Origin of the sequence: Streptomyces sp. NBC_00878, from assembly GCF_026341515.1 — a bacterium.
Lineage (GTDB): Bacteria > Actinomycetota > Actinomycetes > Streptomycetales > Streptomycetaceae > Streptomyces.
Genome location: NZ_JAPEOK010000002.1, coordinates 1 through 56,703, shown reverse-complemented (window position 1 = coordinate 56,703; position 56,703 = coordinate 1). Strand labels below are relative to the sequence as shown.

Sequence of the window (56,703 nt, the reverse complement as noted above, 5' to 3'; positions counted from 1 at the left end):
CGGGAGGCGTACGGCTGGGACGAGGCCATTCCCCCGGTCAGCCTCGACCAGTTGACGGCGGGGCAGACCAGTAAGGCCACGGGTGGGCGGGCCCTGTTCGGGGTCCCGGCCGGTCTGTCGATGACCGGCATCTACTACAACAAGGAGCTCGCGGAGAAGGCCGGGATCGATGGACCGCCCAACACCGTGGCGGAGTTCGAGGAGCAGCTCGCCGCGGCGAAGAAGGCGGGCCTGACTCCGCTCGGCGTCGGCGCGCTCGACTCCGGCGGTCTGCATCTGTGGGCCGCCCTCCTCAACCAGACCATGCCCACGGACGACTACTGGGACTGGGTCAACGGCACCGAGGGCGCCACCATCGAGACACCGGCCGCGGTCACCGCCAGCGAGCTCGTTGTCGAGTGGGGCCGCAAGGGCTACTACAACGAGTCCGCCAACGGCACCGCACAGGTCGACTCCACCGCCCAGTTCGCCAAGGGCGACAGTGTCTTCCTGATCAACGGCAACTGGGCGGCCGGGCAGCTGGCGACGGTCATGGGGGACAACGTCGGCTTCTTCCCGATGCCGGGCGAGCGGGCCTCGGACCCCACGGTGGCCTCGGGCTTCAGCGTCTCCTACGCCGTCTCGTCCCGGACCGAACACCCCGAGGCGGCAGGCCTGTTCCTCGACTTCCTCACCTCGCCCGAGGCCGGGCAGATCATCAGCGACAACGGCTTCATGGCGCCCAACCCCGAGGCCGTGAAGAAGCCTGAAGGTGTCCTCGCCGACATCGCGGAGGGCCATCTGCGGGCGGTCGCCGACGACGGAATCACGACGTTCCCCGACTTCGCCGCCCCCGCCATGCTCGACCGGCTGCGCTCCGGCGTCCAGAAGCTCATCGCGGACCGCGTCGAGCCCGCGGACTACCTCGACTCACTTCAGGACGAGTGGGAGGAACACCATGCCGAGTAGGCCGCAGGTCCAGCAGGCCACGAAGGCCCGGGTCGAGCCCCAGGACGCCGCCCGGGTCCAGTCTCCGGGCACCCGTAGGCGCAGTGCGTATCGCGGCTATGTGTACGTGCTGCCCGCGTTCGCCGTCTACTTCTGCTTCGCGGTGCTGCCCGCCCTGCACACGGCGTATCTCTCGCTCTTCGAGTGGGACGGCGTGACGCTGGGCGACTGGGTCGGCCTCGGCAACTACCAGGAGATCCTCCAGGACCCCATCCTGCGCCGGTCCGTGTTCAACGCCCTGGTCCTGGTGGTGTTCTTCTCCTTCGTGCCCATCGTGCTGGGGCTGGCGATGACCGGCCTGCTGGCCCGTTACCGGCGGCCCGGCATGGGGGCGTACCGCTTCCTGTTCATGCTGCCGCAGGTCGTCCCGCTCGTCGCCGTCGGCGTGACCTGGCGCTGGCTGTACGGGGACGACGGGCTGGTGAACCAGGCGTTCCGCGCGGTCGGTCTTGACGGGGTGACCCGGGCGTGGCTGGGTGACTTCGGCGCCGCGCTGATCGCCGTGGGCCTCGTCGGCACCTGGGTGCTGAGCGGCCTGTGCATGATGCTCTTCCTGAGTGGCGTGCAGAAGGTGGACCCCAGTCTGTACGAGGCGGCCCGGCTCGACGGGGCGGGCCCGGTGCGGGAGTTCGTGTCCGTCACCCTGCCGCATCTGCGGGGTGAACTCGCCGTCGCCATGACCGTGACGACAGTGGCGGCGCTGGCCAGCTTCGACATCGTGTACGTGACGACGAACGGCGGCCCCGGCGAGCAGACGACGGTCCCCGGGCTGCTCGTGTACCGGCTGGCGTTCTCCGAGGGCAAGGTGGGTCTCGCCGCGGCCCTGGCCGTCGTCCTCGGCTGTCTGATACTCGCGATCGTCTACCTCATCAACCGTCTGTCGAGGTCGGAGTCATGAACACCGCCACGCGATCGGAACGCTGGTCCGGGTACGCGCTCCTAACCGTCATGGCGATCGCCGTCGTGATCCCGTTCCTCAGTGTCTTCCTCGCCTCGCTGCAGCCCGCGGGCACGCCGGTGGTGGGCCTGACCTGGCCGGAGCGGTGGAGCTGGGACAACTACGAGCAGGCGTGGTCGGTGGCCGGGTTCTCCGACCTGATCCGGCACAGCCTCACCATCGCCGTCGGGGTCGTCCCGGCGTCCCTGGTCCTCGCGGCGCTGGCGGGATACGCGCTCGGCACCATGCGGCTCCCGGGTGGCAACGCGGTCGCGGCCTTCTTCATCGCCGGGCTGACCATCCCGGTCGAACTGATCGTGGTCCCCCTCTACTTCGACCTGCGGGGCCTCGGTCTGACCAACTCGTACCTGGGCGTGATCCTCGTGGAGATCGCGCTGTTCATGCCGTTCAGCGTGTTCTGGATGCGGACCCACTTCCAGTCCACTCCTCAGTCGCTGGTGGAGGCGGCGCGTATCGACGGAGCCTCGTCGGCCACCATCCTGCTGAGGATTCTGCTCCCGCTGGCCCGGCCGTCCCTGATGACGCTCGGTCTGCTCGTCTTCATGTGGTCGTGGAACCAGTTCCTGCTGGTGCTGGTCCTCATCCAGGACACCACCAAGCACACGGCCCCGGCTGGCCTCGGCTTCTTCGTCGGTCAGAACAGCACGGACATCCCCACCCTGGCGGCAGGGACGATCATCGTGATGCTGCCGATCCTGATCCTCTTCGTGATCTTCCAGCGCAGCTTCATCGCGGGGCTGCTCCAGGGGGCGATGAAGGGATGATGAGCGGTGCTCAGGGGGTGGCTCGCGCGGTCAACTCGCGCGGTCAAGGGGTGGCTCGCGCGGTCAGGCCGCCTGGGACGAGTCGCCGTTCGCGTGGGGGCGCGGAGAGGCCGCCGCCCACTCCAGGACGAGGCGCTGGTACTGCCGCCGCTGCTCGCCGCTCAGCGTCCCACCACTCCGCAACCACAGGGCGCGGATCTCCTCGTTGACCTCGTCGGCCGATCGCTGGGTGGCGAACGGTGCACGACGGTGAGTGGTGGACATGCCGTGAATCATACGGGCCCCCGCGTGAAGGCCATGTGAGGAGTCACTGTCAGGAGGACTACTTACCGGTAGCCGTTCCACAGTCATGTCACGGGTCATGCCAGGAGTCATGTCAGGACGTCCCCGCGCCGAGGACCAGCACCTGGATCGCGAGCACCGCGCCGCCCCGCGCCCAGTCGTGGAAGTCGGACACCTTGGTCTCCAGATTGACCGGCTCGGCCTGCGGGTGGCGGTTGGCGAGGATGGCCGCCTCGATGTCCGGGCCCGCCACGTCGACCAGGCCCACGCCCTCACCGGCGAGGACGATCTTCTGGGGCATGGCGAAGTTGGAGATCTGCGCGATCAGGGTGCCCAGGGCGCGGGCCGCCTCACCGATGACGCGGGCGGCCATGGGCTCGCCGTCGGCAGCCAGGGCGAGGATCTCCTCGTACGAGAAGTCGCGGCCGGTGGCGGCCTGGATCTGGTAACGGATGCTGGGAATGCCCAGCAGGGAGACTGCGCTGCCGCGCTCCCCGTCGGGGGTGAGCGGGCCGTGGGGGTTCACGATCCAGGCACGGCCGACACCCAGTCCGTCCTCGGGGGTCCCGACCCTCTTGCCGCCGCTCACCAGTCCGTAGCCGACGCCCGCGCCGATCGTGAGCACCGCGAACCGCTCCAGGCCGCGGCCGGCGCCGAACCACCGTTCGGCCTCGACGAGTGCGGACACGTCGTTGTCGACGACGACGGGCAGCCCGGTGCGTTCCTCGACAAGTCGGGCCAGGGGGACGTCGCGCCAGCCGAGGAAGGCCGACTCGTCGACGACGGACCGGTCCGAGGAACGGCCGCCGAGGCCGATCCCGATGCCGGCCAGGCCGGGGAACTCCAGGACGAACTTCTCGGTCAGTTCCCGGAGCACGTCCACGACGTCGACGGGATCATGGCTGGTGAGCGGCAGGTCGCAGCGGGCCACGATGTCGCTCTTGAGGGTGGTGACGACGCCGTACACCATGTCCTGGGTGATCTTGAACCCGGCGAAGGTGCGGGACTCGGCGACGATGTCGAGGGGCTGGGACGGGCGGCCCTGGCGCACTTCCGGCAGTGCGGCGCCCTCGGCGACCTCGACCAGCAGACCCGACTCGATGAGCGGCTTCGTCAGCCGGGTGAGGCTGCCCGCGGAGAGGTCGAGCCGACGGGCGATGTCGGTGCGCGACAAGGGGCCATGGGTGAGTACCTCGATCGCGACGGCACGCTCACCGGGGCTGAGCGGGAGCCAGCTGGCGGCATGTGCGGTCATGGCCGAACCCCCCAAGATTTATTTTGGCACTGAAGTAATGACGGCACCATACGCCGCCTGAACGCCAGAAGAAAAGATGCGTGCACGCCCCTTGACGGCTGGATTCTTTCGCCTCAAAAGTATGTGGGGCCCGAGGACGAGTCCGCAGACGAGGGAGTCTCCCGATGACCGTCGCCTCAAGCCCTCCATCGCGTCTGTCATTGCGCGACATCGAGGGGACACCGCCGAAGCCGAAGATCCGCGAGAAACGAGAACGCGACGGTGGCGGCCGCGGTGACGGCGCCCTCGCCGCCCTCTTCATCGCTCCGGCCATGCTGGGCTTCCTGGTCTTCCTGCTCTGGCCGACGCTGCGGGGCATCTATCTGAGCTTCACCCGCTACAACCTGCTCACGCCGGCCGAGTGGGTGGGCCTGGACAACTACGTCCGCATGGTCAAGGACCCCATCTTCTGGGACTCGTTGACGGTCACCGTCGAGTACGTGTTCATCAACATCGGCATCCAGACGGTCTCGGCACTCGCCGTCGCCGTACTGCTCCAGCGGCTGACCCAGTCGGCCGTGCTCCGCGGGCTCGTCCTCACGCCGTATCTGATGTCGAACGTCGTCGCGGGCATCGTCTGGCTCTGGATGCTCGACACCCAGCTCGGTATAGGCAACGAGATCATCGCCGGGCTAGGTTTCGACCGGATCCCGTTCCTCGCGGACGAGACCTGGGCGATTCCCACGATCGCCCTGATCAACGTCTGGCGGCATGTCGGCTACACCGCGCTGCTGCTCTTCGCCGGGCTGCAGGCCATCCCCAGCGACATGTACGAGGCCGCCAAGGTGGACGGCGCGAGCGAGTGGCGGATGTTCTGGCGGATCACCATGCCGCTGCTGCGTCCGGTCCTCGCGGTGGTGCTGATCATGACGGTGATCGGTTCGTTCCAGGTGTTCGACACCGTCGCGGTGACCACCGCGGGCGGTCCGGCGAACGCGACCAACGTCCTCCAGTACTACATCTACGGCGCCGCCTTCGGCCGCTTCCAGTTCGGCTACGCGTCGGCGATGTCCGTGGCCCTGCTCGTGGTGCTGAGCGCGATCACCTTTGTCCAGTACCGGCTCACCCGGGCCGGCCAGACCGACCTCGGCTGAAGAAGGGAGCGACCGACATGACTGCCGTGACGGCAACAACGACGAAGGTACGGCGCACAGAGCGCCGAAGGCTCTCCCCCGGGAAGGTCGTGGCCTGGGCGGTGATGGCCGCGATGGTGCTCATCACCCTGCTGCCGTTCTACTGGATCCTGCGCACCGCGCTGTCCTCGAACACGGCGCTCGCGGCCCACCCCGGCGATCTCCTGCCCGTGGACCTGACGACCGGTGGCTTCGAACGGGCCCTGGGCCTGCAGTCCACCGAGGAGGCGATCGCTCAGGGCGGCGCGGGCGGCGGACTGAAGTTCTGGCGCTATCTGCTCAACTCGGTGGTCGTGTCCACCCTGATCACCGTCTTCCAGATCTTCTTCTCCGCCATGGCCGCGTACGCCTTCGCCCGCCTGCGGTGGCGCGGCCGGGACAACGTGTTCGGGCTGTTCCTGGCCGGGCTGATGGTGCCCACCATCTTCACGCTGCTGCCGAACTTCCTCCTCATCAAGCAACTCGGCCTGATCGACAGCCTGTTGGGCATCTCCCTGCCGACGATGTTCATGACCCCGTTCGCGGTGTTCTTCCTGCGGCAGTTCTTCATGAACGTGCCCCGGGAGGTCGAGGAGGCGGCCCTGCTCGACGGGGCCGGGAAGATCCGGATCTTCTTCCGCGTCATGCTGCCGATGGCGTCCACGCCCATCGTCACGCTGGGCGTGCTGACGTACATCACCTCCTGGAACGACTACTTCTGGCCGCTGATGGTCTCCTACACCGACAGCTCGCGCGTGCTCACCGTGGCGCTGGCCATCTTCCGGTCGCAGACCCCGCAGAGCGGCTACGACTGGTCCGGCCTGATGGCGGCCACGCTCATCGCCGCCCTGCCGATGCTCGTGCTCTTCGGCTTCTTCGCGCGCCGCATCGTCAGTTCCATCAGCTTCACCGGCATCAAGTAAGGGGACGGACATGCGAATTCGTACACGTACGGTCGTGGCACTGACCGGGGTGCTCGCGCTGTCCCTGGCGACGGGCTGCGCGCAGGGCGGGGCTGCCGGAGCGGGCTCGAACACGGTGACGTACTGGCTCTGGGACGCCAACCAGCTGCCCGCCTACCAGGCGTGCGCCAAGGGCTTCGAGAAGCAGAACCCGGGCCTGAAGGTGAAGATCACCCAGATGGGCTGGGCCGACTACTGGACCAAGCTCACCGCGAGCTTCATCGCGGGCACCGAGCCGGACGTGTTCACCGACCACATCCAGAGGTTCGGGCAGTTCGCCGACCTGAACGTGCTGGAACCACTGGACGACCTGGGCATCGACAACTCCGCCTACCAGCCGGGTCTTGCCGCCAACTGGACCGGCCAGGACGGCCACCGCTACGGCGCCCCGAAGGACTGGGACACCGTCGCCCTCATGTACAACAAGAAGATGGTCAAGGACGCCGGGCTCTCCGCGGCGCAGCTCAACGGCCTCGCCTGGAACCCGAAGGACGGCGGCACCTTCGAGAAGACCATCGCGCACCTGACCGTCGACACGAAGGGCAAGCGCGGCGACGAACCGGGCTTCGACAAGAACAGCGTCAAGGTCTACGGGCTCGCCACCGGCGGCGCGGGCGACAGCGACGGGCAGACCACCTGGAGCCCGTTCACCGGCTCGGCGGGCTGGAACTACACGGACAAGGCGCGCTGGGGATCCAAGTACCAGTACGACAGCAAGACCTTCCAGTCGGTGGTCGACTGGTACTTCGGCCTGGCGAAGAAGGGCTACCTCGCACCCTTCACCGACTACACCGACGGCGCCAACCCGGTCAACGCCCAGATCGCCTCCGGCAAGGCGGCAACCGCCTTCGACGGAGCCTGGATGATCTCCAGCTACTACGGCACCAAGGGCCTCGACGTCGGCACCGCCCCCACGCCGACCGGCCCGACCGGCAAGCGGGCCACCATGATGAACGGCCTCGCCGACTCCATCACCAAGAACGCCCCCAACAAGGCGGGCGCCAAGAAGTGGGTCCAGTACCTGTCCTCCAACGAGTGCCAGAAGACCGTCGGCGGCTACGGCATCGTCTTCCCCGCGACCCCGGAGGGAACTCAGGCCGCCGTGGCCGCGTACAAGAAGAAGGACATCGACGTGTCCGCCTTCACCGACGCGGTCACCGACAAGAAGGACTTCACCACGTTCTCCTTCCCGATCACCGACTACGCGGCGGACGTGTACGCCCTGGTGCGCCCCGCGATGCAGGACGTCTACGCCAACGACGCCCCGGTGAGCGACCTGACCAAGACCAACGACCAGGTCAACTTCATCCTCGGACAGTGAATCCTCGGACAGTGAAAGGCACACACTCCATGACGTTCTCCCTCGGCATCGTCGGCGCCGGCCAGTTCTCCGGCCAGTTCGCGAAGCTGTTTCTTGCCCACCCGGGCGTCAGCGAGGTCTACGTCACCGACCTGCTGCCCGAGCGAGCGGAGCAACTGGCCGCCGCCGAGAGCCTGACGGGAACCTTTCCCACGTACGAGGCGATGCTGGAGTCGCAGGCCGTCGACGCCGTCGCGATCTTCACCCAGCGCTGGACCCACGGCCCGCTGGTCCTCCAGGGCCTGAACGCGGGCAAGCACGTCTACTCCGCCGTCCCAATGGCCATCACCGCGGAGGAGATCGCGGCGATCATCGACGCGGTCAAGGCGACCGGACTGACGTACATGATGGGCGAGACCAGCCAGTACAACCCGGCGACGGTCCACGCCCGCAACCAGATCGCGGAGGGCGCCTTCGGGCGGATCTTCTACGCCGAGGGCGACTATCTCCACGACATGGACCTCGGGTTCTACGAGGCCTACCAGTACAGCGGCGGCGAGAACTGGAAGGCGACCGCCAGCTATCCCCCGCTGCTCTACCCCACGCACTCGGTGGGCGGCGTCCTCGGCGCCTGGCAGACGCACGCCGTGAGTGTGTCCGCGATCGGGGTCAAGGACGATCGCGGGGACGGGGTCTTCGACGAGGACGTCAGCCAGTTCGGCAACGACCTCTCGAACGCCACCGCCCTGTTCGAGGTCGCGGGCGGCGGCTCGTTCCGTACGAACGAGTTCCGGCGGGTGGGCTATCCCTCGCAGATCCGGGAGTCGCGTTTCCGGTTCTTCGGGACGGACGCCAGCATGGAGCAGTTGGCCACCGTGGCGTTCTGGCAGGACAAGAAGGGGGTGAAGGACATCAGCGAGCTGCTCGAACCCAAGCCCACCATGTCTCCTGACGATCCGTCACTCCAGCACATCGCGCCAGATCTGCGGGCCGCCTTCACCTCCGGCTCCGCTCCGGTGCACGACCGGTCGCGGCTGCCGCGGGAGTACGACAACCTGCACAACGGCCACGAGGGCAGCCACCACTTCCTGGCCGACGACTTCGTGACCGCCGTCAACACCGGCACGCTGCCGTCCGTGAACGCGTGGGTGGCCGCCCGCTACACCCTGCCGGGCATCGTCGCGCACGAGTCGGCGCGGCAGGGCGGGGCGCGGCTGGAGATCCCGGACTTCGGGGACGCGCCCGAGGCATGACGTTTCCGCACGGTCCGGCCGTTCTCAGGAGCGGCCGGGCCGGTTCCGCTCAGGTACCTGGTTCCGGTCAGGTGCCCGGGTCCGGTCAGGTGCCCGGCTTGCGGCCGTACACGTAGACGTCGTCGCCCTTCTTCAGCAGCGACCAGTACTTCTTGGCGTTCGTCCTCGTCATGTTGACGCAGCCGTGCGAGCCAGGCGGGTTCCACATGCTCACGCCGACCGAGTGGAAGGCCTGGCCGCCGTCGAAGAACTGGCTGTAGGGCATGGGCACGTCGTAGATGGTGGAGACGTGGTCGATGTTCCGCCAGTAGATCTTCTTCAGGCCGGTGCGGGTCTCGTACCTGTTGCGGCCCGTACGCACCGGCACCGGCCCGTACACGAGGGTCCTGCCGTCCTGGATCCAGCTGAGCTGGAGCGTGAGGTTCACACAGGCGATACGGCCCTTGTTGACCGGGCACTTGCCGTCCCTGTTGGGATTCCTGCCGACGGCCTTCTGCTTGTTCATCAGGTCCATCACGCCCCAGGTGACGGAGCCGGCGTAGCCGATGTTCGGGGTGATGCCGTGCTTGGTCTGGAAGGCCTTGATCGCCCTGCAGTCGGCGGCGGACTGCCTGCCGTCCACCGCCCGGCCGAGGAACCTCTCCACCTGCTTCTGATACGGGCCGGTCTGCGTGGTGCAGCTCGCCGCCCGAGCCGGAGCCGCGCCCAGCGCGACCGCCAGCGGCGCCACCAGTCCCGTGACCCCCAGTACGACGGCTGCCCGTCTGCCTATGTCCCCCATGGTCAGGCCTTTCTCGTTCATGCATGTTCGTTCGGATTCTGTGCCAGTTAGACCGGCGCCGGGGGACATCGGTTGTAGGGCTGGTCGGGCTGATACGAAACGATGACATTGCATGTTGTGGCGTATTCGATCAGGATTGCACCCAACTCCCCTTCTCAATCCGCCAAGTTCGGCCATTGACGGGTGTGGCGGCGGCATGATGGGCGCCATGGACCAAGCCGACACGGTCATCTGGGCGACCGCCCTGGGTATCGGGGGAACCTTGGCCGCCGGGCTGACCGGACCGCTGCTCCACGCCAGATCCGCACGTCGGCGTGCACAGGACCAGGAGACTTTCCAGGTTCGGCACCGTCTGCGCGACGAGCGGCGCGCCGCCTTCGCGTCCGTGCTCGACGAGTGCGAGGCGTTCCGGCAGGGCATCGGCGCCGTCATCGAGGGCCTCGTGGGTGTCGGCTGGCGGAGCGAGAACGAGCATCGGGAGCTGTGGGAGTCGACGGTGGCCGCGCTGGGCGCGCTGCGCCGGGCCGCGACGGACGTCGCCATCACCGGCCCCGCCCCGATGGGCGAGCTGGCCGACACCGTGTATGCGGCGGCCGTCCGGCAGGCGGAGGTCTGGCGCATGCGGCTGGACCTGGACGACCGCCTCGTGCGGAACGGCCAGGCGGACAGTGAACTCATCGACGCCCGCAGACAGTTCATCGCCGCGGCGGAAAAGGTCCTGGCCCCGCCCGACCAGGGCGCCCGACAGAGAGGCGTGCCGCGGCGTTCTCGGTGACGCGCATCCGACGAGGGGATCTCCGCGGTGCGCGTGGCCGCCTCGCCCCTGGGATGGCCGAAGGTTCGACGGACCCTTCCTCCTGACGCCCGGCTGTGCTTGTCTGGGGGCCGTTTTCGGTGGCCGGGGGGAGTTGCCGCATGCGCAAGCTGTGGATCGCGGGGGTGCTCTCGGGGTTACTGCTGCTCGGAGCGTGCGGGGACCCCTCGTCGGAACCCGAGTCCGCACCGCCGCCGCCCGCTCCGGCCCCAGCCCGTACGTCACCGTCGTCCACCACGCATCAACGCCCGGCCGCCACGCCCGATGCCGATGGCGGGGCCAATGAAGGGGCCGATGGCGGGGCCGGCACCAGGACCGAGGCTCCCGCGAAAGGTCCCAGCTCCAGCCCCACCGTCCTCTACCTCGGTGATTCCCTCGCCATGGAGAACCAGAAGGTCCTCGGCGGCCTGATGCGCGACGAGTTGAAGGCGCGCTACACCAGCACCCCCTACTCGGGCACGACCCCCTGCGACTATCTGGAAGGCACGGGCAAGGACTCTCTCGTGCCGCCCAAGGACAAGGCCGCCGCACTGGTGCGGACGCTGCGGCCGGACTTCGTGGTGCTGCAGTTCTGGGGCAACGCGTGGGACTACACGCCGTGTATGGACGGCATCGCCTACGACAAGGCGCGGGACAAGTACTTCGCGCGGTACACCGCCGACGCGCGGCGGCTGACCGACCAGATCGCGGGCGCGGCGGACGGCGCCCGGCCCGAGATCGTCTGGGTGCTCCAGGGTCCGGACCCCATGACGCCCGACCGCGTCCGCCGCGTCAACGCGATCTACGAACGGCAGGCCGCCGCCTCCGGTGACCTGCTCGCGGACGCCGGCAAGGCGGTGAGCCCGGCCTCGGCCCGCTACACCTGGACGCAGTACCTGCCGTGCACCGCGTACGAACGTGAGCACACGCCGTACTGCACCCAGCCGGGCAGCGGTCGCACGGCCCTGCACCGCGACGACGACTACCTGCACTTCTGCATGGCCCCGACCACCACGACGCCGAAGCCCTGCCCGGTCCGCTCCCCCGGCATCCTGCGCATCTCCCGGGCGATCACGGGTGCCGTGGCCGCACAGTTGGACTGACCTCCGCGGCCCGGTCCCAGGTGCCGGCGGTGACACCCCGTTCGCGCAGTACGGTCTTGCGGACCTTGCCGGTCTCGGTGAGCGGCAGTGCCGGGACGGTGTCGACGTACCGGGGCACGGCGAAGGCGGGCAACTCGCGCTCGCAGTGGCGTACGAGGTCGCCTGGGTCCAGGACGGACCCGGGTCGCGGGAGCACCGCCACCATGACCTCGTCCTCCGCCAGTTCCGAGGGCACCGGGAAGGCCGCGGCGTCGGCGACCGCGGGATGCGAACGGACCGCCGACTCCACCTCGTACGAGGAGATGTTCTCGCCGCGGCGCCGGATGACGTCCTTGACCCGGTCGACGAAGCGGTACGAGCCGTCGGGCTCGCGGATCACGCGGTCGCCCGTGCGTCGCCAGGTGTCGGGAGGCCGTTCGGGGTCTCCCAAGTAGCCGGTGGAGAAGGCGAATCGCCGGTGGCTGCGGACGACGAGCTCACCGGCCGTTCCGTCCGGGACGGGCGCGAGGTGTTCGTCGACCACGCGGGCGGAGAAGCCGTCGCGCAGGGTGCCGATGTGCCCGGGGCGTTGGTCCTCCGGGGTCGATCCGATGACGAGGTTCGTCTCCGTGGAGCCGAAACCGTCGACGAGGGTAACGCCGAAGCGCTCGCGGAACGGCTGCCACGCGGAGGCGGGCGTGGCGGGTGAGAGGCCTCGCCATGCTCGATGCGCGCGGTCGTGCCCGCCGGGTGGTTGCGCCAGCAGCATGGGCGCCATCGCGCCGAGCAGGTACACGGCGGTGGCACCGCTCTCGGCCACCAGGTCCCAGTACCGCGTGGCGGAGAACCGTTCCCCGATGACGCAGGTCGCGCCCACGGTCATGGCGTGCGCGAGCGTGTTGAGGGCGTTGGTGTGGAACAGCGGGAGGCAGGTGTGGAGCACGTCGTCGGCGGTGAGGCGCAGCGAGTCCGCGACGTTGCGGCCCCACCAGACGGTCTGGGCGTGGGGACAGCGCACGCCGCGCGGGGGCCCGGTGGTTCCCGAGGTGAACAGGACGAAGACGGTGTCGTCCGGGCGTGCGGGTGGCGACCGGACGGCGGCGGCCTCACCCGGTACGGGGACGTCGTCCTCGCCCACGACCCACAGTGTGCCGCGGAAGCCGGCCTCCAGGACGCGGTCCGCCGGCTCGGCCTCCGCGAGCAGGAAGGACGGCTCCGCCTCGCGCAGGACGTGCCTGAGGCCCTGGCCGCGCAGACCGGTGTTCAGCGGTATCAGGACCGCGCCGAGCCAGGCGCAGCCGAGGATCAGGTCGACGAACTCGATCCGGTTGCCTGCCATGACGGCGACGCGGTCGCCCGGTCGGCAGCCGCGCGCCGCGAGTGCTCCCGCCATCTCGGCCGCCGCCCTCCGCGACTGCCGGTACGTCCGTGACACGTCCCCCACGCGCAGGAAGACCCGGTCGCCGAACTCCTCGGCGGCCGCGGCGAGGAGTCCGGGCACGGTCATGGCGTTTACCGGACTACTCGGCCGACCGTTCACCGCGGCGCCCGGTTGTCCGTTCACCTCAGAACTCCGTCGGCGCGGAGGTGTTGGATCCGTTCCGGGGTCAGTCCCGCCACGTCGCGCAGTACCGCGTCGGTGTCGGCGCCGAGTACGGGCGCGGGCTCGCGGATGCCGCCGGGTGTGCGCGTGAGGGTGATCGGCACGCCCTCGTGGAGGAAGGCTCCCGCGACCGGGTGCTCCTTGTGCACGTAGAAGCCGCGGGCCCGCAACTGCGGGTCGTGTTCCACGAGTTCACGCCCGTCCTGTACGGCTCCGGCGGGGATGCCGCGCGCCTGGAGCAGTTCGGCGGCGGCGTCGGCGGACATCCCGCGGACCCAGGTGCCGAGCGCGCCGTCGACCAGGGCGGGCTCACGCCTGCGGGCCTCGGCGGTACGGGTCCGCTCGTCGGTGGCGAGTTCGGGGCGGCCGATGACCTCGCAGAGGGCCGCCCATTCGGTGTCGTCGCGCACACTGACGGCCAGCCAGCGGTCGGCGCCCAGCGACCGGTACACACCCTGCGGGCTCCACGTCGGGTGGGTGTTCCCGGCCGGACTCGCCGCCGTCCCGCGCAGGAGGCTTGTGCCCATGTGGGCCGTGATCGCCTCCAGTTGGGACAGGTCGATGTGCTGACCGCGCCCGGTCTCGGCGCGGTGTTCCAGCGCGGCGATCGTGGCGAGCGCCGCCTGAAGGCCGGCCACGATGTCTCCGTGGCCGTAGATGACCCCGACCACGTCGTCCGGCCCCCAGCCGGTCAGCCCGGTCAGCCCCGAACTCGCCGACACGGTGTCCGCGTACGACACCCAGCCGTTGCGCGGGCCGGTGTGCCCCATGCCCGACATGCTGACGTACACGATGCCCGGGTTGATCGCGCGCAGCGCCTCGTGTCCCAGGCCCAGCTTGGTCATGACCGTGGAGCTGAAGTTCTCCACGAGGACGTCGCAGTGGGCGATGAGGTCGCGCAGTACGGCGATGCCCTCCTCGGTGCGGGTGTCCAGGGCGATGCTGCGCTTGTTCCGGTTGACCTCGTTGAAGTAGCCGTTGGTGTTGGGGTCCGTGTGGGGGCCTCGGGAAAGGTGCATGAAGGGTGCGAACCGGGTGGGGTCCGGTCGGCCCGCGGACTCGACCTTGATCACTTCTGCGCCGTGGTCGGCCAGGATCTTGGTGCAGTACGGGCCGGCGAGCACCCAGGTCAGGTCCAGGACGCGGACGCCGTCCAGGGCGGGCCGTACGGGCTCGTCGGCCGCCGGTGCCGTACGCGCCTCGTGGGACGCGTGGGACGGATCGTCGAGCAGGCCCTGGTCGTCGCCCGGGCCCGGCACGACGAGTTCCGTCCTGCGGCGGCCTTCGGGGAACGCGAAGGGGAAGCCGAGGTCGGTCCGCTCCTCCTCGGGTGTCGTGACGCGGGTGAAGAAGTCGCGGGCGGCGAGCTGCGGGTTGTCCGGCAGTTCGTGGGGCAGGTCGACGGCCGCCCAGGGCAGTTTCCTGGCCTGGGCCTGGCGGGCGAACTCGGCCTTCGGCCGGGTGCCCGCGAAGTCCTGGACGACCTTGAAGACGTGGTCCTGGTGCTTCTTGCGTTCGACCGGGTCCTGCCAGCGTGGTTCGGCGAGGTCGGCGTCCGCGTTCTCCTCGCGCAGCCAGTCGAGCAGGGCGTCCCACATGCGGGGGCTGCCGCCGAGCCCTCCGCCGAGGTGGCCGTCGGCCGCACGGAACAGCCCGTGCGGGACCAGCGGATGCACGCTGCCGGGGCGCAGGGGGACCCGGTCCTCGTGCAGGTAGGCGAGGGTTCCGGCCTCCAGGGCCGCCGCCACGCACGCCTGTGCGGAGACGTCGATGAGCTGTCCCGGTCCGCGGCGCCGGGCGCACAGGCCGAGCAGGGCGGCGATCGCCGCGTTGACGCCCGCGAGTTGCTCGGCCTGGTTCTCCGGGAGGCGCAGCGGCGGACCGTCGGGGTCGCCGACCTGTGCGAGCATCCCGCCGAGGGCGGCCACCACGAGGTCGGTGCCCTGCCAGTCGCTGCGGGGCCCCACCAGCCCGAACGGGGTGACGCGTACGTGCACGAGGTGATCGAGTCCTTCGGCGGCCGCCTCCGCGCCGTGCTCGGTGCCGTGCTCGGTGCCGTCGAGAAGGATGTCGGCGCCCCGCAGCAGTCGGCGCAGCTGTGCGGTGCCGTCGGGCGTGGCGGGGTCGATGGTCACCGAGCGCTTCCCGGCGTGCCAGTGGACGAACGCGTCGCCGCCCTGTTCGCGGCGGGTCTCATCGCCTTCCGGGGGCTCGACCAACACGACCTCGTGACCGAGCCCGACGAGCAGCCTGCCCGCGAACCGGGCGAACGGGCTGGACAGTTCGACGACACGCGGAGCCGGCTCGGTCACGTTTCCTCCACGGAGAGTCGGTTGAGCGTCGGAGAGTCGGTTGAGCGTCAGTTGTGGTTCTGGTCGAGGAAACCGGTGACCACGCTGTGGTAGTCGTACGGCCGTTCCTCCTGCGGATGGTGGGAGGCTTCGCTCATGATGTGCAGGTTGCCCCTGGGGACCATGCGGGCCAGCATCAGCGGGTAGTCCGGGGTCAGGAACGCGTCGTACATGCCCCACAGGAAGAGCGTCGGCGCGGCGATGAGGCCGAGTTCGACGGTGAGGTCCTGCCAGTCGCCGCGCGGGTTGTCGGAGGCGCCGGCCAGCGCGGTCTCCTCGGGGTCCAGGCTCTGCTCGAAGCGGAGCGTCACCGTGCCGTCGGGGACGGCGTCGGGGTCGTACCACTCCAGGCGCGCGATCAGTTCGCGCATCTTCTCCCAGGAGGGGCCCGAGCCGCCGTAGTAGCGGTCGCGGGCGTTGCGTCCGCGGCGGCCGCCTTCGGGGAGCGGGGCGAGCGGGCCGTGGAAGACGGGCATGCTGCCGGTGATCACCAACGACCGTACGCGCTCGGGGTACTTGGCGGCCAGGTTGAGCGCGATCGTGCCGCCCCACGAGTTGCAGACGAAGTCGGCGCGCTGCACGCCGAGGGTGTCGAGGAGCGCCACGACCTTGGCCGCGTGGTAGTCCCACATGGGGCCCTCGATGACGGGCTTCGCGGACTTCCCGTACTGCAGGATGTCGACGAGGAGGCACCGGCGGTCCGCTGCGAACAGGGGTGCCACCTGCCCGAAGTCGGACCAGCCGGTGCACCCGGGGCCGCCGCCGTGCAGGAAGACGGTGGGGCTACCGCCGCTCTCCCCCAGCTCGACGTAGTGGTACTTGACGCCGTCCGCTTCCGCGTAACTGCCCTCCGGGGGCGTCTGGATGTCCATGAGATCCATGTGTTCCATGCTCCGATGGTGTGGTGAGGGCTGGTTCCGCCCAAGTGGATCGGTCTGCTGAGCGGGCCGGCGCTTCACCCGATGTCGAGGACGACCTTGCCGATGGCCTCCCCCGTCCGCAGCCGCTGCGCGGCCTCCGCCAGCTCGTCGAGGCCGTGGCGCTCGATCGCCAAGGTCAGCGTGCCCGCCTGTAGTTCCGCCAGCAGCCGCTCGGCGTCCGCGGCGACCTCCTTGCCGCGCGTCATCAGGTTGACGGGCAGCAGTGCTACGTCGGCCAGGAGGAAGTCCGCGAGGTCCACGCCGAACTCGCGGCCCGCGGTGTAGCCGACGAGCGCGGCGCGTCCGCGTGGCCGGACCAGCGGGAGGGCGTCCCGCAGGACCGGGCCGCCCACGGTGTCGACGAGTACGTCGACCGGGCCGCCCACCGACTCCGCGGACAGCTCGGCGGCCAGGACCGCCTTGGCGGGCGCGGGAACGTGGTCGAGCTTCGCCGGTCGCCCGACCACTCCGACCACCTCGGCCCCGGCCCGCGCCGCGACCTGCACGGTCAGCGCGCCGACCGCTCCCGCCGCGCCGGTCACCATGACCCGCTCCCCCGGCCGTACCGCCGCGACCGTGTGCACGGCGGCCCAGGCCGTGCCTGCCGGTGAGAAGTAGCTGCACGCCAGGGCGGGGTCGATGTCCTGCGGGAGCGTCTCCACGGCGGCGTCCGGTACAAGTGCGTGCTCCGCCCAGCACCCGTCCCGCCGCATGCCGAGCCCCTTGCCGCCGAGCCGGACCAGACTGCCCTCGGGGTGCTTGTCCGAGGCGAGCACGATCCCGCACCCAGTGGTGCCGGGTACGGCCGGGAGGTCCGGCAGCACGCCGAACCTGCCGTCGACGATGTTGACGTCGAGGTGGCCGAGCTGGGCCGCCCGCATCCGTACGAGGGTGTGGCCGGGCCGTGGCTCCGGCACCGTCCGTTCCAGCAGTCGCGGCAGCGTGCCGAACCGCTCCAGGACCAGGGCACGTGACGTCTCGGCGCCGACGACTTCGTTCACAGTTTCACTCCGTACCTGCGCAGGACCCGGGAGGCGACGACCCGCAGGATCCGGTCGAAGACGAACCCGAGGATTCCCAAGGTGATGATTCCGACGAAGACCCAGTCGATCCGCCCGTAGTTGCGGGAGGTCCAGATCAGCGATCCGAGCCCGACCTGGGCGGCGACGATCTCGGCGGAGACGATGGTCAGGAAGCTGTTGCCCATCGCGAGCCGGGCCCCGGTGACGATGTGCGGCACGGTCGACGGCAGCACGATCCCCCGCAGGATCTGCCAACGGCTCGCGCCCAGGCTCGCCGCGGCGCGCAGCTTCGACTCGCTGACCGCCATCACACCGGCACTCGTGTTGAGGGTGACGATGAAGACGGCCGTGTAGAAGATCAGGACGACCTTCGACGACTCGCCGATGCCCAGCCACACCACGGCCAGGGTCACGAAGGCGATCGGCGGGATGAAGCGGAAGAACTCGATGTACGGCTCCAGGAACTGCCGCACGATCCTGATCTGTCCGACGAGCAGGCCGACCGGTACGCCCACGAGTACGCCGAGTCCCCAGCCGATCAGGATCCGGCGGCCCGAGGCGATCACCGAGTTGGTGAGTGTGCCGTCGCGCGCCAGCTCTTCGGCGGCGCTGAGCGTTTCCCGGGGGGAGGCGACCAGGGTGGAGCCGTACGTCATCGCCAGCAGTTGCCAGACGCCGATGCCGACGAGGACGGACAGCGTGTACACGCCGAGCGCCCGCAGGTTCCTCGTCGTCGTCCCGGCCGGGCGGCGCTGGGCTTGCGGGGTGGTGGCGGCACCTGCCGCGGCGACAGTCATCGGATGTTCCCCTCCAGGTCGGCGTCGTGGTCGAGGCCTTTGTCCATGACCGGGTCGAGGCGTTGCTCGGCGCCCTGGTCCATGCCCTGGTCCATCCCCGGATCGAGGCCCTGGTCGCGGAGGGACTTGCGGACCTCTTCGCCGATGTCCGCCCGCAGCGCGCGGCGCAGTTCGGCGGCGGCCGGGTCGGCCTCGTCCCGGGGCCGGGGCAGGTCCACCGGGTAGACGGACTTGACCGAGGCCGCCGGGCCCGCTGTCATGACGGCGATCCGGTCGGCCAGCAGGATCGCCTCGTCGATGTCGTGGGTGACGAAGACGACGGTGCAGCCCGAGGCGCGCCAGATGCGGTCCGTCTCCTCCTGCATCACCTGCCGGGTCTGCGCGTCGAGTGCCCCGAACGGCTCGTCCATCAGCACGACGCTCGGTTCGTTGGCCAGCACCCGGGCGATCTGTACCCGCTGGCGCATGCCGCCGCTCAGCTGGTCGGGAAACCGGTCCGCGCAGTGCCGCAGCCCCACCAGGCCGAGGTATTCGTCGACCAGCTTCGTCTGCGCCGCGCGCGTCGCACCGCGCATCCGCGGTCCGAACGCCACGTTCTGCCGCACGGTCATCCAGTCGAACAGCGCCTCGCTGCTCTGGAACACCATGCCAAGGCCGGGATGGGGTCCGTTGATCGGGGTGCCGCCGACCCGGAGGCCGCCCTCGGCCACGGCCTCGAAGCCCGCCATCGCGGACAACAGGGTCGACTTGCCGCATCCGCTCGGACCGAGCAGACAGAGGAACTCCCCGGCGGCGATCTCCAGGGAGATGTTCCGTACGGCCTGGAAGGAGCCGAAGCGGATGCCCACGCCGTCGACGGACACCGCCGCCCCGCGCCCCGGCGCGGAGCCGGTCTCCCGGCGGTCGGTCTCGATGGCCTTGGTCATCACGACCCCTTCGTGTGCTGGGTGGGCCACCCGTGCCGAACGGTCTCGGCGGTGGTGAGTGCGGCGGAGCCGGCGAAGGGGTGGCCTGCGTCGGAGCGTTTCTCCATGAGCACCTCGGTGGTTGGCTCGGTGGTTTTGGCTCGGTGGTTGGGGAGAGACCGGCGGTTCCGGCAGCTCGTCGGGGTGCGGCCCGTCGTCGGAGTGCGGCCCGGGATGGGCGCACCGTAGAACGCGCCGTACCCCGCCCGCATCGACGGGGGTCCGCTGAGCGGGACGCGCGCGGGAAACCGTCCGGGGGACGGGCGCCTCCACACCCGCCACCTGGCGTTTTCTCGGTATCCGCGCCGAGTGGTCTGCTCAGCGGGACAGGTCCCTTGGGCGGATTGGCGGGTCCGCGCATGCTCACAACCACCGTTCACCCGGCAGCAGGAGGACACGCACGATGACGGTCGAGGACTCGCCCGACGCACCGACCCCTATCCGGAGCCGCCGCAGACCGGCAGAGCCCGGCCGGCAGGACTGGAAGTCGTGGCCACACTACGACGCGGCCGGCGCGGGTTTCCGCGGCTACTGGTACCCGGTCACCTGGTCCAGCCAGATCACCGGCAAGCCGCTCCCGTTCACGATCTGCGGGGAGAAGATCACCCTGATCCGGGACGGCGGTACGGCGTACGCGCTGCACAACCGCTGTCCGCACCGCGGGGTGCCGCTGTCCGAGGGCGACCAGCAGTTCCCCGGCACGGTGAGCTGCCCGTACCACGGCTGGACCTTCGATCTGCCCACCGGGAAGCTGGCCGCGGTCATCACCGACGGGCCCGGCTGCCGGCTGACCGGCAAGGTGTCCGTCCGTACGTACGCCGTCGAGGAGCGGCTCGGCATGGTGTGGGTGTACATCCCCCTCGCCGACGAGGAGCCGCACCCGATCGACTCACAGCTGCCGGAGGAGCTCGTCTCCAACGCCTTCGTGATGGGCGGCCGGATCGACCCGCGCAGCGGCAACTGGCGCTTCGCCTGCGAGAACGGCTTCGACGAGGGCCACGCCAAATACCTGCACCGCACGGCCCTGTGGCGGCTGTTCAAACCCATGCCGACCTGGAACATCACCCGGATCGTGCCCAAGGGCCGCTGGATCTTCCGCGTGCAGGACGAGGTCTACTGGGAGGCCGAGTTCCCGGGCGTCGGCCGCTGGTCCAACAAACGGTGGTGGAAGTTCCAGCCGCCGAAGGAAACCTTCAACATCGGCAACACCGGCAAGGCCGACAAGATCAACCCGACGATCGAGGCCCAGGAGTTCCCCGGCTTCGCGTCCCTGTCGATGCCGGGTGTGCTGCGCATCGCGTACCCGAACTTCATCCACTACGAGTTCTACGTCCCCGTCGACGAGGACAACCACCGCTATGTCGGCGTGATGGTCAACTTCACCGAGGGCTGGGACACCCTGCGCTTCTACGGCAAGTACCTGGGCGCGATCCGCTGGCTGTTCCATGGGCAGTTCTCCGGCCAGGACGCGTGGATGGTCGACATCACGGACGCGCCCCCGGAGAAGCTCTACCGGCCCGACATCTCGCTGACCGCCTGGCGGAACCTCAGCGAGGAGGAGTACGGCAAGAAGCTGGCCGCGACGGGCACCGACGGTAAGGAGGCCTGACCATGGGCCGCACACTGCTCACTCTGCTGATCGGGGCCGGGATCGCCGTAGCGCTCCCCGTTGCCAGGAAGCGCTTCGCGCGCACCACGATGACCCAAGTCCACAGGATCAACCATTGAATCCTCCCTCTCCCGGAAGGAAGGGGATTCCTGGCTCACGCTGCCCGACCAGGCGGCACCTGGTCAGGTCTTCCGCGATCAACACCAGCCGGGTTGAAACCAGCCCGGTTGACATAACGTCAAGGAGAGTGTGCGTGCTTGGTTCTCGCAGCGCACAGAGTTCAGCTTACCCGATCGGACTTGACGGACTGGACGCCCGACGGCGCGCCTGGGTCGACGATGCCTGGCAGCACGTCACCCAGGACCGGCTGCGCGACCTGATCACCGGGCTCGTCGACATCCCGTCCCCGACCGGTGACGAGGCCCCGCTCGCCACGCACATCGCCGACACGCTGCGTGCCGCCGGCTGCCGGGCCGCGGTCCAGCCCCTCGACGACCGGCAGGCCAACGCCTGGGCGCGGCTCGACGGCGACGGCACCGGCCCGGACCTGATGCTGTACGCGCCCATCGACACCCTGACCGTGGGCGAGGAGAGCGAGGATCTGCCCTGGATCGGGCCGGAGTTGCGGGACGACATGCGCCCGCGGGCCACGGTGTACGACGACCTGGTCGTCGGGCTGGGGGCCTCGAACCCGAAGGGGCACGCCGCCTGCGTGATGATGGCCGCCGAGGCGATCGCGCTGGCCGGGATCCCGCTCACGGGCGACCTGGTGGCGGCGTTCGGCGCGGGCGGCATGCCCACCAACTCCCGGCCGGGCAGCGTCAGGCGCAACACCGGCCAGGGCGCGGGCTGTTCGTTCCTCCTGGAGCAGGGCCTGTGGACCGACTACGCGGTCATCGCCAAGCCCGGCTGGACGGTCTCGTGGGACGAGGTGGGCCTCGTCTGGTTCGAGGTCACGGTCCGCGGCACGCACACCTATGTCGGCTCGCGCCACCGGCTGCCGTACGACAACGCCATCGCCCGCGCCGGGGAGGTCGCCCGGCACTTGGAGGAGTGGTTCGTCGAGTACGCCGAGCGGCACACGATCGGCACGGTCGCCCCGCAGGGCATCGTCTCGTCGATGCGCGGCGGCTGGCCCCGGATGGCGGCGGTCACCCCGGCCGCCTGCACCCTCATGGTGGACCTGCGCATCGGCCCCGACACCGCGCCGATACGCGCCAAGCGGGAGTTCGCCGCCGCGCTCGACGCGATCCGCGACAAGCTGCCCGGGCTCGACGTCACGGCCGAGATGGTCCTGGCCATCCCCGGGACCCGCACGGCGCCGGACAACTGGATCACCCGCAGCGCCACGGCCGCCTGGGAGGCGTTCGAGGGCCGCGAACACGAAGCGATCCGCGGCAACAGCGGCGCCACCGACGCCAACATTCTGCGCGGGCGCGGCGTCCCCACGGTCCGTGTCGGCATGCCGAAGGTGAGCGAGGCGGAGACACCGTTCGACATCGACTTCGCCCGCGGCATGAACACCGTCTCCGTACGGGCCATGGAGCGGCTCACGCGCCATCTGGTCCGTACGGCCGTCGACACCGTCACCCGCTCCCGCGCCGAACTGGAACCGGGGTCCGAAGGAGAACCGGCATGACCGAGATCGTCCTGGGTGTGGGCGCGTCGCACAGCACGCTGATGAACACCCACTGGGAGGAGACCTTCCACAAGGACCGTGCCGAGCGGTTCCGGGACGCGCTCGCCGAGGCGCGCGAGGCACTCGCCGCGGCCCGCCCCGACACGGTGATCCTGGTCGGCTCCAACCACTTCCGCGGCTTCTGGCTCGACCTGATCCCCAGCTTCACCATCGGCGTCGGCGAGTGCGTGGCCAGCGGCGAGTCCGGTACTCCGAAGGGCCCGCAGCCGGTCGACATCCCGCTCGCCCGGCACCTCGCCAACTCCCTTGTCGAGGAAGGCGGTTTCGACCCGGCCTTCTCCGCCCGCCTGCAGATCGACCACGGCCAGTCGCACGCCGTCCAGTACCTCCTCGACGGCCTGGACGTGGACCTCGTACCGATCGTCGTGAACGTCTTCGCCCCTCCCCTGCCCACTCTCGACCGCTGCGAGCGGCTGGGCCGGGCGATCCGGGACGCCGTACTGGCCTTCCCGGGTGACCGCCGGGTCGCGGTGGTCGGCTCCGGCGGGCTCTCGCACCGGCTGCCCTGGCCGGACTGGCGTGAACCGCACGGCGACGACGAGGAGTTCATGGTCGGCGCCTGGCTGAACGGCCGGGAGAACTGGCAGGACTACGACATCAGGCGCCGCGAGATCATCCGCGCCGCCGAGGCCTCCCTCAACCCCGCGTTCGACGACGAGTTTCTGTCCCTCGTCGAACGGGGCGAGATACGGCGGATCACCGCGTACAGCACCGAGGAGCTGGAGAAGGTCGCGGGCAACGGGGCGCAGGAGCTGCGTACTTGGCTGCTGATGTCGGCCGTGCTCGACCACGTGCCCGGCCGCCGGCTGGCGTACGAGCCGATGCCCGAGTGGCTCACCGGGATGGCTGTCGCCGTCCTCGACCCCGCACACCCCCAGGAAGGGCAGTCATGAGCATCTGGACCGAACTGTCGGGCATCGACTACCGCCACGCGTACGTCGAGACCGGCGACGTCACCACCCGCGCCCTGCAGGCCGGCCCCGAGGACGGCGAGCACGTCGTCTTCCTGCACGGCACGACCGGCCATCTGGAGGCGTTCGTCCGCAACATCCCGGCGCACGCCTCGGCCGGCTACCGCTGCCACGCCATCGACACGCTCGGCCACGGTTACACCGGCAAGCCGGACCGCCCGGGTGAAATACCGGCGTACGTCGATCACTTGATGGCCTACCTGGACGCGGTGGGCGCCGAACGCGCGCACCTGGTCGGCGAGTCGCTGGGCGGCTGGGTGGGGTCCTGGGCGGCGAGCGAGTACCCGGAGCGGGTCGCCTCCCTGCAACTGCTGTGCATGGGCGGTACGAAGATCAACCCGGCGGTGATGGAACGGCTGAAGACCTCCACCCGGGCCGCCGCCGTCAACGAGGAGATCTCCTACACCCGGGACCGGCTGCGACTGCTGTGGGCCGAGTGGGACGAGGAGTTGGGCGACGAGCTGACGCAGGTCCGCTACGAGATCTACCACCACCCGGAGTTCCGGAAGAACCTCCACAACCTGCTGGCGTTGCAGGAGTTGGAAGCCCGCGAGCGCAATCTGCTCCGCCCCGACCGCATGGCGCGGATCAAGGCCCCGACCCTGGTGGTCTGGGGCAACAAGAACCCGCTCGGCGACGTCCCGGAGGCCGAGGCGATCGCCGCCGCCATCCCCGGGTCCCGCCTTGAGGTCTTCAACGAGTGCGGGCACTGGCCGCAGCACGAGAAGGCCGATCTCTACAACCCGCTGAGCCTGGCGTTTCTCTCCGATCTCTCCGAGTCGTCGTGAGGTGTCTGCCATGACCGTCGTCCCGATCGATCACGCCGGAGCACCGTCCGAGCCCGCTTCCGACTCCACCTCCCCCTGTCCCGACCCGATGAACTCCGTCCTCGGCAAGGTCCGGCCCATCCTGGAGGCGTTCACCGTCGACGACAGCTCCCTCTCCCTCGCCGACCTGGTGCGCCGTACGGGCGTGGCGAAGGCCACCGTGCACCGGCTCTGTCAGGAACTGGTCGTCTGGGGGCTGTTGGAGAGAGCGGGCTGCAACTACCGGCTCGGGCTGCGGCTGTTCGAGATCGGGCAGCGGGTGCACCGGCAGCGGATCCTGCGCGAGGTGGCCCAGCCGTACATGGAGGATCTGCTGCTGGCCACGCAGGAGACCATCCACTTCGCGATCCACGACGGGCTGGACGTCGTCTACTTGGAGAAGATCCTGCCCCACCGGGGGCTGAGCGAGGAGTCCCGGGTGGCGGGCCGGCTTCCGCTGTACTGCACCGCCACCGGCAAGGCGATCCTCGCGTTCTCCGCCGCCACCCTGTTCGGTGAGGTGGTCAGGAACGGGCTGAAACCCTTCACGCGCCACACCATCACCTCACCCGGTCTGCTGCGCGGTCAGCTGGAGCGGATCCGGGAGCAGGGCATCGCCACCGAGGCGGAGGAGATCCGGCTCGGCTACATGAGCATGGCCGTGCCGGTCTTCGGCAATCAGGACGCGCCGGCGGGCGCGCTGTCCATCACCGCTCCCACCTACCGGGTGGACGCAGCGGCCCACGCGAGCGCGCTGCGCGCGGCGGGGCTGGGCATCGGCCGGTCGTTGCGGGCGGCCCTGTGAGCGTGCTGGACGACGTGCTGTCCCGGGCCCGTGGCCTCATCGGCCGGTGGGAGGACGAGGACTGCGGCACGGTGACCGTGAAGGACTTCTGCCGGTACGCGGCGGCGGTCGACGACCTCGGCTACCTGCGGCGGGCGCGGGACCAGGAGGCCGCCGGGCAACCGGTCGAGGCTCCGGCGCTCTTCCTCGCGGCGACCATGAGCTGGGAGGACGGACCCCCCGAGGACGAACTGCTGCCTGACGGCCTGGCCGTCAGAGAGTCACCCTGCACCCAGGGCCTCCCGGTGCGCCAGGTGCACGGCGGGCAGTCGGTGCGCCTGACCCGGGCCCCGCTCGCGGGCACCCGGGTCACCGCGTCGCGTGCGGTCACCTCGGCCGAACGGAAGCACGGCCGGTCCGGCGACTTCGTACTCCTCGGTCTCACCACCCGCTACACCGCGCCGGACGGGACCGAACTGACCGCCGTGGACGAGACGGTCGTCGTCCTGGCCGCCCTCCCGAAGGGAGCCACCGCGTGAACACCCCTGCCGCCGTCGGCGATGTCTGCCCACCGCGCCGGTACACGCACAGCAGGCTCCAGCTGTTCCGGTTCAGCGCCGTGTCGTGGAACTCCCATCGCATCCACTACGACGCCGAGTTCGCCGTGTCCGAGGGCTTCTCCGACGTGGTCGTGCAGTCGACGCTGCACGGTCAAACGCTCACCCGGTACGCGCTGGAGTGGGCCGGGCCCGACGCCTGCCTGGAATCGGTGAGCTGGCGCAATGTCGCGACCGCCGTGGCCGGCGAGCCGCTCACCTGGAGCGGCACCGTGCGTACGGTGGCGCCCTGTGACTCAGGGGTGCGGGTGACGCTCGACGTCTTCGTGCTCCGGGACGACGGCGCTCCCTGTGTCACAGGGCAGGTCGACCTCACGTGCCGTGCTGCTCGTACCAGCCCTTCAGCAGAGCCGTGTCGAGGTCCGGCGACTTCTTGATCAGCTTCTGCGCCAGCAGGAAGTCGATGATCTTGCGGGACTCGACGACATCGGCGTCCTCGATGCCGCGAGCGGCGAAGGTGATCTCCGGGAGCACCTTCTTGGTGGCCTCCACGGGGAGTTTCACCTGCTGGTTGGAGGCCTTGGCCGCGGCGTCCGGGTCGTCGGTGACGATCTTGTCCGCGGCGGCCACCACCTTGAAGACCTTTCCGGCGGCCTCTTCGTTGTCCTTGAGCCACTTCTGGTCGGCGATCAGCCACTGCACGTACTTCACCCCGAAGTCGCCGATGCGCCCCGCGATGTGTCCGCCCGCCGCGTCGCCGCGCGCCGCCCACGGCTCGAACAGGACGTACGCGTCGATCGAGCCCTGCTCCAGCAGTCCGGGGATCTCCGGCGGCGAGCTCTGCAGGATCTTCACGGACTTCGGGTCGATGCCGTTGTGGCGCAGGTACGAGTGGGTCGCGTAGAGGCCGAGCCCCGCGATCGACGCCATGGTCTTTATCTGTTTCGGGGAGTCGATGCCGTCCCGCAGGACGACCTTGAGATAGCGGTCGGAGGACTGGAAGACGCCCAGCGCCCGCAGGTCGGGGCTGCCGACCATGAGCGAGAGGGCGGTGGAGTCGGCGTTGGCCGCGATCTGCGCGGTGCCGGCCGTCACGGCCTCGGTAGCCGCCGGGCCGCCTTCGGTCTTCACGAGCTCGACGTTCACGCCCGCCTTCTCGAACATCCCGCGTTCCTCGGCCAGGTAGAACGGGGCGTACGAGGCGTCGACCCCCAGGGCGACACGGACCGTGGGCTTTCCCGCCGCCTGCCCGCCCGCGGAGTCCACCGCGCCCGCCGTGCACGCGGAGGAGAGGACGAGGGCCATGAGGACGGCCGGCAGGCGCCCTTTTCTGACGTTGAGTGCATCCATGTGATTCGTCCTCCCGGACCGGTGGAAGCGTCGTGTTCGCGCCACGCTCCCACCGCCTGGCCGCCCGGCTAAGCGCCGCGTCCCGTCAGGCGGACCGGTTCCGTTGGGCGGCGGTTCGCCCGTCCTTACGCTCCTGGTTCATGAGCGTTCCCACTGATGAGCCGGTCGCCCCGGACGAGTCGTCGGTGATCGAGACCGACATCCTGATCATCGGCGCCGGCCCGTCGGGCCTGTACGGCGCCTACTGCGCGGGCTTCCGCGGACTGAGCGTAACCGTCATGGACGTCCTCCCCCAGTGCGGCGGCCAGATCAGCGCGATGTACCCCGAGAAGCCCATCTTCGACATCGCGGGCTTCCCGGCGGTACGCGGCCACGACCTGGTCGACAACCTGGTCGCGCAGGCGCAGCCGTACGGTCCCCGCTACCTCCTTGGCCACCGGGCACTCCGCCTCACCCGCGCGGCCGACGGCCGGCCGGTCGTCCACGGCGACCAGGGAACGGCCGTGCGGGCCGGGGCGGTGGTGATCACCGGCGGGCTGGGGACCTTCACCCCCAGACCGCTGCCCGCGGGCGAGGGCTACCTCGGTCGCGGCCAGGTCTACTTCGTGCCGGACCCGGCCGAGCACACCGACCACGACGTCGTGGTCGTCGGCGGCGGCGACAGCGCCTTCGACTGGGCGGCGACGCTGGCCCCGATCGCCCGGTCGGTCCGGCTCGTCCACCGCACGGCCCGCTTCCGGGCCCATCAGGCAACTGTGGACAAGGTACGGGCGCTGGGCATCGAGATCATCACCGACTCCGAGGTGAGCGCCCTGCACGGGGCGTCACGGGTGGAGCGGATCGAGGTCCGGCACCGCACCACCAAGGACACCCGGCTGCTGTCGGCGCACACCGTCGTCGCCGCCCTCGGCTTCCTCGCCGACCTCGGCCCGCTGGGGGACTGGGGGCTGGCACTCCAGGCGAAGCGGATCACCGTGGACACCCGGATGGCCACCAGCGTGCCCCGCGTGTTCGCCGCCGGTGACATCACCGACTACCCGGGCAAGGTGCGCCTGATCGCGGTGGGTTTCGGCGAGGTCGCCACCGCGGTCAACAACGCGGCCACCGTCATCGATCCGGAGGCGGCCCTGTTCCCCGGGCACTCCACGGAGAAGGAGAACTGACATGGCGTACGTCATCGGGTCGGCCTGTGTCGACATCATGGACCGGTCCTGTATCGAGGAATGTCCGGTCGACTGCATCTACGAGGGCGAGCGCAAGCTCTACATCAACCCGGTGGAGTGCATCGACTGCGGCGCCTGCGAGACGGCCTGCCCGGAACAGGCCATCGCCGTCGACCGCCTCGCCGAGCCGGAGTTCCGCGCCGACAACCGCCGTTTCTTCGAGGAGCCGCTGCCCGGCCGGACGACCGCGCTGGGCACACCGGGTGGGGCGACCGGCCTCGGCCCCGTGGGGGTCGACACCCTGCTCGTCACCTCCACCACGGGCGGTGCGCGATGACCGCCGCGGAGGTGGTCAAGGCGGCCGACGAACTGCGGGAGGCCGCGCGGACGAACACGCCGTGCGCTCCGGTCCGCACGTACGTCTCCGGCCTGGAGGCCGCCTATGCCGTGCAGCGGGTGAACGTCGGGCGCGCCGTGGCGGCCGGGCGGCGGATCGTGGGCCGCAAGATCGGCCTGACCTCACCCGCCGTGCAGACCCAACTCGGCGTGGACCAGCCGGACTTCGGGACCCTCTTCGCCGACATGGCGGTCCCCGAGGGGAGCCCGGTGGCGGCCGGAAGGCTGCTCCAGCCCAAGGTCGAGGCGGAGGTCGCCCTCGTCCTCGGCTCCGGACTGCCCCACCGCGACTGCACGGTGGTCGATGTGCTGCGCGCGACGGACTTCGCGCTGCCCGCACTGGAGATCGTGGACAGCCGGGTCGCCGACTGGGACATCGGCATCGTCGACACCGTCGCCGACAACGCCTCCAGCGGCCTGTTCGTGCTCGGCGGCACGCCCGTACCGCTGACGGGCCTGGACCTGCGCGGCGTACGCATGACGATGACCCGGGGTGGCGAGGCGGTGTCCGAGGGGACCGGCGCCGACTGCCTGGGCAGCCCGCTCAACGCCGCCGCCTGGCTCGCCTCGACGCTGGCCGGCATGGGTGATCCGCTGAGGGCGGGCGACGTCGTACTGACCGGAGCACTCGGGCCGATGGCGGTGGCGGCCCCCGGCGACCGGTTCGAGGCACACATCAGCCAACTGGGCCGTGTGACAGCCGAGTTCGCGACGGAGGGGGACGCGTCATGACCGCCCGCACCAAGGTGGCCGTCATCGGCTCCGGCAACATCGGCACGGATCTCATGATCAAGGTGCTGCGGTTGTCCGAGAGCCTGGAGATGGCCGCGCTCGCCGGAATCGACCCGGCCTCCGACGGCCTCGCGCGCGCTCGCCGCCTGAAGGTGGCCACCACCCATGAGGGCGTGGACGGTCTGGTGGCGCTGGACGAGTTCGCGGACGTACGGATCGTCTTCGACGCCACGTCGGCGGGCGCCCACCGTCGCCACGACGAGGTGCTGCGCGGCCTCGGGCGCACGGTGGTCGACCTGACCCCGGCCGCGCTCGGCCCGTACGTGGTGCCGCCGGTGAACCTGGACGCCCACCTGGACAGCCCGAACGTCAACATGGTGACCTGCGGCGGCCAGGCCACGATCCCCGTCGTCGCCGCGGTGTCCGCGGTGACGCCCGTGCACTACGGGGAGATCGTCGCCTCGATCGCCTCCCGCTCGGCGGGGCCCGGCACCCGGGCCAACATCGACGAGTTCACCGAGACCACGGCGTCCGCGATCGAGCGGGTCGGCGGCGCGCGGCGGGGCAAGGCCGTCATCGTCCTCAACCCCGCCGAACCGCCGCTGATCATGCGCGACACCGTGCACTGCCTGGTCTCGGAGTGCGACGAGGAAGCGGTCGCCGCCTCGGTCGAGGCCATGGTCGGCCGCGTCCAGGCGTATGTACCGGGCTATCGCCTCAAGCAGAAGGTGCAGTTCGAGCACATCGGCGCCGACGATCCGCTGCGCGCGCTGGTGCCGGCCGGCTCGACTCCCGTGAAGGTGTCCGTGTTCCTGGAGGTCGAGGGCGCCGCCCACTACCTGCCGGCCTACGCGGGCAACCTCGACATCATGACGTCGGCCGCGCTGCGCACCGCCGAGCGCCTGGCCGCACACCACGCAGGAACGACCGCGGAGGCGTCCCGATGACCACCCAAGAAGCCTCCACCCGAGAAGCCTCCGGCCAGTCAGCCCCGCTGTACATCCAGGACGTCACCCTGCGCGACGGCATGCACGCCATCCGGCACCGCTACACCGTCGAGCAGGCCCGCACCATCGCCTCCGCCCTCGACGAAGCGGGGGTCCGCGCCATCGAGGTCTCGCACGGTGACGGCCTGTCGGGTTCCAGCATCACCTACGGAGTCGGCGCCCACACCGACTGGGAGTGGATCGAAGCGGTCTGCGACGCCGTACGCCACTCGATCCCGACCACCCTCCTGCTGCCTGGCATCGGAACCGTCCACGACCTCAAACAGGCCCACTCGCTGGGCATCCGTTCGGTGCGGGTGGCCACGCACTGCACCGAGGCCGACATCTCCGCCCAGCACATCGCCGCCGCCCGGGAGCTGGGCATGGACGTGGCCGGGTTCCTGATGATGTCCCACATGGCCGAACCGGCCGAACTGGCCGCCCAGGCACGGCTGATGGAGTCCTACGGCGCCCACTGCGTGTACGTCACGGACTCCGGCGGCCGGCTCACCATGGACGGCGTCCGCGACCGCTTCCACGCCTACCGGGACGTCCTGTCCCCCGAAACGGAACTGGGCATACACGCCCACCACAACCTGGGCCTGGGCGTGGCCAACAGCGTGGTCGCCGTGGAGTGCGGCGTCACCCGCGTCGACGCCTCGCTGGCCGGGCAGGGCGCCGGGGCCGGGAACTGCCCCCTGGAAGCGTTCGTCGCGGTGGCCGACCTGATGGGCTGGGAGCACGGCTGCGACCTCTTCCCGCTCATGGACGCGGCCGACGATCTCGTCCGCCCGCTCCAGGACAGGCCGGTGCGCGTGGACCGCGAAACCCTGAGCCTCGGCTACGCGGGCGTGTACTCCAGCTTCCTCCGCCACGCCGAAACGGCTGCGGCCCGCTACGAGCTCGACACGCGCGCCATCCTCGTCGAGGTCGGCCGTCGCCGAATGGTCGGCGGCCAGGAGGACATGATCACGGACGTGGCCCTGGACCTGGCGGCAAGGGTGCAAAAATGACGGCGCCCTACCAGGGGCGCGGGGAACTGCGCGCCCAGCCACAGCGGACCCGCAGCAATCGAACAACCCATCCGGCGAAGCACCCGGTGCAGCCGGTGCAGCCGCTGCGCGTAGGCATACGCATCCCCCCGTGCGACCGGGCCGACCGCGTGGTCGACACGGTCCGCCGCGCGGAAACCCTCGGCTTCGACGACGCCTGGTTCCCCGACTCCCAACTGCTGTGGCGCGATGTGTTCACCACACTGACCGCCGCCGCTCTGGGCACCGAGCGCATCGGCCTCGGGACGGCGGTCACCAACCTGGCGACGAGGCACCCCGCCGTCGTCGCGTCAGCCGCCCGCAGCGTGGCCGAACTCGCGCCCGGCAGATTCACGCTCGGTCTCGGCGTCGGCAACAGCTCGGTCGGTCCGGTCGGCCTTCGCCAGACGACCTCGGCAGCGATGCGCGAGGGCATCGGCATGCTGCGCGCCCTGCTCGACGGCGAGGAGTGGGAGTTCGAGGGCAGGGTCCGCTCGCGGCTGCGCGACCCCGGGCCCGGGGTGCCGCTGCACCTCGCCGCGAGCGGGCCGAAGAACCTGCGGCTCGCCGGTGAGATCGCCGACGGCGTCATCCTCCTCAGCGGCATCTCGCCGACCACCCTCGCGAGCGCCACCGCCCGGGTCCGGGAGGGCGCCGAGGCGGCGGGCCGCGCGGCCCACGCGATCCCGCTGACCGTGTCCGCGTTCTGCGCGGTCACCGACGACGTCGCGGCCGAGGCACGACTCCTCAAGCCGATCTGCGCGTCGATCGCCCAGAACGGCGGAGCGCCCTTCCTCGCCCTGGCGGGGATCGAGGTCGACGTCCCGGCGGAGGTGAAGGGGGTCTACCCGGACCTGGTGCACGCCGAGGACTGGGCCGCGGCCGTCGAGATCTGCTCGGCCTGGATCAGCGACGAGGCCGTGCTCCGCTTCGCCGAGGAGTTCTGCCTCTTCGGCTCCCCGGCCCGGATCGCGGAACGCCTCCACGCCCTGCACGCCTCCGGAGTCACCGGCGTCCTGCTCCAGCACGTCGGCTCCTACGACCCGCCCACCGAACTGATCGAGAGCGTCGGCGCCTCCGTACTGCCGGCTCTCCTCCCCTCCCCCCGCGGAAAGGCGAACCCCCTATGACTGACACGCCCACGCCGGGCACACCCGCGATAGTCAGTCCCCTGACGGACGCCCTGCGAAGGGGCTACGCACCCAGCCCCTTCGGGCAGTTGCACTACGTGGAGTGCGGTACCGGCGAGCCCGTCCTGCTGCTCCACCAGACCCCGCGCTCCTGGACCGAGTACCTCGACGTGCTGCCCCTGGTCGGCACGGCGCACCGGGCCGTCGCCATGGACACCCTGGGCTTCGGCGCCTCCGCGAAACCGGCCGGACCGCACTCCATCGAGCGTTTCGCCGACGCCGCCGGCGCACTGATCGAAGCTCTTGGGCTGGAACGCTTCCATCTGGTCGGACACCACACGGGCGGAGTCGTCGCGGTCGAACTCGCCGCCCGCTACCAGGACCGCGTATCCAGCCTGCTGCTCTCGGCCACGGCCTTCATCGACGACGAGAAACGCCGTACGGCGGCCGGGCGCAAGCCCGTCGACCACGTCGTGCCCCGGCCGGACGGATCACACCTGGTGGAGCTCTGGAACCGGCGCCGCGGCTTCTACGCAGAGGGCCAGGAGGCGGCTCTGAACCGGTTCATGGTCGACGCGCTGACCGTCCTCGACCGGGTCGAGGAGGGCCACGAGGCGGTCCGGCGGTACGGCATGGACCAGCGGCTGCCGCTCATCACGGCCCGTACGCTCGCTGTCTGTGCCCCGGGGGACCACTACTCGCTGCCCGGGCTGGAGAAGTTCGCCGCGGCGCTCGGCTGCGAGACGCGGGTCCTGTCCGGCGGCCATGTCCCCGTCCCGGAGCAGCTGCCCGAGGAGTTCGCCAAGGTCGTGCTGGAATGGACGGCTCGCGGCTGAGGCGAGGCGGCGCGGACGGCGTACGAGAACCTTCTGTGCCGTCGCCATCGCCGTCGTCGTCGCGCGAGCCGACGACACGTGGCCGACTCCACCGGATCTCACCGGTGGAGTCGGCCTGTCGTGTGCGGGGGTCACTTCAGACCGATGTGGGCGCCGGGTCCGAGCGGCAGGTCGAAGCCGTAGAAGACGCCCAGGATCGCCAGCCACACCAGCATGAACGGCACCACGAAGATGGCGAGCCGGGAGATGAGCGTGCCGAGCTTGGCGTCGGGCTCGTACTGGCGGAGCATCGCCAGGATCAGGAACACATAGGGGTTCATCGGGGTGATCACGCCGGTCGCCGAGTCACCGATCCGGAAGGCGGCCTGGGTGAGCGCCGGGCTCATCCCCATGAGCATGAACGCGGGGACGAAGACCGGTCCGACCAGGGACCACAGGGCCGAGCCGGAGAGGATGAACAGGTTGAGGCAGGAGACCAGCAGGACGAACACCAGGATCGCCCAGAAGCCGGTCACGCCCATCGAGTCGAACAGCGCGGCGCCCTTCACCGCCAGCAGCACACCGACGTTCGACCAGGTGAACAGGGCGATGACCTGGGCGGCGACGAACATCATCACGAGGTAGCCGGACATGGTCTTCACCGACTCGGTGACGGCGTTGGTCACGTCCTCGGCCTTGGTCAGCTGCTTCACGCTGAAGCCGTACGTCAGTCCGGCCAGCAGGAAGGCGCCGAACAGGACGGGGACGATGCCGGAGAGCAGCGGCGAGGGCACGAAGGCCCCGCCCTCGCCGCGCAGCGGCGCGCCCTCCGGCAGCCACAGGGAGAGCACGCCGGCCAGGTAGACGATGACGACCAGCGCGGTGCGCAGCAGTGCCCGCCGCTGGACCGGGGTGAGGGTCAGGTCGCGGTCCTCGGGCTCCTCGCCGGCGGGCTCGTAGGTTCCGAGCCGGGGTTCCAGGACGCGGCTGATGAGGAATCCGCCCACCGCGGCCAGTACGAGGCTGCTCGCGGCCGTGAAGAAGTAGTTGATGAGCAGATGGATGTCGAGGCCTTCGGCGGCCGGGAGCACCGAGGCCGCCTGCTGGGTGATGCCGACGTACAGGGCGTCGAGGGAGCCGATGGTGAACCCGGCCGCGTAGCCGGCGGTGACACAGGCGAAGCCGCCGATGAGGCCCGCGACGGGGTGACGTCCCGCGCTCTTGAAGACCAGGGCGGCGAGCGGGGGCAGCACGATGGCGGCGACGTCGCTCATCATGTGCGCCTGGCTGGCGATGAGCGCCACCGCGTACGGCAGCACCGGGCGGGGCACCCTGGCCAGGGTCGCCCGCATCAGGGTCTCCAGCAGGCCCGTCTTCTCGCAGAGCCCCACCACCATGATCAGCACCAGTACGGCGCCGATCGGGGGGAAGGTGGCGAAGTTGACGACGAGGTTCTCCACCAGCCAGCCGACGCCCTCGCCGGTGAGCAGGCCGGTGATGTGCTTGGTCTCGTCGCCGCCGGGGACCTTGACGGAGACTCCGCCCAGGTCGAGCGCGGTGGAGACGACCGCCAGCAGGAGGAACAGGGCGGCGAACAGGACGACCGGGTTGGGCAGGGCGTTCCCGGCCCGCTCGATGAGCGCGAGCACCCGGTCGAGAGGCGTGGCTCTGCCGGTGTCCGGGGACTTGGTGGGTGGGGCGGGGAGTTCGGTCTGTGAGGACATCAGGGCCGCCTTCCGGTGGGGAGGGTGTCGGTGGCCGGGGCGGGGACCGGGGCCGGGGCGGGGAGGTTCAGGAGGTCCTTGCGGACGACGCCGTCCTGGACGACGCACACGATGTTGGCCGGGTCGCCGAGGACGCCGATGTCCTGGAGCGGATCGCCGTCGCAGACGACCAGGTCCGCGGTGTGACCGGCGGTGAGGGTGCCCAGCCGGTCGGCGAGGCCGAGGAGTTCGGCGGAGGTGCGGGTGCCGGCGACGATGGCGGCCATGGGGTCCATGCCGAGGTCCACCAGATAGCTGAGTTCCATCAGGTTCACGCCGTGCGGACCGACCGCCGCGTCGGTGCCGAGCGCGATCCGGGCACCGTACTCGATGGCCCGGGCGATGTTCTCCTTGGTGGTACCGGACCAGCGGACCTTCTTCTGGTAGTGGTAGTCCGGCATCGTGTCCTTGTTGATGCCCGCGTACACGGTGGACAGCGTCGGTACGACGAAGACGCCGCGTTCGCCCGCCATGTCCAGCGCCCGGTCGTCCAGACCGTAGCCGTGCTCGATGCTGGTCACTCCGCCGCGGATCGCGGTGAGGATGCCCGCGTTGCCCTGGGCGTGGGCCGCGACCGGCTTGCCGCCGTGCCGTCGGGCCTCGTCCACGACCGCCCGGATCTCCTCCTCCAGCAGGCCTTCGTCGTCCGGATCGTCGTAGGGGCTGCCCATGCCGCCCGTGGCACAGACCTTCACCAGGTCGGCGCCGTCGCGCAGGACCCGGCGCACCGCGAGCCTGGCCGCGTCGGTGCTGTCCGCGATCTCGGACATCCCGGCACTCAGATCCGTACCGTCGGGCAGGCGCACATCGGCGTGGCCGCCGGTGTGGCTGATGATGCGGACGGCCGTGTGCAGGCGCGGGCCCACCGTTCGTCCGGTCTCGACGGCCGTGCGGTAGCCCGCCGACAGACCGCCCAGGTCGCGGGCGGTGGTGATACCGGCGTCGAGGGTCTGGCGCAGCCGCGCGGCCGTGTCCAGGGTGACCAGGACGGGGTCGAGTTCCGCGCGGCGGGACGGCGGCGAGCCCTGTGCGTAGGCGAGGTGGACGTGGCAGTCGAAGAAGCCGGGGAGTACGGTGCGGCCACCGGCGTCGACTACGCGGACAGAGGAGCCGACGACGGCCGAAGGCGCGGTCGCGGCCGCTCCGGCGTAGGTGATGGTGCCCTGGGCATCGATGACGACGACGGCGTCGTCCACGGGCGACGAGCCGGTGCCGTCGATGAGCCGGGCGTTGTGGATCCGCAGGGCGGTCCGCGCGGTCTCCGGGGTCGTGGCAGAGGTCATAGGGCGGGGTCACTCCTCCGTAGTGGATGCAGGCGAAGGGAGTGTGGAATGCACAGGAAAACCTGGTGTGACGATGCAGATTTCTCGCCGGATTCCCTCGGCGTACGCAGAGAAGCGCCACCCCGGGGAGTGCAGGATTCTGCCGCGACGGAAGCAACGGCAGAAGCAGGGGCCGGGGCCTCGGCGGGGGCCTCCATGGAGCTCGACGAACTGGACCGGGGTGTCGTCCACGTCCTGCAGATCCACCCGAGGGCCCCGTGGACACTCGTCGGCGAGGTGCTGGGGGTCAACCCGGTCACGGCCGCGCGCCGCTGGCACCGGCTGGAGGAGGCGGGCCTGGCCTGGGTGACCGCCTATCCGCGGCTGTCCAACACGCGGATCGTGGTGACCGGCGTGGTGGAGGTGGACACCGAGCCGGGCCTCGCCGAGGACGTGGCGATGGCGTTCGCCCGGGACCCGGCGGTGGCGAACATCAAGCTCACGGCGGGCGGCCGGGATCTGGTGGCAGCCGTACAGGCCCGCAGCCTGGACGAACTGGCGCGCGCCTCCGCCCTCCTGTTCCAGCGGACACCGGGAGTACGGGCCACACGTACGCACGTGTCGACGGGCGTGCCGACCGAGGGCAGCCGCTGGCGGCTGCGCAGTCTGGACGAGGCCCAGAGCGCGCGCGTCGAGGCGGCGGCCACGCCGTCCGCTCTGCCCGCGCACGCGGCCGAGGGCCGATGGGACGACCTGGACACGCGTCTGCTGGAGCTGCTGGGCACGGACGGACGCATGTCGCTGCGCGACCTCTCGGCGGCGACGGACACGAGCCTCACTACAGTGCGCCGCAGACTGCAGTCACTGCTCGCCGCCCGGCTGAGCCTGCGCTGCGACCTCGCCCGCCCCCTGTCGGGCTGGCCCCTGTCCGCTGTCTACTTCGCCTCGGTCCCGGGCCAGTACGTGGAGGAGACCAGCCAGGTGCTGTCCGGAGTGCGCGAGGTCCGCTCCTGCGCCATCACGGCGGGACCGCACAACCTGGTGATCGACGTCTGGCTGCGCGACCTGCGGGACGTGCACGCCTTCGAGGCCCACCTCTCGCGGCGGTTGCCCCGCCTCACCATCAGCGACCGCTCGGTGGTGCTGCGCACGGTCAAACACATGGGGCGGCTCCTGGACCGGGACGGCCGCTCCGTGGGCGTCGTCCCGCTGCGACACCCCCAGGCCCCGCACCCCGCGGTCGAAAACGTGACAACGAGTACATCGCCACGAAACTGAGGAGCGCCTATATTTCATCTCCTCGTTCTGGTGGCCGCCCCTTCCGGGGAATGTGCCACCGAGGTGAGGAGGACGGATCGTGACAACTGCGCGCGCCCACCGTGAACGCGAGGAAGTGCCCCACCGTGAACGCGAGGAAGTGACCAGGACGGACGAGGAGCCTCCCAAGACGGTCCTCGGCAAGGTCGGGCTCATTCTGGGTGCCTTCCGGGACAACGACTTCTCGCTCAGCCTCACCGAGCTCACGACCCGCACCGGAGTCGCGAAGGCCACCGTCCACCGCCTCTGCCAGGAGCTGGTCGCCGGCGAACTCCTGGAGCGGGAGGGCTCCCACTACCGGCTCGGGCTGCAGCTGTACGAGATCGGCCTGCGCGCACCCCGTCAGCGGACCCTGCGCGAGGCGGCACGGCCCGTCATCGAGAACCTCGCGCAGGCCCTCGACAACGCCGTCACGCTGTCCGTACCGAACGCGTCGGAACTGCTGTGCATCGAGAACGTCGGTGGCCACCGCAACCGGGCCCGCTCCAGCCTGGGCGGGCGGCACATCCAGCTGCACAGCACCGCCGCCGGAAAACTGACCCTCGCCATGCTCCCGGACCAGTACCCGCTGCCCGCGGTCGTGCCGCTGATGCGCCGCCGCACACCCCGTACCCTGACCGCCGCACAGCTCCCCGACGAGTTGGTCCGCATCAGGGAACAGGGCTACGCGACGGAGATCGAGGAACACCGCCCGGGCTATCTCGCCGTCGCGGTGCCCGTGCGGGGCGCCGACCATCCGTACGCGGGTGCGCTGTCGGTGGTCGCACCCACGGCGGGCAGCAACATCGCCCGGATGCTGGTGGCGCTGACCACGGCGTCACACACGATCACGTCCCGGCTCACGGTCTTCGAGGCCTACCGCGCCCCGCTGTGACGACGACGATGACGATGACGACGTCGGTGCCGCGGCCGGGAACAGGAACCGGCAACTTGCGACGCGCTACTGGCCGCCCGTCCGCAGCTCGGACTCGACCAGTCGGTACAGATGCCGACGCGCGTCCTCCGTGCTCAGCGCGGGCGACTGCCGCAACCGCTGGAGGGCCAGCCCGTCGGAGAGCGCGGCGAAGCGGACGGTGAAACCGGCCGGGTCGGCGCAGACGAACTCCCCGTCGGCGACGCCCCGTTCGACCAGGGCACGGATCTGGCTGTGCCAGTCCTCGTACCGCTTGGCCTGGCCGACGGCGAAGGCCTGCTCGGGGTCCTGGCCACGGTCGCCCGCGCTCCAGTAGTCGAACCACATGCGCCAGTGCCGGTCGGTGTCCTCGGTGAACAGCGCGTCGATGAGCAGCCGCAGTGCCTCGCCACTGCCGGCCGCCTGCTCGGCGGCCTCGTTCAGCGCCGCGTAGTAGCGCTCGATGTGCAGCACCATCGCTTCGGAGAGGATCTCCTGCACACTGCCGAAGTGGTACGTGACGGTACCCACGGACACCCCGGCCGCGGCGGCGACGTCCCGAACCCCCACCGAGGCGTACCCGCGCTCCGCGATGAGCGGGACGGCGGCCTCCACGATGAGCCGGCGGCGGACCTCGGTGGGCTGGCGGGTGCGGTCGGCGGCGGCGACGGCACGGCGGGGCGTCTTCGCGGCCTTCACGCGGACGTCCTCGGGGTGGTGCGGTGCCATGCGCGCTTGACCACTGTTTCTCCGTCCGCCCGTGTTTCCATGCGACTGTCCATGATGAACTCCGTGGCCGTGGCCCGCAGCTCCGTACGCGTCATGATCTCAGCGTCCCAGTCGTCGCCGCGGCGCAGCCGGATCGCCCACTCGGAGACGGCCCGCGCCGACAGCGGATCGTCGGCTCGAATCCGGTACGTCTCGCGGGCGCTCTCCTCGTAGCGCAGCCCGTCCGGGTAGACCCGCGATCCGCCGTAGTTGGGATCGACCTCCAACGTCCACTCGCCCTTCGCGACGTCACAGGTGACCAGCCGCTCGGGTGCCGCTTCGGCGGACCGCTCGTAGGTAACGGGCAGCGGCGGGGCCTGCTCGGGCTCTTCGAAACGAATGGACTCCCGACGTCCGTCCCCGTCCTCGTCCTCGTCCGACGCGGGGTCCCGAACAGGAAGGAGCAGGGCGCTCTCGGCGGGCAGCACGGTCAACTGGCCGCGCTCGCCGTGCGGCCACACCCAGGGCCAGTACGTGTCCGAGACGGCGACCCGGATGCGGTGGCCGGGCGGGAAGGCGTACCCGATGCCGTTGAGCTCGAACTCCACGGTTTCGTACGTGCCCGGGGTCCACTCCACGGCCCGGTCGCGCCCGTGCCTGCTCAGCAGGTTGAGAACGCCACGGGTGACGAGGGTGGACGAGCCGTCGGGCGCGACGTCGCAGACGCGGGCGACGACGTGGGCGCGCGGTGCCGCACTGTCGAGCCGGAGCCGAACGCGCGGACGCCCCAGGATCTCCACTCTCCCGTCCAACGGCCCCGAGTCGAAACAGACCGAACGGCCGTCCTCCTCCCGCTGGTCGGGCGGCAGATCACTCGCGTTGCCGAAGGGGAAGAAGCGCCCGGCGTCGAGACCGGTGTGCTGGGGAGACCGTACGAGGACGGGGGCGGCGGCGGTCCCCCCGAGGGGCCGCTCGTCCCAACTGACGGATGGGGAGGGCCAGTTATGGTCGCCCACCCAACGTCCAGGCATCACGTCGTACGAAGTGGCGGGCGGGACCGGGTCGTTCAGCCAGGCGCGGAGTTTGGGCTCGCGCATGACGCCGGTGTCCTCGCCCTTGAGGTGCTGGTCCCACCAGCGGAGGGTCTCCTGGAGGAACCCGATCGCGGGCCCGGGCGGCAGACCGCGATCCGGGTACTGATGCGACCAGGGCCCGACGATCCCCCGTACTCGGTCGTCGGGCAGGTGTTCCACGAGCCGCAGCACGGTGTCGCGGTAGGGGTCGTTCCAGCCGCCGACGGCCAGGACCGCCGCGTCGATCGCCGTGTAGTCCTCGCAGACGCTGCCGTGCCGCCAGTAGTCGTCGCGTTGCTGGTGTGCCAGCCAGGTGTGCAGGAAGGGGTCGAGGGCTTCGAGACGCTCGCGCCACATCGGCAGCCAGCGGTCCTCGCCGACGCTCGTGGGGTCCGGCGGGCGGGCGGCGAACGCCAGCATCGTGCCCGCCCAGGCGAGCATGTCGATGCCGAGGACGGCGCCGCCCGTGTAGTGCACGTCGTTGTCGTAGCGGTCGTCCGTCGAGCAGACCGTGACGATCGCCTTCAGCGGTTCGGGGGCGAGGGCGGCGATCTGGAGGGAGTTGAAGCCGCCCCAGGAGATGCCGAACATGCCGACCTTGCCGGTGCACCAGGGCTGCGCGGCAAGCCAGTTGACGACGTCGACACCGTCCGCGAGTTCCTGTGCGTCGTACTCGTCGCCGGGGGTTCCCTCGCTGTCGCCGTGGCCGCGGATGTCGACGCGTACGGAGGCGTAGCCGTGGCCGGCGTACCAGGGGTGGCGTTGGGCGTCTCGGGGGGCGGTCCAGTCGGTCTTGCGGTACGGGAGGTATTCGAGGAGGGCGGGCACGGGTTTTGCCTCGGCGTCGGTCGGGCGCCAGATTCGGGCGTGCAGGTGCGTCCGCCCGTCCCGGGTGGGGATCCAGACGTCCTGACGTGTGACCTGCCGGTCGAAGTGCTCGCGGTATTTCACGGGGCTCCTTGTACGTACGGCGTGCGGCGGTGGGGGGGGTGTGTTTCGCCCCCGCCGCCCCTACCCGTTCCCGTCACTACTCGGGGGCCAGCCCCCGAACCCCCGCTCCTCAAACGCCGGAGAGGCTAACCACCAGCCCGTCCGGCGTTTGAGGACGAGGCCGTTCAGGCCGACAGCGGGGGTCTGGGGGCGCAGCCCCCAGAAGGGACGATGGGGGTCCCCCCGCTCGAGCGAAGCCGAGAGTGGGGGAGGGTAGGGGCGGCGGGGGCGAAATCCCCTACCCCACCCCCTCCCACCGCCGAACCCGATGCCCCTCCCCACAGTCGGTCCACAGGGCATCCGGCCCCGCCGCGTCAGCCCAGTCCTCGACACCGTCGACAACAGAACCCGCCCCCGGCGAGGGCTCAAGCACGGCCGCCATCAACTGCCGGGTATAGGGATGCCCTGGCGCGGAGAACACCGCGTCCGTGGGCCCCTCCTCCACCACCACCCCATGCCGCAGCACGACAACCCGGTCGGCAAGCCCCCGCACGACCGCCAGGTCGTGGCTGATGAACAGACAGGCCAACTCCCGCTCCCGCCGCAGATCATCGAGCAGCCGCAGCACATCGGCCTGCACGGACACGTCCAGCGCCGTAGTGATCTCGTCCGCGATCAGCACATCCGGCTCACCCGCGAGCGCCCGCGCGATCCCGATCCGCTGCCGCTGCCCACCGGAGAGCTGCGCGGGCAGCCGCTCGGCGAGCGCGGGATCGAGTCGCACGTCGGAGATGAGCTGCCGAGCCCGATCGACGGCCTCCGCCCGCGAGCCCGCCGTGCCGAAGAACCGCAACGGCCGCCGCACCGCGTCCCCCACCGAACGACGCGGATTCAGCGACGTATCGGCGTTCTGGAACACGAGCTGAACCCGTCGCCGGAGCGACAACGGCCGCTTCCCGGCGGGCCGGGCGAGGTCGCCGGACTCATGCGCGACCGACTCATGCGCACCCGACTCATGCGCACCCGACTCGTGGGTGCCGGACTCCCGGACGCCGGACTCGTGGGCACCCGACCCATGCGTCATCGTGCCGCCGGACGGCGTCCGCAGCCCCGCGAGTGTCCAGGCGAGCGTGGACTTGCCGCTGCCCGACTCCCCCACGAGGGCGAGGACTTCACCGCGCCGGACGTCGAAGGAGACGCCGTCCACGGCACGCGCGGACCCGTAGTCGATCGTGACGTCCCGCGCGGACACGGCGACGGGAGCCTCGCCGGACACGACGGCCTTCGGCCGTACCTCCCGCTCCCCCGCCTCACCCACGAGTGCGAGCCCCTCGTCGTCCAGCCGCGGCACGCTCGCCAACAGCCGTCTGGTGTACGGGTCTTGGGGTGCCGCGAACAACCGACCAGTCGGTGCCGCCTCCACCACCCGGCCGGACCGCAACACCGTCACCTCGTCGGCCATGTGCGCTACGACGCCGAGGTCGTGGCTCACCAGCACGGCGGCCAGGCCGAGTTCGTCACGGAGCGCTCCGACGAGGTCGAGGACCCCACGCTGAGTGATGACGTCGAGGCCGGTCGTCGGCTCATCCAGGACGAGGACCTTCGGGCGGGCGGCGATCGCCATGGCGATGGCGACGCGCTGTTGCTGGCCGCCGGAGAGTTCGTGCGGGTAGCGGCGGGCGAGTTCGGCGGGGCTGGGCAGCCGGACCTGTTCGAGGAGGTCCACGACGGGGACGTCTCCGCCCACTTCCGCGATCTGCCGTCCGATGCGCATGGAAGGGGTGAGCGCGTGCCCCGCGTTCTGCGCGACCATGGCGACGGTCCCGCCCCGCAGCCGCCTCAACTCCCGTGCGGGCAGGGCGAATACGTCGGCTCCGCCGACGCGCACCGAACCGCTTGTCACCCGCGACCCGTGCCGCAGGTGCCCCAGCAGCGTCGCCGCGACGGTCGACTTGCCGCTGCCCGACTCGCCGACCAGCGCGTGGGTCTGTCCGGGCAGCACGTCGAGGGACACCTCGCGCACCACCGGCACATCGCGCCCGCCCGAACGGTAGGCCACGCACAGTGCGTCCACCGACACGATCGCGGTCATCAGGACCCCTCCCTGATCCGGTCGACGCCCCACGCCTTGGAGAGGCCGTCGGCCGCGAGGTTGAGCCCCACCACGAGTGTGGCCAGGGCGATGATCGGTGCGAGGCTCGCCATCGGGACGACGGTGATGGCGGTGCGGTTCTCGGCGACCATCAGGCCCCAGTCCGGGGTGGGCGGATCGGCGCCGAAGCCGAGGAAGGACAGCGAGGAGATCAGCAGCACGACCCACGAGGCCCGCATCGCGAACTCGACGCACACGACGTCGGTGATGTTCGGCAGGATCTCGCGCCGCAGGATCGCCCAGGTGGACTCGCCCCTGGCCCGCGCCGCGGTGACGTAGTCGGCGGGCACGACCGCCAGCGCGGCGCCGCGCACGACGCGTACGACCTGGGGGACGTACACGACGGCGATCGCGAGGACGATGACCGAGGGGCCGGTGCCGAGTGCCGTGACGATGACCAGCAGCGCCAGGACCGACGGGACGGAGAGGACAGCGTCGAGGACCCGGCCCAGTACGTCGTCGAACCAGCCGCCGCGCAGGGCTGCCGCGCATCCCACGACCGTGCCGATCAGCAGCGTCACGAGCGTGGCGGCGACGGAGACGCCGAGGGCGTACCGGCCGCCGTACAGGACGCGGGCCAGGACGTCGCGGCCGTACTGGTCGGTCCCTGCCCAGTGTTCCCCGCTCGGTCCGAGCAGCGCCTGGTCGGCGTTGTTGGCGATGGGGTCGTACGAGGTGAGGACCGGTGCGAGGAGTGCGATCACCACGTGCACGGCGACGATCGCGAGGCCCATGGTGGCCGCCCGCGAGGAGCGCACCGTGCGCCAGGCGCGGACCGCCGCGGAAGGTGGTGCGACGGGGACGGCCGACGCTGCCGCCGGGGTGTCGAGGGTGGTCATCGGGTCCTCCCGCGCGTACGGAGCTTGGGGTTGAGGGCCATGGCGCCGAGGTCGGCGGCGAGGTTGCAGACGACGTACACGACCGCGCTGATCAGTGCGATGGCCTGGATGACGGGCAGGTCCCGGTTCTGCACGGAGGCGAGCATCAGCTTGCCGATGCCGGGGTAGTTGAAGACGTTCTCGACGACCGCGACTCCGCCAGCCAGCCAGGCGACGTTGAGTGCGATGACGTGCAGCGTCGGGAGCAGGGCGCTGGGCAGCGCGTGCCGGGTGACGACCCGCCAGGTGGACAGGCCCTTGAGACGGGCCGTGGTGACGTACTCGCTCGCCATGACGTCGATGACGGACGTGCGGGCCATCCGGACGATGTACGCGGCCATGACGACGGCGAGCGCGAGGGCGGGAAGCCATACGGCGGGCATGAGTTGGCCGACGCTCGCCTCGGGGCCGTACAGGACGACCGCCGGGAACCACGGCAGGGCGACCGAGAAGCAGAGCACCAGGACGGTGGCGACGACGAACTCGGGGACGCTCATCCCGACCAGGCTGACCGTGGAGATCAGGTGGTCCGGCCAGCGGTCGCGGTACAGGCCCGCGAGGATGCCGAGGACGATCGAGCCGGTGACGGCGAAGAGGACGGTCACCAGGGCGATGAGTGCGGAGTTGCCTAGGTACAGGCCGACTTCGCCGCCGACCGCCTTGCCGGACACGAGGGAGAGGCCGAAGTCGCCGTGCAGGGCGCCGCCGATCCAGTCGACGTACCGCTCCCAGGCGGGCTGGTCGAGTTTCAGTTTCTCGCGGAGGGCGGAGACGGCGTCCGGGGTCGCGTCCCTGCCGAGGACCTGGGTGGCGACGTCGCCGGGCAGGGCCTGTACGGCGAGGAAGACGAGGACGGAGGAGAGGAAGAGCGTGCCGATGGCGGCGCCCGCTCTGCGGGCTATGAAGGAGAACATGCTCAGGCCCCCCTCAGACCGATGCCGAGGTAGTCGAACTCGAAGCCGTGCTCGGCGTATCCGCGTACCTTGCGCGAGAGGCCGACGAGCCGGTCGGCGAACATCGGGGTCATCGCCCCGCCCTTCTCGACGACGAAGGTCTGCGCCTCGCCGTACAGCTCGCGCCGCCGTTCGTCGTCGGTCTCCTGGCGGGCCCGGTCGAGCAGCGCGTCGAACGCCTTGTCCGACCAGGCGGTCTCGTTGTACGAGGAGCCGCTGCGGAAGACCTGGGTGAAGAGCTGGTCGACGGGTCTGCCGGTGTACCAGTAGGTGGCCATGAGCGGCTTCTTCATCCAGATCTGCGTGTAGTACGAGTCCGCCGAGGCCGTCTTCACCCGTATTCGGATCCCGGCGCGCTTGGCCGAGTCCTGGTAGGCGAGGGCCATGGGCGTGAAGACCGGGTCGTACGAGGACGTGTAGAGGTCGAGGGTCAGGCCCTCGTGCCCCGCCTTCTTCAGCAGGTGCCGGGCCTGTTCCGGGTCGTGCTTCGGGTGGGCGGTGATGTGGGCGGGGTCGCTCGGCGGCACGGGGTTGTCCCAGCCGGCCGTGCCCGCGCCCTGGAGGGCGACCTTCACGACGTGCTCGGGGTCGTAGGCGAGCTTCATCGCCTGCCGGACGCGTACGTCGGTGAAGGGCTTCTCCGTGGTCAGCATCGGCAGCACGTACCACTGGGCGTTCTCGACGCGGGCGATCGTGGCGCGGTCGGAGGCGGCGACGACACGGGCGGTCGCGAAGTCCAGGTTGGTCTGCGAGAGGAGGTCGACCTGCCCGGCGAGCAGGGCGTTCGAGCGGGCCGACATGTCGGCGACGGAGTAGAAGTCGATGGCGTCCAGGACCGGGCGACCGCCCCAGTGGTCCTCGTACGCGGTGATCCGTCCCGGGCCCGCGGGCATGAACGACTCCAGCTTGAAGGGGCCGGTGCCGATGCCCGTGCGGCCGATGCCGCCGGCGCTGCCGTCGGGGATGACGTAGCAGTTGTAGTGCGTGAGGAGGCTCGGGAACTCCGCGTTGGGGGTCTTGAGCGGTACGACGAGGGTGCGGGCGTCGGGCGTGCGAAGTTTCCCGGGGTCGATGAGCGGGGCGAGGACGGCCGCCTGCGGGGACGCGGTCGCCTTGTCGAGGATGTGGCGCAGGGTGTACGCGGCATCGGCGGAGGTGAGTGTCCGGCCGTTGTGGAAGGTGACGCCCGCGCGGAGACGGAAGGTCCAGGTGCGCGCCTTGGCGTCCGGTTCCCAGGACTCGGCGAGGTCGGGGACGAGGTCGCCGTTGGCGCCGACGCGGACCAAGCGGTTGTAGAGGGCGCCCAGGTACTCGTACGCGGACAGGGCGCTCGCCGGGTCGAGGGTCTCGGCGTCGGAGGCGGGCGGCCGGGCTATGCGGAGGGTGCCGCCGCGGTCGGGGCTGCCCCCTTTCGCGTCCGTGGGCAGCACGGGGGCGGCCGAGGCCCCCGTACAGCCGGTGAGCAGCCAGGACGCACCGAGCGACGCGGCGCCCGCCGTGGCCGCGGCGAGGACGGAGCGCCGTCCTGGGTGGTGGATGTCGGGCATGGACCGACCGTCCTTCCCGCTATTCGTTCAGCGGAACGATTGAGTGAAGTGCGTGAACGATAACCAGCCGACACCGCCACGCCAACCCTCCGGGCACGGAAATTAACCGGGGAAACGGAGCCGTTACGCGGCCCGGGGAAGCCGCGGGAAGCCCGGGGAAAGCCCGGCGACCACCGGGCGCAGGCGATCGAGGCACCCGGGGCGAACGAGTGAGGGAAGCGCTTGTGCCCGGACCGGGTGCCGAGCCACCGATGAGTTTTCGCACGAGGATCCGTCTATAGAGGTGACAGCTTCCCGCTTCAGGAGGTGCCCATGAACACCGACGGATTCACCACGTGTCTGTGGTTCGACGGTCAGGCCGAGGAGGCCGCGAACTTCTACGTCTCGGTCTTCAAGAACTCCCGCCTCGGCGCGGTCCTCCGCTACAGCGAGGTAGGACCCGGCGAGCCCGGTTCCGTACTGACCGTCGAGTTCGAGGCCAACGGCCAGAAGTTCTACGCCCTCAACGGCGGCCCGCAGTTCAAGTTCAGCGAGGCCATCTCCTTCGAGGTCCGCTGTGACGACCAGGCCGAGGTGGACTTCTACTGGAACGCGCTCACCGAGGGCGGCGGCGAGGAGGGCCCCTGCGGCTGGCTGAAGGACAGGTTCGGCGTCTCCTGGCAGGTCACCCCCGTCAGGCTGATCGAGATGATCAGCGACGCGGACCAGCAGAAGGCGGATCGGGCCATGCAGGCGATGCTCAAGATGCACAAGATCGACGTCGCCGCTCTGGAGAAGGCCTACGCGGGCGAGTGAGACGACCGGCACGGCGGCCACCGGCACGACGGTCGGCCACCCGCACTCGCCACACTCAGGTGAGCCGGCCGGACGGCTCCCGTGACCGCCCGACCGGCCGGTGACCACGGCTTTTATTCGCGCGACCGGATCTCGGTACGGAACTAGCATGGCCCGCCATGAACTCCCCGGACGGCGACACCATCCGCCCATTCCTCCTCGACATCCCCCAGGCCGACCTCGACGATCTGCACGCACGCCTCGACCGCACCCGCTGGCCGGACGAACTGCCGGGCGTGGGCTGGGAGTACGGGATCCCGCGCGACTATCTGAAGGAGCTCGTACGGTACTGGCGGCACACGTACGACTGGCGGGCGGCCGAGGCCCGGCTCAACGAGTGGCCCCAGTTCACGACGACGGTCGACGGGGCGAACGTCCACTTCGCGCACATCCGCTCACCCGAACCGGACGCGACCCCGCTGCTCATCACGCACGGCTGGCCGGGCTCGATCGTCGAGTTCCTGGATGTCGTCGGGCCGCTGGCCGATCCACGCGCCCACGGCGGTGATCCGGCCGACGCGTTCCACGTGGTGGTGCCGAGCATTCCGGGGTTCACTCTGTCCGGGCCCACGCGGGACACGGGCTGGGACCACCGTCGCGTCGCCGCCGCGTTCGCCGGGCTGATGGACCGGCTCGGCTACCGGCGCTTCGGCGCGCAGGGCGGCGACTGGGGCGCGGGGATCTCCCGTGAGCTCGGCCGTGCCTTCCCCGACCGGGTGGTCGGCGTGCATCTGAACCTGCTGCCGGGCGCCCACGCGACCGCCGAGCCGGCCCCCGAGGAGTTGGCCGCGCTGAGCCCGCGGGAACGTGAGAAGACGCTCGCCTCGTGGCGGCGCAACGAGGAGTGGACCCGCGAGCGGCTGGGGTACGCCGTCCTCCAGATGACACGGCCGCAGACCCTCGCCTACGGGCTCACCGACTCGCCCGTCGGCCAACTCGCCTGGATCGCCGAGAAGTTCAAGGAGTGGACGGACTCGAACGAGCGCCCGGAGGACGCCGTCGACCGGGACCAGCTGCTCACGAACGTGATGCTGTACTGGCTGACGGGGACGGCGGGTTCATCGGCGCGGATCTACTACGAGCGGGCACACGCGGACGGTTGGGGCGGACCCGTGCAGCCGTCGTCGGCACCCACCGCCCTCGCCGTCTTCCCCTGGGACAACTTCATCCCGCTGCGGCACATCGCGGACCGCACGGAGAACATCGTGCGGTGGACGGAGTTCGACCGGGGCGGGCATTTCGCGGCGATGGAGGAACCGGATCTGCTCGTCGGGGATGTCCGGGCGTTCTTCCGCGATCTGCGGCACGACCGAAGTGACAGCGACGACCGAAGTGCCCACGGCGACCGAAGTGCCCACGGCGACCGGAGCGACCGCTGCGACCGGAGCGCTCAGGTCGGCGGTGCCGCATGACTGCTTCGCTGCGTGGCATTTTCGACGAGGACGCCGAGCTGTACGACCGGGCGCGCCCCTCGTACCCACCGGCTCTGGTCCGGGCGCTGGCCGCACACGTGGGCCTGGGCCCGGACAGCCGGGTCCTGGAATTCGGCCCGGGCACCGGTCAACTGACCGTCCCTCTGGCCGAGTTGGGCTGTCGGATCACGGCCGTGGAGCTGGGCCCGTCGATGGCGGCAGTGGCGCGGCGCAATCTGCGGGCGTTCCCCCATGCGCACGTCGAGGTGGCCGACTTCGAGCAATGGCCCCTGCCCCGCGAGCCCTTCGACCTGATGGTGGCCGCGACGTCGTTCCACTGGCTCGACCCCGAGACGCGACTCACCAAGGCGGCGGACGCGCTCCGCCCGGACGGCACGCTCGGCCTCGTCATCACGCACCACACAGCGGGCGGCAGCCGTGACTTCTTCGTCGAGGTCCAGGACTGCTACGAGCGCTGGGATCCGGCTACTCCCCCCGGTCTACGGCAGTCGACCGACGCCGAAACAGCCACGGACACAAGGGAGTTGGAGGCGCTGGGCCGGGTCGAGTCACTCCGGTTCGCACAGGAGATCACGTACACCACCCAGGGCTATATCGACGTGCTGCTGACGTACTCGAATCACCGCGCACTGGAACCGTCGGCCCGCCAGGGCCTGTTGAGCTCCATCCGGGAACTGATCGACACCCGTCACGGAGGCAGCGTCACCAAGCGGTATCTGCACGAGCTGATCCTGGTGCGGCGGAGCGGAGGCCACTGACCGACCCGTCCGTCGATGCGCTCGCGAAGGAAGTCCGCGTGGCCGCTGTGCCGCGCGTACGTCAGCCGCATGTCCCGCAGGCCCCCGACGAGCACGTCCCGCTCCCCCTGCCTCGCGGAGGCCGGCCACGCCGAGTGGACTGCCGGAGCGGGGCGGCGCTCAGAGCCCCGGGGAGGTCTCTTCCGACTCCGAGGCGCTGTAGCTGGAGGCGGACTCCGTCGTGATGTCGGCCGACGCGGAGTCCGGCGCCGAGGCAGAGGTCTCCGCCGACGGAGGCTCGGACGAGGGCGACTCGGTCTCCGGTGACGGTGACGAGGGCGTCGCCGACGGGGAACTCGGCGACAGCGAACTCACGGACGGCGAGGGCCGTTTCACCGGCGGATCCGTCTTCTGGTCCTTGCCACCGGTGTCGCCCTTGTGCCGGTTGAACCACTCACCACTGTCCGGGTCGTAGATGACGAAGATGTCGATGACCTGGGGCGCGGGAGTGACGACCACGACGTTCGACGGCCGGTAGGCGGGCCAGGAGTCGCCGGTCGGCTTGGGGGTGGTCTTCAGCGCGACCGGCGGCAGCAGCGGGTTGCCGCACGCACACCGCACCCTGGGCACGCCGCGGTCGTCGACGAGGACGGCGGTGCCGGTCTGCAGGACCGCCTGGTAGCTGGTGGCCTTGCCGTCGCGGTAGCCGTGGTTGGTGACGCGGGTGTCCATCCGCAGCTGCACGGGGGTGAGCGAGCGCAGATACGCGGGGACACCGGCGGGCTGGAGGCCCAGCACCGAGGCGAACGCCTGGTTCTTGGCGGGGGTCTGCCGCAGCCCGTCGATCTGCTTCTCGACGTCGCAACTGGCTACCTCCCTCGTACCGCCGTAGAGACCGGGGGCCGAACCCTCCACGGCCCGCGTGACGTTGGCGGACTCGGCGGTCTCCGTCGGCGAGGGCGTCACGGGCGGGGCCGAGCTCTCCTCGGCGGTCGACTCGGTGAACGGGTCGGGACCCGTCTTGCCCGCGGCCTGGAGGAAAACCTCGCCACCGCCCGAGCCCGAGGTGCCGTCGTCCGGACGGGTGAAGACGACCACCAGGGTCACGGCGACAACGACCGCGGCGGCGATGACGGCGACACGCGGCGCCGACTTCCACCAGGCGCGGTCGGGGCCCTTCCCGGAGCCCTTCCCGGAGCCCTTCCCGGAGCCCTGGCCGGGCTCGCCCGGTCCGCCCGGTCCGCCCGGACCACCCGGACCAGTGGGTCCGCCGGGACTGCCACCGGAAGGCCCGGAGGGACCCGAAGGGCCGGAAGGACCGCCACCCGATCCGCCGGCCGGCGGCCCCGACGGGGCGCCGTCGCCCGGAGGCGGCGGCGTGGGGTTCGGCCGGGTCGGCCCCGACAAGGGGCCGGAGGGAGGTCCTGTGGGGCGGCCGGAGGACGGCGGTTCGACGCTCACGAGCTCTTCTTCCGGGCGTAGGGATTCTGCGGCACTTCATGTGTTTCATGCCGCTTTGTTCCACAACGAGATCATTGTGTGCTCCAGTCCCGTACCGCCCGCAAGCCGACGCGGTCGGCCCTCTCGGCGGGCGCGCTGCCAACAGCCTGCTTAGCGTGGCAGCGTGAGCCTTCAGACAGCCCCTGACCAGGCGGTGACCGCCCAAGGCTGGGTCCACGGCTGGATCCACGCCTTGGTGACGGTCCTGGCCGGGCTGTTCACCATGGTCGTGGTCGCCGCGCTCGGCCTATGGGCCGCCGGGGCAGCCGATCTACCGGACGGCGCGTTCCCTCGGGTCGTCGCGGCCACCGTGGTGGTGGCGGTCGGCGGCTCGTTGGAGCTCACGGGGGACGCCGGGGCGCTCGCCGAGACCCAGGCGGGACTGACCGTCATTCCCCTGTCGGTCACCCTCCCCGGAGTCCTGGTCGTCGCCGCCGGATTCCTCCGGCCGCTGCGCCACCGGGCCGTCGCCGGCGCCCGCGAACTGGCCGGCTGGGCCGCCCGGCTCGCCGTTGTGTGGCTCGCCGCGCTGACCGCTCTGGCGCTGTCGGCCCGCCAGACCTTCGCGATCTCGCTGGGCGAGGGCACGCTCTCCGACATCGGTGACATCTTCGGGGCATCGTCACCCCGGGTCGGCTTCAAGGCCGACGTGCCGGTCACGCTGGCGTTCGGCCTGCTGTGGCTGGCGGGCGTCATCGTCATCGCGCTGCTGGTGTCGCCCCGGGCCCCGCTCCCGGCCCGGCTGCTCCGATTCCAGGAGTCGGTACGGCCGGCCGCGTACGCCATGGTCGTGCTGCTTCTCGCGCTCGTCGCCCTGGGTGTGGTCATCGCCCTGGTGGTGGCGGTGACGCGCGGTCATGCGCCGGAGACGCTCGCCGTGGTTCTCCTCGGGCTGCCGAACCTCGTCTGGCTCGTGTTCACCATCGGTCTCGGCGCCTCCTGGGAGGGCCGTGTCGAGGGTCCGTTCGGGCTGCCGATGCCGCAGGTGCTGGACAGCGTGCTGCGTACGCCCGACCTCTCGATCCTCAACCTGCGGACGCTCGCCGAACAGGACGGCAGGGTGTGGTGGCTCGTGGTCGTCGACGCCGTGCTGCTGCTGGCTGTCGCGTTCCTGATGGCCAAACGCTCACCGGCCCGGACACGGGCCTGGCAGCACGCCGTGCACATGGCGGTGGCGCTCGCCCTCACGGTGCTCACGGTCTGCCTCATCGGCCGCGTCGACGCGCACTACGGCTTGTCGCTGCTCGGCATCGGCGACGTCGGCGGCGGCCTGTCCGGCGACCTCTTCCTACGGCCACAACTGTGGGGCGCGCTCGGTTTCGCGCTGCTCTGGGGGCTGGTCACCGGTTTCGTGGGCGCACTGCTCGCCTCTCGGGCGCGCCACCACGGCGAGGTGGAGAACCCGAGGGCCTGATGTCAGTGGGGCGTACTACGGTACGCACCCATGATCGAACCAGACTTCCTGCGCACCACCCGAACGGCCTACGACGCCATGGCCGGCCTCTATGCCGAACTCTTCGCCAACGGTCTGGAGGACCATCCGCTGGACCGGGCGATGCTCAACGCGTTCGCCGACCTCGTCCGGGCCGACGGCGGCGGTCCGGTCGCCGACCTCGGCTGCGGACCGGGCCATGTGACCGGGTTACTCCACTCGCTCGGCCTGGACGCCTCCGGCGTCGACCTGTCGCCGGAGATGATCGCGATCGCCCGGGCGGCCCATCCGGAGCTGCGGTTCGAGGTGGGGTCGATGACCGCCCTGGACCTGGCGGACGGCGGCCTCGGCGGTGTCCTCGCCCGCTACTCGATCATCCACACCCCACCGGAGCAACTCCCCCAGGTATGCGCGGAGTTCCACCGGGTCCTCGCGCCCGGCGGCCGCCTGCTGCTCGCCTTCCAGGCCCACGACGACCCCTCGGAGCTCGCCGAGTCCTTCGACCACAAGGTGGCACTCGCCTACCACTGGTCCCCCGACCGCGTCGCGGACATTCTGACCAAGACAGGCTTCACCGAGACGGCCCGCCTACGGCAAACGGCCCCGCCGGAGGCCCAACGCCCCTTCCCGCAGGCTCACTTGCTCCTGAGTAAAACCTGAGTTGCGGTTCAGCAAGCCCTGAGCCCGTTGCCTTGAAAGGCGCCCCGCAGGACGGCGCCCCCCAGGGACACTTCGCAGATGGTTGCAAGATCGTGATTGGTTTTTCATCCCGGTCTTCCCCTTCTGGTAGTGCTTGTCGCGATCGGCGGCATCCCGGGACAACGGGATGCCGCCGTTTCGTGCGTAGCCCGCGCGACTGCTTCGATCGTGTCGCCGGTCAGGGTGATACGGCACAGGGCCTCGTTTGTCGCTCCGTCGTAGTGGATCTCCAGCCGCAAGGCTTCGAACAGCCAGCTCCACCAGCTACTGCTGCAGGCTCTCCTTCTGCGTCAGCAGCTCCGCGCGGCGCTCGTTGACGTCTCGAAGGAACTCCCGGTCGGGCGTCTCGACCAGTTCCAGGTTGCGGATGAGGCGCTTTCTCCTGCTCTCCGTATCCTCGATCGCTGTCGGGAAGCAGACCAGCCGGGTGGCATCGGGCGGTCCCGGGTGGAACCGCCGGACCCACAGGTCGCTGTCGAGCGAGGGACCGATCACAGCAGCATTCTCCTGTCAGGCAGGCGAAGTGCGGCGGTACGGCAGCGAGTACGGGTCGAGAGCGTCCTCGGGGTCGCATTCCAGGGCGAACTTGTGCCCGAGCCCGAGCTCGTCGGCGAAGGCCAGCAGGACCCCGAAGGCGATGTGGTCGGCGAACGCGCTGCCAGTCGAGTCGAGCACGCTGAGCCGGCCCGCGTACGGGCCCGCGGCGGCGGGGTCGGCGCAGAGCGACGCCAGCGACGGCCCGAGCGCCCGGTCCGGCAGCTGCTGGAACTCCCCGACCGTCCGTGCCTGGCCGGGGTGGTCGACGCAGATGAACGCCCGCTCAAGCAGCTCGCGTGGCAGCTCCTTCTTGCCCGGCTCGTCGGCTCCCATGGCGTTGACGTGCAGATGCTCCAGATGTGGACCGTCCGGGACGACCGGCGGCTCCTCGCAGGGCACCGAGGTGACCGTGCTGACGATGTCGGCCTCGGCCATGCCCCGCTCCGGCGACGCGATCTCGACGGGCAGGCCCAGGAATGCCGCACGCCGGGCGAACGACGCCGCGTGCTCGGGCACGATATCGCTGACGACGATCTTCCTGAGCGGGAACGCGCGACTCAGCCCGTGCGCCTGAGTGACGGCCTGGGCGCCCGCACCCACCAGGCCGAGCACCTGGCTGCCGGGGGCGGCCAGCAACCGGCTGGCCACGGCCGCGACCGCCCCCGTGCGCATCGCGGTCAGCAGGCCGCCGTCGGCCAGCGCCAGCAGCCGGCCGCTGTTGTCGTCGATGCGGGCGAGCGTGCCGACGACCGTGGGCATGCCGTACCGCTCCCGGTTCTCCGGGTTGTAGGAGATCGTCTTCAGCGTGACGCTGTCGCCGGGCGCCCTGTGCGGCATCAGCTCGATGACCCCGGGCACGTCGGCGCCACGGACGAAGCCGGTGCGCGGCGGCGGTTCGTCGTGCTCACCGCGCCCGAGGGCGGCAAACCCGTCGTGCAGGGCGTCGATGAGTTTGTCCATGACCGCGTCGCGACCGAGGACGGTCAGCAGTCGCTCGATGTCGTTCTGGTTGAGCAGTCGGGTATCCACGATTCTTCCTCCGGGGCCTGGGACAGGGCTCTACGTCAGGGGTTTGCCGAACTCCCGATCGATGAAGTCGAGGAGGTCGTCGGCGCTGGCGGTGTTCAGTGTGGCGGCGGAGCCGTTGCCGGGCGGGGTGTCCGGCTGCCCGGCGAGGAGCACCCGCAGCCGCGCGACGGTGGCCACGGCCTGCGGGCCGACCGGATCGACTCCGGCCAGGGCCTGTTCGAGCGCCGCGACCGCGGCTGCGAGTGGGTCGGCCGCCGGGCCGGAGGGGGCGGTGCCGGCCTCGGGCGCGAGCAGGCCGTCCAGGTAGCCGACGAGCGCCCCGGCGTTCGGGTGATCGAAGACAAGGCTGGCCGGCAGCGGCTGCCCGGTCTCTTCCGCGATGCTGTTGCGCAGTTCGAGGGCGGTCAGGGAGGTGAAGCCCAGGTCGGTGAACGCCCGTCCCGGGTCGGCCGCCCGGGACAGTCCGAGCGTCGAGGTGACCCGGTTCTGGACGAGGTCGAGCAGCGCCCGGCGCCGGCGCTCGGGCGGCAGACCGGTCAGGGCCGCCGGGCCCTTGGTGTCGTGCCCGCTCGGCGAGGTGCGGGGGTCCCCCGCCGCCGCAACGACCACCGGCGCCGACCCTCTCATCGCGGTGTCGAGCAGGCGGAGAGCCACCTCGGTAGGCAGCCCGCCGGTCCCGGCGTGCCGGGATGCCAGGTCCCGGGTGATGCCGGTGGCTTGTTCCCATAGGCCCCACGCAACCGACAGGCCAGGCAGACCACGGTCGCGGCGGTACTCGATCAGGGCGTCCAGGAACGTGTTCGCGGCGGCATAGTTGGCCTGTCCCGCCGCGCCCAGCACACCGGCCGCGGACGAGTAGACGACGAACGCCTTCAGCGGCATCCCCACGGTCGCCTCGTGCAGATGCCACGCGCCGTCCACCTTCGGCGCAAGCACGGCGTCCAGCCGTTCCGGGCTCAGGGCGCTGACCACACCGTCGTCGACACCGCCCGCGACGTGGAACACTCCGCACAACTCCCGGCCCGTCAGCGCCGCCTCGACCACCGATCGGTCGCTGACGTCGCCGCGCACCCACGACACCGGCACGCCGAGTCCGGCGACGTCCGGTTCGGACCGGGACAGCAGCACGACCCCGGATACGCCGTACTCGGCAACCAGGTGACGTACCAGCAGACCGGCGAGCACCCCGGAGGCGCCGGTGACCAGCACCGTGCCGTCGAGCACCACCCGGGCGCCCGGGTCGGTCACCACCGGTTCGAGGGTGAGCTTCTCGGCCAGCTCGTACCGGCCGGGGTGTTCGGACGCCGCCGAGCGCACCAGCCCGCGGGCCACCGACGCCGCGAGCGAACCGTCGGTGTGCACGGTCAGGCGCCGGTCCTCGGCCAGGGCCCGCTGCACGGCGGCCAGGGTGGTCCTCGCGAGCTCGTGTGCGGCCGCCGCCGGGTCCCCGTCCGGCGCTTCGAGCCGGAGCACGTCCACATCGTCACCGGTGGCCGCCGGCTCCTGGGGCGTCCAGTGGGCCCGGAGCAGGTGACCGGCGGAGCGCCCTGCCCAGTACCGTTCGTGTTGGAAGGGGTAGGTCGGTACTTCCTGCGTCAGCGTTCCGCCACCGGTGTAGGGAGCCCAGTCGACCGGCACACCGTGCACCCACATGTGGGCCAGCGCGGTCAACGGCTCAGCAGCACTCACTCCCCCGGTCAGACGCGACAGCGAGCCATCAGGGCCGATCTCGACGAACAAGGCTCCCGGCCCGAAAGCCGCCACCTGCTCAC

The 56,703-nt window shown here is 70.6% G+C and carries 52 protein-coding genes and 1 pseudogene (1 of these 53 only partly in view); 30 read left to right on the top strand and 23 right to left on the bottom strand.

The genetic code is table 11. The features are described 5' to 3' along the window. The 3 genes in view from OHA11_RS44800 to OHA11_RS44790 are tightly spaced (each overlapping or abutting the next) and all read left to right on the top strand, a layout consistent with a single transcriptional unit that may run on beyond the window. Positions 1 to 948: the 3' portion of an ABC transporter substrate-binding protein gene (locus OHA11_RS44800; RefSeq protein WP_266508054.1), read on the top strand. Its footprint begins 396 nt before the window's first position; the window shows 948 of its 1,344 coding nt (coding positions 397-1,344); the start codon falls outside the window, past its left edge; the stop codon is at positions 946 to 948. Continuing rightward, positions 938 to 1,885, top strand: coding sequence for a carbohydrate ABC transporter permease (locus tag OHA11_RS44795; protein ID WP_266508053.1), 948 nt, complete (start codon positions 938 to 940; stop codon positions 1,883 to 1,885). The genes OHA11_RS44800 and OHA11_RS44795 overlap by 11 nt, the downstream gene beginning before the upstream one ends. Continuing rightward, complete coding sequence (locus OHA11_RS44790) at positions 1,882 to 2,709, top strand: carbohydrate ABC transporter permease (protein ID WP_266508051.1); 828 nt, start codon at positions 1,882 to 1,884, stop codon at positions 2,707 to 2,709. The genes OHA11_RS44795 and OHA11_RS44790 overlap by 4 nt, the downstream gene beginning before the upstream one ends. Before the next feature lie 63 nt (positions 2,710 to 2,772). On the opposite strand, the gene OHA11_RS44785 is transcribed toward OHA11_RS44790, so the two are convergent. Next, entirely contained in the window at positions 2,773 to 2,985 is a 213-nt protein-coding gene (locus OHA11_RS44785) for a hypothetical protein (protein ID WP_266508050.1), read from the bottom strand. A 100-nt stretch (positions 2,986 to 3,085) separates the two neighbouring features. After that, positions 3,086 to 4,246 (bottom strand): ROK family transcriptional regulator, encoded by a 1,161-nt coding sequence (locus OHA11_RS44780; protein WP_266508048.1) that lies wholly within the window; start codon positions 4,244 to 4,246, stop codon positions 3,086 to 3,088. Between the two features lie 164 nt (positions 4,247 to 4,410). Here OHA11_RS44780 and OHA11_RS44775 point away from each other — a divergent pair, with 164 nt between their 5' ends. The 4 genes from OHA11_RS44775 to OHA11_RS44760 are packed head-to-tail and all read left to right on the top strand — an operon-like array spanning position 4,411 to position 8,912. Next, entirely contained in the window at positions 4,411 to 5,379 is a 969-nt protein-coding gene (locus OHA11_RS44775) for a carbohydrate ABC transporter permease (protein ID WP_266508046.1), read from the top strand. Between the two features lie 17 nt (positions 5,380 to 5,396). Beyond that, positions 5,397 to 6,320: a carbohydrate ABC transporter permease gene (locus OHA11_RS44770; RefSeq protein WP_266508044.1), complete on the top strand. Its 924-nt coding sequence runs from the start codon at positions 5,397 to 5,399 to the stop codon at positions 6,318 to 6,320. A gap of 10 nt (positions 6,321 to 6,330) precedes the next feature. Then, positions 6,331 to 7,680: a sugar ABC transporter substrate-binding protein gene (locus OHA11_RS44765; protein ID WP_266508043.1), complete on the top strand. Its 1,350-nt coding sequence runs from the start codon at positions 6,331 to 6,333 to the stop codon at positions 7,678 to 7,680. A gap of 29 nt (positions 7,681 to 7,709) precedes the next feature. After that, positions 7,710 to 8,912: a Gfo/Idh/MocA family protein gene (locus tag OHA11_RS44760; protein ID WP_266508042.1), complete on the top strand. Its 1,203-nt coding sequence runs from the start codon at positions 7,710 to 7,712 to the stop codon at positions 8,910 to 8,912. An 85-nt stretch (positions 8,913 to 8,997) separates the two neighbouring features. Here the strand turns inward: OHA11_RS44760 and OHA11_RS44755 are convergent, their stop codons facing one another. Then, entirely contained in the window at positions 8,998 to 9,693 is a 696-nt protein-coding gene (locus tag OHA11_RS44755; RefSeq protein WP_266508627.1) for a L,D-transpeptidase, read from the bottom strand. A 208-nt stretch (positions 9,694 to 9,901) separates the two neighbouring features. Here OHA11_RS44755 and OHA11_RS44750 point away from each other — a divergent pair, with 208 nt between their 5' ends. Beyond that, a complete protein-coding gene (locus OHA11_RS44750; RefSeq protein ID WP_266508040.1) occupies positions 9,902 to 10,468 on the top strand; it encodes a hypothetical protein in 567 nt (188 codons plus the stop codon). Between the two features lie 140 nt (positions 10,469 to 10,608). Next, a complete protein-coding gene (locus OHA11_RS44745) occupies positions 10,609 to 11,589 on the top strand; it encodes an SGNH/GDSL hydrolase family protein (protein WP_266508039.1) in 981 nt (326 codons plus the stop codon). Here OHA11_RS44745 and OHA11_RS44740 read toward each other — a convergent pair. From OHA11_RS44740 to OHA11_RS44715, 6 genes are all read right to left on the bottom strand, one after another. Then, complete coding sequence (locus OHA11_RS44740; RefSeq protein ID WP_266508037.1) at positions 11,558 to 13,075, bottom strand: AMP-binding protein; 1,518 nt, start codon at positions 13,073 to 13,075, stop codon at positions 11,558 to 11,560. The genes OHA11_RS44745 and OHA11_RS44740 overlap by 32 nt on opposite strands. A gap of 53 nt (positions 13,076 to 13,128) precedes the next feature. Beyond that, positions 13,129 to 15,483, bottom strand: coding sequence for a CoA transferase (locus tag OHA11_RS44735; protein ID WP_266508035.1), 2,355 nt, complete (start codon positions 15,481 to 15,483; stop codon positions 13,129 to 13,131). 47 nt (positions 15,484 to 15,530) lie between these two features. Further along, a complete protein-coding gene (locus tag OHA11_RS44730) occupies positions 15,531 to 16,403 on the bottom strand; it encodes an alpha/beta fold hydrolase (protein ID WP_266508625.1) in 873 nt (290 codons plus the stop codon). 74 nt (positions 16,404 to 16,477) lie between these two features. Next, complete coding sequence (locus tag OHA11_RS44725) at positions 16,478 to 17,443, bottom strand: zinc-binding alcohol dehydrogenase family protein (protein WP_266508034.1); 966 nt, start codon at positions 17,441 to 17,443, stop codon at positions 16,478 to 16,480. Then, a complete protein-coding gene (locus tag OHA11_RS44720; RefSeq protein WP_266508033.1) occupies positions 17,440 to 18,261 on the bottom strand; it encodes an ABC transporter permease in 822 nt (273 codons plus the stop codon). Before OHA11_RS44720 ends, OHA11_RS44725 begins: the two co-directional genes overlap by 4 nt. Beyond that, the gene (locus OHA11_RS44715; protein WP_266508032.1) at positions 18,258 to 19,187 is read right to left on the bottom strand and encodes an ABC transporter ATP-binding protein; all 930 of its coding nucleotides are present in this window, start codon (positions 19,185 to 19,187) and stop codon (positions 18,258 to 18,260) included. Before OHA11_RS44715 ends, OHA11_RS44720 begins: the two co-directional genes overlap by 4 nt. A 442-nt stretch (positions 19,188 to 19,629) precedes the next feature. On the opposite strand from OHA11_RS44715, the gene OHA11_RS44710 reads away from it, so the two are divergent. From OHA11_RS44710 to OHA11_RS44680, 7 genes are all read left to right on the top strand, one after another. Then, positions 19,630 to 20,835 carry a Rieske 2Fe-2S domain-containing protein gene (locus OHA11_RS44710; protein WP_266508031.1) on the top strand — a complete coding sequence of 402 codons (1,206 nt, stop codon included), beginning with the start codon at positions 19,630 to 19,632 and terminating at the stop codon, positions 20,833 to 20,835. A 253-nt stretch (positions 20,836 to 21,088) separates the two neighbouring features. Next, complete coding sequence (locus OHA11_RS44705) at positions 21,089 to 22,474, top strand: M20 family metallopeptidase (protein WP_266508030.1); 1,386 nt, start codon at positions 21,089 to 21,091, stop codon at positions 22,472 to 22,474. Further along, on the top strand, positions 22,471 to 23,427 hold the full coding sequence (locus tag OHA11_RS44700; RefSeq protein WP_266508029.1) for a catechol 1,2-dioxygenase: 957 nt from the start codon (positions 22,471 to 22,473) through the stop codon (positions 23,425 to 23,427). The genes OHA11_RS44705 and OHA11_RS44700 overlap by 4 nt, the downstream gene beginning before the upstream one ends. After that, entirely contained in the window at positions 23,424 to 24,293 is an 870-nt protein-coding gene (locus OHA11_RS44695) for an alpha/beta fold hydrolase (protein WP_266508028.1), read from the top strand. The genes OHA11_RS44700 and OHA11_RS44695 overlap by 4 nt, the downstream gene beginning before the upstream one ends. A gap of 10 nt (positions 24,294 to 24,303) precedes the next feature. Next, entirely contained in the window at positions 24,304 to 25,116 is an 813-nt protein-coding gene (locus OHA11_RS44690; RefSeq protein WP_266508027.1) for an IclR family transcriptional regulator, read from the top strand. Beyond that, entirely contained in the window at positions 25,113 to 25,634 is a 522-nt protein-coding gene (locus OHA11_RS44685) for a MaoC family dehydratase N-terminal domain-containing protein (protein ID WP_266508026.1), read from the top strand. Before OHA11_RS44690 ends, OHA11_RS44685 begins: the two co-directional genes overlap by 4 nt. Further along, positions 25,631 to 26,089 carry an acyl dehydratase gene (locus OHA11_RS44680; protein ID WP_266508025.1) on the top strand — a complete coding sequence of 153 codons (459 nt, stop codon included), beginning with the start codon at positions 25,631 to 25,633 and terminating at the stop codon, positions 26,087 to 26,089. The genes OHA11_RS44685 and OHA11_RS44680 overlap by 4 nt, the downstream gene beginning before the upstream one ends. On the opposite strand, the gene OHA11_RS44675 is transcribed toward OHA11_RS44680, so the two are convergent. Continuing rightward, entirely contained in the window at positions 26,025 to 27,002 is a 978-nt protein-coding gene (locus OHA11_RS44675) for an ABC transporter substrate-binding protein (protein WP_266508024.1), read from the bottom strand. The genes OHA11_RS44680 and OHA11_RS44675 overlap by 65 nt on opposite strands. A gap of 140 nt (positions 27,003 to 27,142) precedes the next feature. Between OHA11_RS44675 and OHA11_RS44670 the strand changes: the two genes are divergently transcribed. The 7 genes from OHA11_RS44670 to OHA11_RS44640 are packed head-to-tail and all read left to right on the top strand — an operon-like array spanning position 27,143 to position 33,276. Then, positions 27,143 to 28,165, top strand: a complete 1,023-nt coding sequence (locus tag OHA11_RS44670; protein WP_266508023.1) for an NAD(P)/FAD-dependent oxidoreductase — start codon at positions 27,143 to 27,145, stop codon at positions 28,163 to 28,165. A 1-nt stretch (position 28,166) separates the two neighbouring features. Beyond that, positions 28,167 to 28,502 (top strand): ferredoxin, encoded by a 336-nt coding sequence (fdxA, locus tag OHA11_RS44665; protein ID WP_266508022.1) that lies wholly within the window; start codon positions 28,167 to 28,169, stop codon positions 28,500 to 28,502. Continuing rightward, entirely contained in the window at positions 28,499 to 29,293 is a 795-nt protein-coding gene (mhpD, locus tag OHA11_RS44660) for a 2-keto-4-pentenoate hydratase (RefSeq protein WP_266508021.1), read from the top strand. Before fdxA ends, mhpD begins: the two co-directional genes overlap by 4 nt. Next, complete coding sequence (locus OHA11_RS44655; protein ID WP_266508020.1) at positions 29,290 to 30,240, top strand: acetaldehyde dehydrogenase (acetylating); 951 nt, start codon at positions 29,290 to 29,292, stop codon at positions 30,238 to 30,240. The genes mhpD and OHA11_RS44655 overlap by 4 nt, the downstream gene beginning before the upstream one ends. Beyond that, positions 30,237 to 31,292: a 4-hydroxy-2-oxovalerate aldolase gene (gene dmpG, locus OHA11_RS44650; protein ID WP_266508019.1), complete on the top strand. Its 1,056-nt coding sequence runs from the start codon at positions 30,237 to 30,239 to the stop codon at positions 31,290 to 31,292. Before OHA11_RS44655 ends, dmpG begins: the two co-directional genes overlap by 4 nt. Beyond that, positions 31,289 to 32,440 carry an LLM class flavin-dependent oxidoreductase gene (locus tag OHA11_RS44645; RefSeq protein WP_266508017.1) on the top strand — a complete coding sequence of 384 codons (1,152 nt, stop codon included), beginning with the start codon at positions 31,289 to 31,291 and terminating at the stop codon, positions 32,438 to 32,440. The genes dmpG and OHA11_RS44645 overlap by 4 nt, the downstream gene beginning before the upstream one ends. A gap of 41 nt (positions 32,441 to 32,481) precedes the next feature. Then, entirely contained in the window at positions 32,482 to 33,276 is a 795-nt protein-coding gene (locus OHA11_RS44640) for an alpha/beta fold hydrolase (protein WP_266508623.1), read from the top strand. A 131-nt stretch (positions 33,277 to 33,407) separates the two neighbouring features. On the opposite strand, the gene OHA11_RS44635 is transcribed toward OHA11_RS44640, so the two are convergent. Further along, complete coding sequence (locus OHA11_RS44635; RefSeq protein WP_266508016.1) at positions 33,408 to 34,979, bottom strand: AbgT family transporter; 1,572 nt, start codon at positions 34,977 to 34,979, stop codon at positions 33,408 to 33,410. Then, positions 34,979 to 36,301, bottom strand: a complete 1,323-nt coding sequence (locus OHA11_RS44630; RefSeq protein WP_266508014.1) for an amidohydrolase family protein — start codon at positions 36,299 to 36,301, stop codon at positions 34,979 to 34,981. The genes OHA11_RS44635 and OHA11_RS44630 overlap by 1 nt, the downstream gene beginning before the upstream one ends. Before the next feature lie 195 nt (positions 36,302 to 36,496). Between OHA11_RS44630 and OHA11_RS44625 the strand changes: the two genes are divergently transcribed. Then, positions 36,497 to 37,558 carry an Lrp/AsnC family transcriptional regulator gene (locus OHA11_RS44625; RefSeq protein WP_266508013.1) on the top strand — a complete coding sequence of 354 codons (1,062 nt, stop codon included), beginning with the start codon at positions 36,497 to 36,499 and terminating at the stop codon, positions 37,556 to 37,558. 79 nt (positions 37,559 to 37,637) lie between these two features. After that, positions 37,638 to 38,471 carry an IclR family transcriptional regulator gene (locus OHA11_RS44620; protein WP_266508012.1) on the top strand — a complete coding sequence of 278 codons (834 nt, stop codon included), beginning with the start codon at positions 37,638 to 37,640 and terminating at the stop codon, positions 38,469 to 38,471. Positions 38,472 to 38,537: 66 nt separating this feature from the next. Here the strand turns inward: OHA11_RS44620 and OHA11_RS44615 are convergent, their stop codons facing one another. From OHA11_RS44615 to OHA11_RS44590, 6 genes are all read right to left on the bottom strand, one after another. Further along, a complete protein-coding gene (locus tag OHA11_RS44615; RefSeq protein ID WP_266508010.1) occupies positions 38,538 to 39,218 on the bottom strand; it encodes a TetR/AcrR family transcriptional regulator in 681 nt (226 codons plus the stop codon). Next, a complete protein-coding gene (locus tag OHA11_RS44610) occupies positions 39,185 to 41,221 on the bottom strand; it encodes a CocE/NonD family hydrolase (protein WP_266508008.1) in 2,037 nt (678 codons plus the stop codon). Before OHA11_RS44610 ends, OHA11_RS44615 begins: the two co-directional genes overlap by 34 nt. Before the next feature lie 277 nt (positions 41,222 to 41,498). After that, a complete protein-coding gene (locus OHA11_RS44605) occupies positions 41,499 to 43,292 on the bottom strand; it encodes an ABC transporter ATP-binding protein (RefSeq protein WP_266508006.1) in 1,794 nt (597 codons plus the stop codon). After that, on the bottom strand, positions 43,292 to 44,191 hold the full coding sequence (locus OHA11_RS44600) for an ABC transporter permease (protein WP_266508004.1): 900 nt from the start codon (positions 44,189 to 44,191) through the stop codon (positions 43,292 to 43,294). The genes OHA11_RS44605 and OHA11_RS44600 overlap by 1 nt, the downstream gene beginning before the upstream one ends. Then, positions 44,188 to 45,144: an ABC transporter permease gene (locus tag OHA11_RS44595; RefSeq protein WP_266508002.1), complete on the bottom strand. Its 957-nt coding sequence runs from the start codon at positions 45,142 to 45,144 to the stop codon at positions 44,188 to 44,190. The genes OHA11_RS44600 and OHA11_RS44595 overlap by 4 nt, the downstream gene beginning before the upstream one ends. A 2-nt stretch (positions 45,145 to 45,146) precedes the next feature. Beyond that, complete coding sequence (locus tag OHA11_RS44590; RefSeq protein WP_266507997.1) at positions 45,147 to 46,730, bottom strand: ABC transporter substrate-binding protein; 1,584 nt, start codon at positions 46,728 to 46,730, stop codon at positions 45,147 to 45,149. 312 nt (positions 46,731 to 47,042) lie between these two features. On the opposite strand from OHA11_RS44590, the gene OHA11_RS44585 reads away from it, so the two are divergent. The 3 genes from OHA11_RS44585 to OHA11_RS44575 all read left to right on the top strand — a co-directional run bounded on the left by OHA11_RS44585 (position 47,043) and on the right by OHA11_RS44575 (position 49,755). Continuing rightward, complete coding sequence (locus tag OHA11_RS44585; protein WP_266507996.1) at positions 47,043 to 47,525, top strand: VOC family protein; 483 nt, start codon at positions 47,043 to 47,045, stop codon at positions 47,523 to 47,525. Positions 47,526 to 47,683: 158 nt separating this feature from the next. Beyond that, positions 47,684 to 48,976: an epoxide hydrolase family protein gene (locus tag OHA11_RS44580; RefSeq protein WP_266507995.1), complete on the top strand. Its 1,293-nt coding sequence runs from the start codon at positions 47,684 to 47,686 to the stop codon at positions 48,974 to 48,976. Further along, the gene (locus OHA11_RS44575) at positions 48,973 to 49,755 is read left to right on the top strand and encodes a class I SAM-dependent methyltransferase (protein WP_266507993.1); all 783 of its coding nucleotides are present in this window, start codon (positions 48,973 to 48,975) and stop codon (positions 49,753 to 49,755) included. The genes OHA11_RS44580 and OHA11_RS44575 overlap by 4 nt, the downstream gene beginning before the upstream one ends. Here the strand turns inward: OHA11_RS44575 and OHA11_RS44570 are convergent. Continuing rightward, positions 49,752 to 49,814, bottom strand: a pseudogene (locus tag OHA11_RS44570) (DUF664 domain-containing protein); the annotation flags it as partial. The gene OHA11_RS44575 and the pseudogene OHA11_RS44570 overlap by 4 nt on opposite strands. A gap of 100 nt (positions 49,815 to 49,914) precedes the next feature. Further along, complete coding sequence (locus tag OHA11_RS44565) at positions 49,915 to 51,195, bottom strand: DUF6777 domain-containing protein (protein ID WP_266507992.1); 1,281 nt, start codon at positions 51,193 to 51,195, stop codon at positions 49,915 to 49,917. 163 nt (positions 51,196 to 51,358) lie between these two features. Between OHA11_RS44565 and OHA11_RS44560 the strand changes: the two genes are divergently transcribed. After that, positions 51,359 to 52,648 (top strand): streptophobe family protein, encoded by a 1,290-nt coding sequence (locus tag OHA11_RS44560; RefSeq protein ID WP_266507991.1) that lies wholly within the window; start codon positions 51,359 to 51,361, stop codon positions 52,646 to 52,648. A gap of 30 nt (positions 52,649 to 52,678) precedes the next feature. Continuing rightward, the gene (locus OHA11_RS44555; RefSeq protein ID WP_266507989.1) at positions 52,679 to 53,326 is read left to right on the top strand and encodes a class I SAM-dependent methyltransferase; all 648 of its coding nucleotides are present in this window, start codon (positions 52,679 to 52,681) and stop codon (positions 53,324 to 53,326) included. A 303-nt stretch (positions 53,327 to 53,629) separates the two neighbouring features. On the opposite strand, the gene OHA11_RS44550 is transcribed toward OHA11_RS44555, so the two are convergent. The 3 genes from OHA11_RS44550 to OHA11_RS44540 form a co-directional block, all read right to left on the bottom strand. Next, a complete protein-coding gene (locus OHA11_RS44550; protein ID WP_266507988.1) occupies positions 53,630 to 53,860 on the bottom strand; it encodes a hypothetical protein in 231 nt (76 codons plus the stop codon). A 15-nt stretch (positions 53,861 to 53,875) separates the two neighbouring features. Next, positions 53,876 to 54,931: an ornithine cyclodeaminase family protein gene (locus OHA11_RS44545; protein ID WP_266507986.1), complete on the bottom strand. Its 1,056-nt coding sequence runs from the start codon at positions 54,929 to 54,931 to the stop codon at positions 53,876 to 53,878. Between the two features lie 30 nt (positions 54,932 to 54,961). After that, the coding region (locus OHA11_RS44540) for a beta-ketoacyl reductase (protein ID WP_266507985.1) at positions 54,962 to 56,703 on the bottom strand (1,742 nt) is incomplete at its 5' end.

Bases quoted from the DNA above. Each gene is read 5' to 3' on its own strand.
- OHA11_RS44575 (WP_266507993.1), top strand. From the start codon at position 48,973: ATGACTGCTTCGCTGCGTGGCATTTTCGACGAGGACGCCGAGCTGTAC.
- OHA11_RS44740 (WP_266508037.1), bottom strand. From the start codon at position 13,075: ATGACCGTGCCCGGACTCCTCGCCGCGGCCGCCGAGGAGTTCGGCGAC.
- OHA11_RS44790 (WP_266508051.1), top strand. From the start codon at position 1,882: ATGAACACCGCCACGCGATCGGAACGCTGGTCCGGGTACGCGCTCCTA.
- OHA11_RS44555 (WP_266507989.1), top strand. From the start codon at position 52,679: ATGATCGAACCAGACTTCCTGCGCACCACCCGAACGGCCTACGACGCC.
- OHA11_RS44785 (WP_266508050.1), bottom strand. From the start codon at position 2,985: ATGATTCACGGCATGTCCACCACTCACCGTCGTGCACCGTTCGCCACC.
- OHA11_RS44765 (WP_266508043.1), top strand. From the start codon at position 6,331: ATGCGAATTCGTACACGTACGGTCGTGGCACTGACCGGGGTGCTCGCG.
- OHA11_RS44630 (WP_266508014.1), bottom strand. From the start codon at position 36,301: ATGACCTCTGCCACGACCCCGGAGACCGCGCGGACCGCCCTGCGGATC.
- OHA11_RS44600 (WP_266508004.1), bottom strand. From the start codon at position 44,191: ATGACCACCCTCGACACCCCGGCGGCAGCGTCGGCCGTCCCCGTCGCA.
- OHA11_RS44580 (WP_266507995.1), top strand. From the start codon at position 47,684: ATGAACTCCCCGGACGGCGACACCATCCGCCCATTCCTCCTCGACATC.
- OHA11_RS44755 (WP_266508627.1), bottom strand. From the start codon at position 9,693: ATGGGGGACATAGGCAGACGGGCAGCCGTCGTACTGGGGGTCACGGGA.
- OHA11_RS44775 (WP_266508046.1), top strand. From the start codon at position 4,411: ATGACCGTCGCCTCAAGCCCTCCATCGCGTCTGTCATTGCGCGACATC.
- OHA11_RS44795 (WP_266508053.1), top strand. From the start codon at position 938: ATGCCGAGTAGGCCGCAGGTCCAGCAGGCCACGAAGGCCCGGGTCGAG.
- OHA11_RS44710 (WP_266508031.1), top strand. From the start codon at position 19,630: ATGACGGTCGAGGACTCGCCCGACGCACCGACCCCTATCCGGAGCCGC.
- OHA11_RS44595 (WP_266508002.1), bottom strand. From the start codon at position 45,144: ATGTTCTCCTTCATAGCCCGCAGAGCGGGCGCCGCCATCGGCACGCTC.
- fdxA (WP_266508022.1), top strand. From the start codon at position 28,167: ATGGCGTACGTCATCGGGTCGGCCTGTGTCGACATCATGGACCGGTCC.
- OHA11_RS44635 (WP_266508016.1), bottom strand. From the start codon at position 34,979: ATGTCCTCACAGACCGAACTCCCCGCCCCACCCACCAAGTCCCCGGAC.
- OHA11_RS44590 (WP_266507997.1), bottom strand. From the start codon at position 46,730: ATGCCCGACATCCACCACCCAGGACGGCGCTCCGTCCTCGCCGCGGCC.
- OHA11_RS44720 (WP_266508033.1), bottom strand. From the start codon at position 18,261: ATGACTGTCGCCGCGGCAGGTGCCGCCACCACCCCGCAAGCCCAGCGC.
- OHA11_RS44780 (WP_266508048.1), bottom strand. From the start codon at position 4,246: ATGACCGCACATGCCGCCAGCTGGCTCCCGCTCAGCCCCGGTGAGCGT.
- dmpG (WP_266508019.1), top strand. From the start codon at position 30,237: ATGACCACCCAAGAAGCCTCCACCCGAGAAGCCTCCGGCCAGTCAGCC.
- OHA11_RS44750 (WP_266508040.1), top strand. From the start codon at position 9,902: ATGGACCAAGCCGACACGGTCATCTGGGCGACCGCCCTGGGTATCGGG.
- OHA11_RS44730 (WP_266508625.1), bottom strand. From the start codon at position 16,403: ATGGATCTCATGGACATCCAGACGCCCCCGGAGGGCAGTTACGCGGAA.
- OHA11_RS44700 (WP_266508029.1), top strand. From the start codon at position 22,471: ATGACCGAGATCGTCCTGGGTGTGGGCGCGTCGCACAGCACGCTGATG.
- OHA11_RS44670 (WP_266508023.1), top strand. From the start codon at position 27,143: ATGAGCGTTCCCACTGATGAGCCGGTCGCCCCGGACGAGTCGTCGGTG.
- OHA11_RS44690 (WP_266508027.1), top strand. From the start codon at position 24,304: ATGACCGTCGTCCCGATCGATCACGCCGGAGCACCGTCCGAGCCCGCT.
- OHA11_RS44715 (WP_266508032.1), bottom strand. From the start codon at position 19,187: ATGACCAAGGCCATCGAGACCGACCGCCGGGAGACCGGCTCCGCGCCG.
- OHA11_RS44625 (WP_266508013.1), top strand. From the start codon at position 36,497: ATGGAGCTCGACGAACTGGACCGGGGTGTCGTCCACGTCCTGCAGATC.
- mhpD (WP_266508021.1), top strand. From the start codon at position 28,499: ATGACCGCCGCGGAGGTGGTCAAGGCGGCCGACGAACTGCGGGAGGCC.
- OHA11_RS44770 (WP_266508044.1), top strand. From the start codon at position 5,397: ATGACTGCCGTGACGGCAACAACGACGAAGGTACGGCGCACAGAGCGC.
- OHA11_RS44605 (WP_266508006.1), bottom strand. From the start codon at position 43,292: ATGACCGCGATCGTGTCGGTGGACGCACTGTGCGTGGCCTACCGTTCG.
- OHA11_RS44585 (WP_266507996.1), top strand. From the start codon at position 47,043: ATGAACACCGACGGATTCACCACGTGTCTGTGGTTCGACGGTCAGGCC.
- OHA11_RS44745 (WP_266508039.1), top strand. From the start codon at position 10,609: ATGCGCAAGCTGTGGATCGCGGGGGTGCTCTCGGGGTTACTGCTGCTC.
- OHA11_RS44645 (WP_266508017.1), top strand. From the start codon at position 31,289: ATGACGGCGCCCTACCAGGGGCGCGGGGAACTGCGCGCCCAGCCACAG.
- OHA11_RS44675 (WP_266508024.1), bottom strand. From the start codon at position 27,002: ATGGATGCACTCAACGTCAGAAAAGGGCGCCTGCCGGCCGTCCTCATG.
- OHA11_RS44655 (WP_266508020.1), top strand. From the start codon at position 29,290: ATGACCGCCCGCACCAAGGTGGCCGTCATCGGCTCCGGCAACATCGGC.
- OHA11_RS44695 (WP_266508028.1), top strand. From the start codon at position 23,424: ATGAGCATCTGGACCGAACTGTCGGGCATCGACTACCGCCACGCGTAC.
- OHA11_RS44615 (WP_266508010.1), bottom strand. From the start codon at position 39,218: ATGGCACCGCACCACCCCGAGGACGTCCGCGTGAAGGCCGCGAAGACG.
- OHA11_RS44760 (WP_266508042.1), top strand. From the start codon at position 7,710: ATGACGTTCTCCCTCGGCATCGTCGGCGCCGGCCAGTTCTCCGGCCAG.